The 57671-nt window shown below is 67.7% G+C and carries 56 protein-coding genes (1 of these 56 running past the window's edge); 29 read left to right on the forward strand and 27 right to left on the reverse strand.

Going from position 1 to position 57671, the window contains the following annotated elements:
- Nucleotides 1-218: 218 nt before the first annotated feature.
- Together SK803_RS41740 and SK803_RS41745 are read right to left on the reverse strand one after the other, a co-directional pair.
- The gene (locus tag SK803_RS41740) at nt 219-2543 is read right to left on the reverse strand and encodes a helix-turn-helix transcriptional regulator (protein WP_319971755.1); all 2325 of its coding nucleotides are present in this window, start codon (nt 2541-2543) and stop codon (nt 219-221) included.
- Between the two features lie 2 nt (nt 2544-2545).
- Entirely contained in the window at nt 2546-3757 is a 1212-nt protein-coding gene (locus SK803_RS41745) for an Hsp70 family protein (RefSeq protein ID WP_319971756.1), read from the reverse strand.
- 220 nt (nt 3758-3977) lie between these two features.
- Here SK803_RS41745 and SK803_RS41750 point away from each other — a divergent pair, with 220 nt between their 5' ends.
- The 5 genes from SK803_RS41750 to SK803_RS41770 all read left to right on the forward strand — a co-directional run bounded on the left by SK803_RS41750 (nt 3978) and on the right by SK803_RS41770 (nt 10697).
- On the forward strand, nt 3978-4883 hold the full coding sequence (locus tag SK803_RS41750) for an IniB N-terminal domain-containing protein (protein ID WP_319971757.1): 906 nt from the start codon (nt 3978-3980) through the stop codon (nt 4881-4883).
- A gap of 184 nt (nt 4884-5067) precedes the next feature.
- Nucleotides 5068-6867 (forward strand): dynamin family protein, encoded by a 1800-nt coding sequence (locus SK803_RS41755; protein WP_319971816.1) that lies wholly within the window; start codon nt 5068-5070, stop codon nt 6865-6867.
- Nucleotides 6864-8258: a hypothetical protein gene (locus tag SK803_RS41760; RefSeq protein WP_319971758.1), complete on the forward strand. Its 1395-nt coding sequence runs from the start codon at nt 6864-6866 to the stop codon at nt 8256-8258. Before SK803_RS41755 ends, SK803_RS41760 begins: the two co-directional genes overlap by 4 nt.
- A gap of 15 nt (nt 8259-8273) precedes the next feature.
- A complete protein-coding gene (locus SK803_RS41765) occupies nt 8274-9551 on the forward strand; it encodes a PhzF family phenazine biosynthesis isomerase (protein WP_319971759.1) in 1278 nt (425 codons plus the stop codon).
- A gap of 195 nt (nt 9552-9746) precedes the next feature.
- A complete protein-coding gene (locus tag SK803_RS41770; RefSeq protein WP_319971760.1) occupies nt 9747-10697 on the forward strand; it encodes a LysR family transcriptional regulator in 951 nt (316 codons plus the stop codon).
- Here SK803_RS41770 and SK803_RS41775 read toward each other — a convergent pair.
- Nucleotides 10690-11451 carry an SDR family oxidoreductase gene (locus SK803_RS41775; protein WP_319971761.1) on the reverse strand — a complete coding sequence of 254 codons (762 nt, stop codon included), beginning with the start codon at nt 11449-11451 and terminating at the stop codon, nt 10690-10692. The genes SK803_RS41770 and SK803_RS41775 overlap by 8 nt on opposite strands.
- 75 nt (nt 11452-11526) lie before the next feature.
- On the opposite strand from SK803_RS41775, the gene SK803_RS41780 reads away from it, so the two are divergent.
- The 11 genes from SK803_RS41780 (at nt 11527) to SK803_RS41830 (ending at nt 20485) form a co-directional block, all read left to right on the forward strand.
- Nucleotides 11527-11871, forward strand: coding sequence for a winged helix-turn-helix transcriptional regulator (locus SK803_RS41780; protein WP_319971762.1), 345 nt, complete (start codon nt 11527-11529; stop codon nt 11869-11871).
- A 268-nt stretch (nt 11872-12139) separates the two neighbouring features.
- Nucleotides 12140-13084, forward strand: coding sequence for a gamma-glutamylcyclotransferase family protein (locus SK803_RS41785; protein WP_319971763.1), 945 nt, complete (start codon nt 12140-12142; stop codon nt 13082-13084).
- Nucleotides 13085-13149: 65 nt separating this feature from the next.
- Nucleotides 13150-13734 (forward strand): DUF4232 domain-containing protein, encoded by a 585-nt coding sequence (locus SK803_RS41790; RefSeq protein WP_319971764.1) that lies wholly within the window; start codon nt 13150-13152, stop codon nt 13732-13734.
- On the forward strand, nt 13735-14211 hold the full coding sequence (locus SK803_RS41795; RefSeq protein ID WP_319971765.1) for an alpha/beta hydrolase: 477 nt from the start codon (nt 13735-13737) through the stop codon (nt 14209-14211).
- A 13-nt stretch (nt 14212-14224) separates the two neighbouring features.
- A complete protein-coding gene (locus SK803_RS41800) occupies nt 14225-14650 on the forward strand; it encodes a hypothetical protein (protein WP_319971766.1) in 426 nt (141 codons plus the stop codon).
- Between the two features lie 240 nt (nt 14651-14890).
- The gene (locus SK803_RS41805; RefSeq protein ID WP_030467713.1) at nt 14891-15151 is read left to right on the forward strand and encodes a hypothetical protein; all 261 of its coding nucleotides are present in this window, start codon (nt 14891-14893) and stop codon (nt 15149-15151) included.
- Nucleotides 15151-15402 carry a hypothetical protein gene (locus SK803_RS41810; protein WP_319971767.1) on the forward strand — a complete coding sequence of 84 codons (252 nt, stop codon included), beginning with the start codon at nt 15151-15153 and terminating at the stop codon, nt 15400-15402. Before SK803_RS41805 ends, SK803_RS41810 begins: the two co-directional genes overlap by 1 nt.
- Entirely contained in the window at nt 15402-18221 is a 2820-nt protein-coding gene (locus tag SK803_RS41815) for an FtsK/SpoIIIE domain-containing protein (protein ID WP_319971768.1), read from the forward strand. Before SK803_RS41810 ends, SK803_RS41815 begins: the two co-directional genes overlap by 1 nt.
- The gene (locus tag SK803_RS41820; RefSeq protein WP_319971769.1) at nt 18218-18673 is read left to right on the forward strand and encodes a hypothetical protein; all 456 of its coding nucleotides are present in this window, start codon (nt 18218-18220) and stop codon (nt 18671-18673) included. The genes SK803_RS41815 and SK803_RS41820 overlap by 4 nt, the downstream gene beginning before the upstream one ends.
- Complete coding sequence (locus SK803_RS41825) at nt 18674-19387, forward strand: GNAT family N-acetyltransferase (RefSeq protein ID WP_319971770.1); 714 nt, start codon at nt 18674-18676, stop codon at nt 19385-19387.
- 84 nt (nt 19388-19471) lie between these two features.
- Nucleotides 19472-20485, forward strand: coding sequence for an NADP-dependent oxidoreductase (locus SK803_RS41830; protein WP_319971771.1), 1014 nt, complete (start codon nt 19472-19474; stop codon nt 20483-20485).
- A gap of 385 nt (nt 20486-20870) precedes the next feature.
- Here the strand turns inward: SK803_RS41830 and SK803_RS41835 are convergent, their stop codons facing one another.
- Nucleotides 20871-22157, reverse strand: a complete 1287-nt coding sequence (locus SK803_RS41835; RefSeq protein WP_406601662.1) for an FAD-binding oxidoreductase — start codon at nt 22155-22157, stop codon at nt 20871-20873.
- Nucleotides 22158-22431: 274 nt separating this feature from the next.
- Between SK803_RS41835 and SK803_RS41840 the strand changes: the two genes are divergently transcribed.
- Both SK803_RS41840 and SK803_RS41845 read left to right on the forward strand, forming a co-directional pair.
- Complete coding sequence (locus tag SK803_RS41840; RefSeq protein WP_319971773.1) at nt 22432-23007, forward strand: TetR/AcrR family transcriptional regulator; 576 nt, start codon at nt 22432-22434, stop codon at nt 23005-23007.
- On the forward strand, nt 23004-24389 hold the full coding sequence (locus tag SK803_RS41845) for a glycerol-3-phosphate dehydrogenase/oxidase (RefSeq protein WP_319971774.1): 1386 nt from the start codon (nt 23004-23006) through the stop codon (nt 24387-24389). The genes SK803_RS41840 and SK803_RS41845 overlap by 4 nt, the downstream gene beginning before the upstream one ends.
- Nucleotides 24390-24472: 83 nt before the next feature.
- On the opposite strand, the gene SK803_RS41850 is transcribed toward SK803_RS41845, so the two are convergent.
- From SK803_RS41850 to SK803_RS41860, 3 genes are read right to left on the reverse strand one after another with little or no spacing between them, the layout of a single operon-like run.
- Nucleotides 24473-26191 (reverse strand): WXG100 family type VII secretion target, encoded by a 1719-nt coding sequence (locus SK803_RS41850; RefSeq protein ID WP_319971775.1) that lies wholly within the window; start codon nt 26189-26191, stop codon nt 24473-24475.
- A complete protein-coding gene (locus SK803_RS41855; RefSeq protein ID WP_319971776.1) occupies nt 26188-26502 on the reverse strand; it encodes a hypothetical protein in 315 nt (104 codons plus the stop codon). Before SK803_RS41855 ends, SK803_RS41850 begins: the two co-directional genes overlap by 4 nt.
- 19 nt (nt 26503-26521) lie before the next feature.
- Nucleotides 26522-26974, reverse strand: coding sequence for a YbaB/EbfC family nucleoid-associated protein (locus SK803_RS41860; protein ID WP_319971777.1), 453 nt, complete (start codon nt 26972-26974; stop codon nt 26522-26524).
- 129 nt (nt 26975-27103) lie between these two features.
- Between SK803_RS41860 and SK803_RS41865 the strand changes: the two genes are divergently transcribed.
- Entirely contained in the window at nt 27104-28012 is a 909-nt protein-coding gene (locus tag SK803_RS41865) for an ABC transporter ATP-binding protein (protein WP_319971778.1), read from the forward strand.
- Complete coding sequence (locus SK803_RS41870; protein ID WP_319971779.1) at nt 28009-29190, forward strand: ABC transporter permease; 1182 nt, start codon at nt 28009-28011, stop codon at nt 29188-29190. The genes SK803_RS41865 and SK803_RS41870 overlap by 4 nt, the downstream gene beginning before the upstream one ends.
- Here the strand turns inward: SK803_RS41870 and SK803_RS41875 are convergent.
- From SK803_RS41875 to SK803_RS41895, 5 genes are all read right to left on the reverse strand, one after another.
- The gene (locus tag SK803_RS41875; RefSeq protein ID WP_319971780.1) at nt 29180-30427 is read right to left on the reverse strand and encodes a cryptochrome/photolyase family protein; all 1248 of its coding nucleotides are present in this window, start codon (nt 30425-30427) and stop codon (nt 29180-29182) included. The two genes, SK803_RS41870 and SK803_RS41875, sit on opposite strands and share 11 nt — an antisense overlap.
- A 41-nt stretch (nt 30428-30468) precedes the next feature.
- The gene (locus SK803_RS41880) at nt 30469-30807 is read right to left on the reverse strand and encodes a hypothetical protein (protein ID WP_319971781.1); all 339 of its coding nucleotides are present in this window, start codon (nt 30805-30807) and stop codon (nt 30469-30471) included.
- 78 nt (nt 30808-30885) lie between these two features.
- Nucleotides 30886-32199, reverse strand: coding sequence for a citrate synthase (locus SK803_RS41885; protein WP_319971782.1), 1314 nt, complete (start codon nt 32197-32199; stop codon nt 30886-30888).
- A 225-nt stretch (nt 32200-32424) separates the two neighbouring features.
- A complete protein-coding gene (locus tag SK803_RS41890; protein ID WP_319971783.1) occupies nt 32425-33372 on the reverse strand; it encodes a carbohydrate kinase family protein in 948 nt (315 codons plus the stop codon).
- A gap of 5 nt (nt 33373-33377) precedes the next feature.
- A complete protein-coding gene (locus tag SK803_RS41895) occupies nt 33378-33968 on the reverse strand; it encodes a TetR/AcrR family transcriptional regulator (RefSeq protein ID WP_319971784.1) in 591 nt (196 codons plus the stop codon).
- Between the two features lie 83 nt (nt 33969-34051).
- On the opposite strand from SK803_RS41895, the gene SK803_RS41900 reads away from it, so the two are divergent.
- Nucleotides 34052-35191, forward strand: coding sequence for an acyl-CoA dehydrogenase family protein (locus SK803_RS41900; RefSeq protein WP_319971785.1), 1140 nt, complete (start codon nt 34052-34054; stop codon nt 35189-35191).
- A 3-nt stretch (nt 35192-35194) separates the two neighbouring features.
- On the opposite strand, the gene SK803_RS41905 is transcribed toward SK803_RS41900, so the two are convergent.
- Both SK803_RS41905 and SK803_RS41910 read right to left on the reverse strand, forming a co-directional pair.
- Complete coding sequence (locus SK803_RS41905; protein WP_319971786.1) at nt 35195-36406, reverse strand: amidohydrolase; 1212 nt, start codon at nt 36404-36406, stop codon at nt 35195-35197.
- Nucleotides 36407-36679: 273 nt separating this feature from the next.
- Nucleotides 36680-37579: an aldose 1-epimerase family protein gene (locus tag SK803_RS41910; protein WP_319971787.1), complete on the reverse strand. Its 900-nt coding sequence runs from the start codon at nt 37577-37579 to the stop codon at nt 36680-36682.
- 38 nt (nt 37580-37617) lie between these two features.
- Between SK803_RS41910 and SK803_RS41915 the strand changes: the two genes are divergently transcribed.
- Both SK803_RS41915 and SK803_RS41920 read left to right on the forward strand, forming a co-directional pair.
- Nucleotides 37618-38394 (forward strand): MBL fold metallo-hydrolase, encoded by a 777-nt coding sequence (locus tag SK803_RS41915; protein ID WP_319971788.1) that lies wholly within the window; start codon nt 37618-37620, stop codon nt 38392-38394.
- Nucleotides 38391-39110 (forward strand): AAA family ATPase, encoded by a 720-nt coding sequence (locus tag SK803_RS41920; protein ID WP_319971789.1) that lies wholly within the window; start codon nt 38391-38393, stop codon nt 39108-39110. Before SK803_RS41915 ends, SK803_RS41920 begins: the two co-directional genes overlap by 4 nt.
- A 2-nt stretch (nt 39111-39112) precedes the next feature.
- On the opposite strand, the gene SK803_RS41925 is transcribed toward SK803_RS41920, so the two are convergent.
- Nucleotides 39113-40507, reverse strand: a complete 1395-nt coding sequence (locus SK803_RS41925; protein ID WP_319971790.1) for an APC family permease — start codon at nt 40505-40507, stop codon at nt 39113-39115.
- Nucleotides 40508-40579: 72 nt separating this feature from the next.
- On the opposite strand from SK803_RS41925, the gene SK803_RS41930 reads away from it, so the two are divergent.
- Entirely contained in the window at nt 40580-41371 is a 792-nt protein-coding gene (locus SK803_RS41930; protein WP_319971791.1) for a hypothetical protein, read from the forward strand.
- Here the strand turns inward: SK803_RS41930 and SK803_RS41935 are convergent.
- The 8 genes from SK803_RS41935 to SK803_RS41970 all read right to left on the reverse strand — a co-directional run bounded on the left by SK803_RS41935 (nt 41355) and on the right by SK803_RS41970 (nt 50049).
- Nucleotides 41355-42587: an MFS transporter gene (locus SK803_RS41935; RefSeq protein WP_319971817.1), complete on the reverse strand. Its 1233-nt coding sequence runs from the start codon at nt 42585-42587 to the stop codon at nt 41355-41357. The two genes, SK803_RS41930 and SK803_RS41935, sit on opposite strands and share 17 nt — an antisense overlap.
- Before the next feature lie 106 nt (nt 42588-42693).
- Nucleotides 42694-44628 carry an asparagine synthase (glutamine-hydrolyzing) gene (gene asnB / locus SK803_RS41940; protein WP_319971792.1) on the reverse strand — a complete coding sequence of 645 codons (1935 nt, stop codon included), beginning with the start codon at nt 44626-44628 and terminating at the stop codon, nt 42694-42696.
- A gap of 385 nt (nt 44629-45013) precedes the next feature.
- Entirely contained in the window at nt 45014-45670 is a 657-nt protein-coding gene (pdxH, locus tag SK803_RS41945) for a pyridoxamine 5'-phosphate oxidase (protein WP_319971793.1), read from the reverse strand.
- A 155-nt stretch (nt 45671-45825) separates the two neighbouring features.
- Nucleotides 45826-46527, reverse strand: a complete 702-nt coding sequence (locus SK803_RS41950; protein ID WP_319971794.1) for an urease accessory protein UreD — start codon at nt 46525-46527, stop codon at nt 45826-45828.
- Between the two features lie 10 nt (nt 46528-46537).
- Nucleotides 46538-47173, reverse strand: coding sequence for an urease accessory protein UreG (gene ureG / locus SK803_RS41955; protein WP_319971795.1), 636 nt, complete (start codon nt 47171-47173; stop codon nt 46538-46540).
- Nucleotides 47163-47774, reverse strand: a complete 612-nt coding sequence (locus SK803_RS41960) for an urease accessory protein UreF (protein ID WP_319971818.1) — start codon at nt 47772-47774, stop codon at nt 47163-47165. Before SK803_RS41960 ends, ureG begins: the two co-directional genes overlap by 11 nt.
- Nucleotides 47771-49453 carry an urease subunit alpha gene (locus tag SK803_RS41965; RefSeq protein ID WP_319971796.1) on the reverse strand — a complete coding sequence of 561 codons (1683 nt, stop codon included), beginning with the start codon at nt 49451-49453 and terminating at the stop codon, nt 47771-47773. The genes SK803_RS41960 and SK803_RS41965 overlap by 4 nt, the downstream gene beginning before the upstream one ends.
- On the reverse strand, nt 49450-50049 hold the full coding sequence (locus SK803_RS41970; protein WP_319971797.1) for an urease subunit gamma: 600 nt from the start codon (nt 50047-50049) through the stop codon (nt 49450-49452). Before SK803_RS41970 ends, SK803_RS41965 begins: the two co-directional genes overlap by 4 nt.
- Nucleotides 50050-50193: 144 nt before the next feature.
- Here SK803_RS41970 and SK803_RS41975 point away from each other — a divergent pair, with 144 nt between their 5' ends.
- From SK803_RS41975 to serC, 5 genes are all read left to right on the forward strand, one after another.
- Nucleotides 50194-51018 (forward strand): ABC transporter ATP-binding protein, encoded by an 825-nt coding sequence (locus tag SK803_RS41975; RefSeq protein ID WP_319971798.1) that lies wholly within the window; start codon nt 50194-50196, stop codon nt 51016-51018.
- The gene (locus SK803_RS41980) at nt 51015-51815 is read left to right on the forward strand and encodes an ABC transporter permease (protein WP_319971799.1); all 801 of its coding nucleotides are present in this window, start codon (nt 51015-51017) and stop codon (nt 51813-51815) included. The genes SK803_RS41975 and SK803_RS41980 overlap by 4 nt, the downstream gene beginning before the upstream one ends.
- Nucleotides 51752-52864, forward strand: coding sequence for a sensor histidine kinase (locus SK803_RS41985; RefSeq protein ID WP_319971800.1), 1113 nt, complete (start codon nt 51752-51754; stop codon nt 52862-52864). Before SK803_RS41980 ends, SK803_RS41985 begins: the two co-directional genes overlap by 64 nt.
- On the forward strand, nt 52861-53463 hold the full coding sequence (locus tag SK803_RS41990) for a response regulator transcription factor (RefSeq protein WP_319971801.1): 603 nt from the start codon (nt 52861-52863) through the stop codon (nt 53461-53463). Before SK803_RS41985 ends, SK803_RS41990 begins: the two co-directional genes overlap by 4 nt.
- 136 nt (nt 53464-53599) lie before the next feature.
- Complete coding sequence (gene serC, locus SK803_RS41995; protein ID WP_319971802.1) at nt 53600-54727, forward strand: phosphoserine transaminase; 1128 nt, start codon at nt 53600-53602, stop codon at nt 54725-54727.
- A 62-nt stretch (nt 54728-54789) separates the two neighbouring features.
- Here serC and SK803_RS42000 read toward each other — a convergent pair whose 3' ends face one another.
- The 4 genes in view from SK803_RS42000 to SK803_RS42015 are tightly spaced (at most 29 nt apart) and all read right to left on the reverse strand, a layout consistent with a single transcriptional unit that may run on beyond the window.
- A complete protein-coding gene (locus SK803_RS42000) occupies nt 54790-55902 on the reverse strand; it encodes an ABC transporter permease (RefSeq protein WP_319971819.1) in 1113 nt (370 codons plus the stop codon).
- A gap of 29 nt (nt 55903-55931) precedes the next feature.
- A complete protein-coding gene (locus SK803_RS42005) occupies nt 55932-56582 on the reverse strand; it encodes an ABC transporter ATP-binding protein (RefSeq protein WP_319971803.1) in 651 nt (216 codons plus the stop codon).
- Nucleotides 56579-57619 carry a peptidoglycan-binding domain-containing protein gene (locus SK803_RS42010; protein ID WP_319971804.1) on the reverse strand — a complete coding sequence of 347 codons (1041 nt, stop codon included), beginning with the start codon at nt 57617-57619 and terminating at the stop codon, nt 56579-56581. The genes SK803_RS42005 and SK803_RS42010 overlap by 4 nt, the downstream gene beginning before the upstream one ends.
- Nucleotides 57620-57627: 8 nt before the next feature.
- Nucleotides 57628-57671, reverse strand: the 3' end of a protein-coding gene (locus SK803_RS42015) for a hypothetical protein (protein ID WP_319971805.1). Its footprint extends 448 nt past the window's final position; only the last 44 of its 492 coding nucleotides appear in the window; the start codon falls outside the window, past its right edge; the stop codon is at nt 57628-57630.

Genomic DNA, 57671 nt, shown 5'->3' on the forward strand with positions numbered 1-57671 from the left:
CCGTGGGTGGCTCGCTCTGGTACGGCTCGTGACGGGGCCCGCACGGACCGCACCACCCACGCAACGCAACTCCGCCCAACGCACCAGGCGTGCCATCAACCCACGCACGGCGGAGGACTCCCCAGATCAGATTGGCGGGGGTCTGGGGGCCGAGCCCCAGAGGGAAGCACTCAACAGGAACTCGCCGCCCGCAACCCAACCACCGGCAAAGCCCGCGCTCAAGCCCCCAAAATGTGCCGCAACTGCCCCAACAAATCCGACCGAGAAGTCGACCCCAACCTCTGCCGCATCCGAGCCATGTGGTGCTCAACCGTCTTGGCCGAGATGAACAACCGATCCCCGACCTGCTTGTAAGTCATCCCCTCCACCACCAGCTGAGCAACCTCCCTCTCCCGATCACTCAACTTCCCGGCATCCTCAACCACCGCAGGAACATCCCCGTCCCCACCCACGCCCCCACGCCGAGCAGAAACCGGCCTCCCCTGCAACAACCGAGCACAATCCAGCAGCCGAACCATCGCCTGCCGATCCGAAGTCCGAATGGCCGCCTGCCCAGCCAACCGCGACGCATCCCACCAAAGCCCCACCGCGTGCAAACTCCGGGCAGCCACCTCAACCCGATCCGCATCCACCTTGCCGGCGACCACATCCAGCCAGCACTCAGCAGCAGCAGAAACAATCGCGCAGTACCGAGACCGCTCCCGATTCACCGCCAACGCGGCCGCATGCTCCTCCGCACCAGCGGTGTTCTCATCAATGATCGCAGCGTGCAACAAACTCCACCGCAACTGCGTGGTCCACAACGGCGGATTCCCCAGCCCTCGCAACAAAGCAGCCGCCTGCGCCAGATGCGGAGCCAACCGCTCCTGATCCCTCAACCGAGCCGCCGCCGCAGCGAACTCCCCCAACGGCAACAAGCTGAACAGATCCACCGGGTGCCGCAGAACAGCCTCACAAGCCTGCTCCCACGTCCTCCGCAACGTGGCCAGGTCGGAGTTGCGCCGAGCAACCCCGACCTCCAGCGCCACCGCGAAGATCCAGTCCCGAGGCTCGAACGCCCCACGAACCGACATCAACGTCTCACGCGCGACAGCCAGATTCCCGCGCAACATCTGCAACCAGGCCTGCAACAACCGATGCCGCACCGACATCAGCACGCCGCCGGTCCCGGTCTCCACCGCCCGATCCAGCACCGACTCCGCCACGTTCGGCTCGCCGCAATGCACAGCCACCAAGGCGGCCAACGCAGCCGGACTGTCCGGCAACAGCACGGCCCCACCAGCAGGTTCCAGCATCGACGAAGCCCGGACCAAAGTGGACAGTGCGGCGGTCTCCGCCCCGACGACAGACTGCCGAACTCCCTGCAGCATCAACGACGCCGCTCCACCGAGCATCGTCGGCGGCTGCGGAGGCGTCTCCTCAAAGAGATGCCCAGTACCGATCAACCCCACCCCGGCGAACGCAGCCGCATAAGGCGTCGCAGCCCACCGGAACAGCTCAGTACTTCGAGCCAACTGCCCGCGGTGAGCCAACGCCACCGCCGCAACCTCGGCAGCCGTACGCCGATGCGGCGTGTCCGACGCCGAAATCACCTGGTCGGCGAGCCGCAGCGCACCATCCAGATCGCCGGCCATCGCCGAGGCGGTAGCCCACTGCGCGGCAATTTCAGGAGATGGCGAACCACCACCGGCAGAAGCCTTGAACAGCCGAGCGGCCAACCCAGGATCAGAAGACAGCGCCTCCCGAGCAGCGGCAGCGAACACCGCACCACCGATCCCGGTGTCCAGCAACGGCCGCACCAACTCGAGAACCGGACCCCCGCGGTCGAGCTGGAGCTGCGCCAACTTCTGCCGCACCGCGATCCGCCGCTCAGCACGGGTCAGCGCCCCCACCGCGCGATGCGCCAGCGGGAACAAGGTGCCGTCCTCGGCCAGCAACCCGGTGGCGCGAGCGGCCTCGATGATGTCGCTGACCTCGTCGAAGTCCTTGTCCAGCAACGCCGACAACAGATCCAGACGCTGAGCGGCGCCGGCCTCGGCAGCCAGCAGGAACTTCTGCAGATCCGGGTCCAACCAGTCGAGCTCGGCACGAAACGCACTCAGGGCATCAGCGGAAACCTCGGACGCAGCACCAAGACGCTCCACGAGACCAGGAACACCACCGGTCTGAGCGAAGACGAAATCCACAACAGGCTTGGACGCGTGCAGAAAGTCGCGAACCTGCTCACGCGAGAACGGCTCCAACGGCACAACCACCGCGCTACGAGCCACCTCGGCCAGCACCGCACGACGCGGCCACGGCCGGTAAGCCAGAACGAGCAGAGGCTCAGAAGCGAGCGCACGCAGGGAGGCGTCGTCCAGCAGGTGCGCGTCGTCGACCACGCGCACGGCGGAGTTGGTCACCTCCGATAGCAACGCTGTCTTGCCGTAACCACCAGGCGCCGCAACGACAACGCGCAGGCGGTCGCCCGGCGCGGCGTCGTTGATCCGGTCGAGGACATCTCGCACGGAGGAGTCCAGCACCAACCTGGCTCGCGTGGTCACGCTCAACGGCCGTCCTCATCGTCGAATCGGGAGTCTGATCGGGAACCGCGGCGTCCGGCCGGCTTCAGCGCGCTCGTCACGCGCTTCACCCGCCGCGGCGGGAGTTCCAGGGGCGAGACGTCCACCGGCGGGCGGGGCGGGGGCGCGGTGAACTCGTCGTCGTCGGGGCGGGCGATCTCGCCGACCGGGAACCGCAACGACGCTTCGCGGGTGTGCACCAGTACCGAGGTGTCGAACGGTTCCGGCTCGATCTCGGGTCCCAGCAGGACGAGCCGGGCGGCGACCGCCAGGCCCTTCGCGACCGAGTGCTCGGGGGCGGCCTCGGCCAGCACGCGGCAGTCGACGGAGGCCGACAGCGCGTCGCCGATCACGGACATCCGGCAGCCGCCACCGACGAGCAGCACCGCGTCGGGCTGCACGGTGCCCAGCGCACGAACAAAAGTGCTGACCAGGTGGTCCACGGACGGGCGGATCTCCTCGATGAACTCGTCGCGGCCGATCTCGACCCCGCTGATCACGACACCCGGACCGAACGACCGCTTCGCCACCTCGCACTCGGCGACCGACACGAACCCGTCCTTGCCGAGCCGGCCGCGGACCAGGCCCGCCAGCAGGTCGTCGAAGTCGGCGCCGGCGTGGTGGTCGATGCCCTCGACGTGGTTGACCAGGTCGAACGTCCGCGACTGTGATCGCCGCACGACCGATGCCGAAAACGCGTGACTGCCCAGCGAGAACACCGCCAGCGACGCGTCCGGCACGACACGGGAGCGCACGGCGTGGTTCTCTGCGGCCGCGAACGGCTCTGGGGCGAGCGTCACCTCGTGCACGCCGACCGCCCGCAACGCAGCGTGAAGCTGTCCCCGTCGATAGGGGCCCCACCCGGCTGGGTGGCTCACGGCCACGTGGCGGGGCTGTTCACCCTCTCGGGTGACCACCTCGTTGATCACCCACATGATCAGCAACGCGGTCAGTTCCTCGGCCGGGCACGTCTCCGGGCCCAGCGAGAACGGCACCACGTCACCGACCCTGCGGGCGAAACCGGAGGCCGACCAACCTTCGGTGTCGATCTCGCCGACCGAGAACGTTCCAGCCCCTGTGAGCTGCAACGATGACGGCACGACCAGGGCGATCTCCGCGTCCCTGGCACCGTCGAGACGGCACACCGCAGCAGTCGTCCGGGTGGTCCCGACATCGACTCCGAGTACGTACGCCAAGTCTCTTCCTCACCTGTTCGCAGCAGCGACCAGTACCTACACGGGTGAACAAGAGACGCTCAAGCGGTGCCCCTAATCCCCTAGGGGGTCAACGAGCGTCACCCCATTGGGGAACGGGGATTGACTGGGAGTGATCCCCGATGCTGGGGGTGGGCCCGCTCTCATAACTTTTGGCCACACCCCAATTGATACGTGGTTCAACCAGGAGAAGAGCTTTCAGATGATGCAGTCGCCCAGCACGCTCCACGACTTCGTGCTCAACCTGCTCAGCGACCCGTCCCTCAAGGCCGCGTTCGCCACCGATGCTCAGGGCACCCTGGAGCAGGCCGGGCTGGCCGACATCACCGCCGTTGACGTGCAGGAAGTCATTCCGCTGGTCATCGACCTCCTCCCGGAGACCCCCGCAGGCGTGCCGAGCCTCGAGGGCGTCTACCTGGACGGTGTCGCGGAGGACGTCCTCGCGGAGGGACCGCTCGGCGCCATCAGCCAGCTGCAGGCCGTCGCGTCTCAGCTGACCTCGTCGGGTCTGTCCCTCGACAACCTCACCACCTCGTCCGCCGGCCTGCTCGCCGTCGACGAGGACGGCCTGACCGTGTGGGCTGGCACGAACACCGCCGACACCTACGGCGCCGGCGCGGTCAAGCTCGACGGTGACTTCTCCGCCGTCAACGACGTGACCTCGGTCCTCGACCAGACCGCGTCCCCGGTCACCGGCTCCGTCCTCGACGTGACCGACACCGCGACCGCGACCGTCGACTCCTCGCTGGGCGGCGTCACCTCGGCCGTTCCCGGTGCCGACGGCATCCTCGGCCACCTGGGCGGCGTGACCGGCCTGACCCACGACGCGCTGGGCGTGCTCGGCGGCGGCGACGCCAGCCTGAACGTGCTCAACGTGACCGGCCTGGACAGCATCTCCGACGGCAACATCGGCGTGAAGACCGACGACACCCTCGGCCAGGTCCAGCACACCGCGTCCGGCGTGGTCGACACCGCCACCGGCCTCACGGGCTCCGTCACCGGCGTGGCCGGCGACACCGCCGGTGTCGGCAACGTGCTCGGCGGCGTCACCGGCGTCACCCACGACCTGCCGGTCGTCGGCGACCTCGACCTGGGCCTGCTCGGCTGACCATTTTCGAAATCGGACCGGCCCTGTCCCCCGGACAGGGCCGGTTCGGTGTCTCAGCAGGAAGAACCCGGCGCGGTGAGAAACGTCACCGCCTCCCCGAACAGCCCGGTCTCGTCCGAATGGAACCGGTCTTGCGTTCCAGGCTTTCACCCAAGGGGGTGAACACGGCACTATGAGTCAGGTGATGGCACCGCCCTGGCTCGACGTGCTCGACGAGACGATCGGGGCCTGCGTCACGCACCGGCGGCCTGATCTGGAGGCCCGGCTGCGCGAAAAGCGGGCTCAGCAACTGGACCCCAAGTTGCGCGTTCTCGTCGTCGGCGAGTCCAAACAAGGCAAGAGCCAGCTCGTCAACGCGTTGCTCAACGCCCCCGTATGTGCGGTGGGCGACGACATCACGACGACTGTGCCGACTTTCGTCCAGCACGCCGACACGCCGTCGGCCGCGCTGGTCCGCAACGCGTCCGCCCGCGGGTCGATCTTCCACACGCCGACCGAGCGCATCGCGGTCCCGATCGAGCAGGTGACGAAACAGGCCACCGCGCAGCACGTGGTGCGAGCCGAGATCGGCATCCCGCGGGCGTTGCTCGACAGCGGCCTGGTCCTGATCGACACCCCCGGCGTCGGCGACACCCGGTCCGCGCACACCGCCAGCACGTTCGCGACGCTGATGCAGGCCGACGCCGTGCTGCTGGTCTCCGACGCCACCGGCGAGCTGACCTCGGCCGAGATGACACTGCTCAAGAAGGTCATGGAGGCCTGCCCGAACGTCACCGTCGTCGTGACGAAGATCGACCTGGTGCCCGCCTGGCGCACCGTCGTGGAACGCAACCGGGCCCTGCTCGCCCGCGCCGGCGTGCGGGCCAAGCTCATCCCCGTTTCGTCAGCGCTGAGGCTGCGCGCCGCGAAGACCGGCGACCAGCGCCTCAACACCGAATCCGGCTTCCCCGAACTCCTGGCCTGCGTGCAACGCGACATCGTGGCGAGTGCCGATCTGCTGGCCCGCCGCGCCGTCGCCGTCGTCGCGTCGAGCGCGCTCACCCAGCTCGTCACGCCGTTGCGCGAAGAACTGACGGCCCACGACTCGTCCCGCACGGTCGCCACGATCTCGACGTTGCAAGAAGCCCAACGGCGCGTCGACGAGCTACGACGACGGTCCGCGCGCTGGCAGAACGTGCTCAACGACGAGATGGCCGACCTGATCTCCGACGTCGAGTACGACCTGCGTGACCGGACCCGCAAGATCCTGCGCGAGGTCGACAAGACCTACGACGAGGCCGACCCCGCGATCGGCTGGGACAAGTTCGAGCAGTGGCTGGAGGACAACCTCAACGAGGCCGCCACCACGAACTTCGCCTGGCTGATGGAACGCGCGGAGTGGGTGGCCGCGAAGGTCGCGAAGAACTTCCCGGTCTACCGCGAGGACCTGATCCCGGGCTCGGTGCTGCCGGACGACCTGCTGGAGCCGGCGAGCAAGCTGGAGAAGCCGAAGATCGAGCCGTTCTCGGTCCCGCAGAAGCTCTTCACCGGTCTGCGCGGCTCCTACGGCGGCGTGCTGATGTTCGGTCTGGTCACCTCGCTGGCCGGCATGCCGCTGATCAACGTGATCTCGCTCGGCGCCGGTGCGTTGTTCGGTGGCAAGTCGATCCTGGACGAGAGCGACCAACGGTTGAAGCGCCGCCAGGCCGCCGCGAAAGCCGCCGCGCAACGGCACGTGGACGACTTCTTCATGAAGTTCTCCAAGGACGTCCGCGACTCCGGCCGCCACATCCAGCGCTCGCTGCGCAACCACTTCAGCACGCTCGCGGAAGAGCTGCAGGAGACGTTGCTGGAGTCGGCCCGCAGCGCCAAGCGCGCGGTGCAGGACGACCAGACCGAACGCGAGCGTCGGATGCGCGAAGGCCGCAAGGAGCTGGACAAGCTCGTGACGCTGTACAAGCGGGTTCAGGCACTCGGGGGTCCCACGATGGAGCTCTCCGCGTGACTTTGGACCGCGTCGTCTGGTCGATGCTGCAGGAAGCACTGGCTGTCTACCGCGACAGCCCCCGTGCCACGGCCTGGCTGCGCACGCACGTCGAGCGCTACACAGAACCCGTCCGGATCGCGGTGGCGGGCCGGTCGCGCATCGGCAAGTCCACGCTGGTCAGCGCCCTGATCGGGGACGAGTTCGCACCGTTGAGCTCGTTCGTCTGGTACCGCGGCGGGACCGAACCGCGAGCGCACGTCTTCTCCGGACCCGGCCGCCCGCACGAGGTCACCATCGGCAGGCGCGGCAGCAGGCACCACGTCGAGATCGGCCAGTTCGACCGTGCCGACCGGGTCGTCGTCGAGTGGCCCGCACGGACGTTGCGGGACATCGTGCTGATCGACACACCGGCCGACGCCACGCCAGAACAGGTCCTGGGTGACGCGGACGCGTTGCTGTACCTGATGCGACACGTGCAGGACGACGACCTGAAGTTCTTGCAGGCGGCCAACGACCACCCGATCGCCCGGACCGCCGCGGTGCACACCGTCGCGGTGCTCGCCCGCGCCGACGAGATCGGGGCCGGGCGGATCGACGCGCTGTCGTCCGCCAAGCAGATCGCCCGCCGCTACCGCCGCGATGTGGCCGTACAACCGTTGTGCCAGAACGTGGTCTCGGTCGCCGGGCTGCTGGCCGTGGCCGCGAGGACGTTGCGGGAGGACGAGTTCGCGGCGCTGCGAGTGCTCTCGTCGCTGGGCCGCGAGGAGCTGGAGGACCACCTGCTGTCGGCGGACCGGTTCGTCGGCGAGCAGTTCCCGCTGGCGATGGAACCCGCTGTGCGGCAGGCGTTGCTGGAGCGGTTCGGGATCTTCGGCGTCCGGCTGATCACCGCGCTGATCCGGCAGGGCTTCGACTCCCAGGTGAAGCTGACCGGCCAGCTCGTGCAGCGCAGCGGGCTCGGCGAGCTGCGCGACTCGATCGCGATCCACTTCACCGAGCGGCGCGAGATCCTCAAGGCGCGCTCGGCGTTGCTGGCGCTGGACGTGCTGTTCCGGATGGAGCCGCGGCAGAACGCCCGCAAGCTGATGGCCGACCTCGAACGGGTCGTCGCCTCCGCGCACGACTTCCGCGAGCTGCGGCTCGTGGCCGCACTGCAGTCCGGACGCACGAAACTGCCGGCCGAACTGCAGGCCGAGGCGCTGCGGCTGGTCGGCGCCGAGGGCACAGCTCCGTTGGCGCGCCTGGGTTTCGACTACGAGGCCGACCCGCGCGACCAGCGGGAGGCGTTGCTCGACGCGCTGGTGCGCTGGCAGGCGCAGGCAGCTGACGTGCACGCGCCGAACGAGCATCGCAAGGCCGCGCAGATCGTCGTCCGCACCTGCGAAGGGCTTCTCCCGCAGTTCTCCTGAGGCACGATGAGTGCCATGGAACTCGTGCGTTGGAGCGACGAGCACTTCGAGCACATGCTGCGCTGGGCCACCGACCCGAGGATGACCACGTACGTCGGCGACGGGCAGCCCTGGACGCCGGAGTACGCGGAAGAACGGCACGAGCAGGCACTGCGGCACTGGGACGAGCACGGCTTCGGGCTGCACGCCGTCGTCGAGGACGGCACGGTCGTCGGCATCGCGCAGCTGGTCACCCGCGGTCCCGGCGAGATCGAGATCGGCTACTGGGTCGACCCCGCCCACTGGGGCCGCGGCGTGGCCACCCGGATCGCCCGGCGGCTCAAGGAGCGGGCACTGGCGATCGAGGACCGGATGATCGCCGGTCACGACGCGGCGAACATCGCGTCCGGACGGGTGCTCCAGAAGATCGGGATGATCCGCTACCGCAGCGTCCGGTGGTCCGAAAGACTTCAGCACGGCTACGTGTTGCACCGGGGTATGAGCGACACGGGGCTACTGCGCTACAGCGCGTTCACGAACGACCCGGCCGGCGGCAACCCGGCGGGGGTCGTGCTCGACGCGACGGGTCTGTCGGACGACGAGATGCTCGGCATCGCCGCCGAGGTGGGCTACTCCGAGACCGCGTTCGTGCTGCCGCGCCCCGGCACGCGCGAGTTCGACGTCCGGTACTTCAGCCCCAAGGCCGAGGTGCCGTTCTGCGGCCACGCCACCATCGCCACGTCGGTCGCGCTGGCCGAACGGATCGGCGACGGGCCGCTGACGTTCCACACGCCGGCCGGTGAGATCACCATCGAGACCGCCGACGGCACCGCGTCGTTGACGAGCGTGCCGACCAGCACGTCGCCGGCGGATCCCGAGCTGGTCCGACAGGCCATGAAAGCGCTGGGGTACGAGGAGATCGGCGACGGGCCCGTGCACGTCGGCTTCGGTGGAGCGCGCCACCTGCTGATCCCGCTGAAGGACCGCGAGCAGCTCGCGAACCTCGACTACGACTTCGACGCGTTGCGCGACCTGATGCTCGCGCACGACCTCACGACCGTGCACCTGTTCTGGCGCGAATCCGCGGACCTCGTGCACGCCCGCGACCCGTTCCCGGTCGGTGGCGTGGTCGAGGACGCGGCGACGGGCGCTGCCGCGGCTGCGTTCGGTGGCTACCTGCGTGACCTCGAAGGGCCACAACGGTTCGTCATCAGTCAGGGTGAGGACATGGGCAGACCGTCCCGGCTCGAAGTCGACGCCACGCGCGAGGACCGGCGAGTCACCGTGACCGGAGCCGCGGTCATCATCCCCTGATCGGGGCCGCCATGGGTTCGACGCCGCTGCCGCGGTGCGCAGGGTGCGCGACAGCAGCGTCGAACCGAGGGGTGCGCACCCTCCCGCGCCGGACCCGTGAGCGCTGCCGCAAGCGCCGGGCCGGATGATCGATCGAAGTCACTATGCCCCGATCGAAGGGTGGCGGCGCATTCAGAAGGGGGATACAAGGTCTTTATGCCCGAGCTGGAGCTCCGTCACCTTCGCGCGGTTCGCACCATCGCCGAAGAAGGCAGCGTCACCAGGGCCGCGACGCGGCTCGGACTCACCCAACCCGCTTTGTCCGCGCAGCTGCGCACGGTCGAGAGACTCGTCGGCGGCCAGCTGTTCGACCGAACGCGCAACGGTTGCGTCCCAACGGACCTGGGCCGTCGAGTGCTGGGCACGGCGAGACTCGTGCTCGACGAGATGGCTCAGCTGATGAGCACCACGAAGGAGACGGACCGGCGTGGTCCGCTGTTCTTCGGCTGCATCCCGATCCTGTACTTCGCCAACCTCGTGGACGGCCTGAAGTCGCTCAACGACGACGTGCGCGCCGAAGTGCGGCCGTCGTCGGCGGAGATCGTGGACATGCTGGAGGCCGGCCAGGTCCACGTGGCCCTGTTCGAGTTCTTCGACGGCATGCACGCGCGTGACCTGGCGGGCATCGAGCTGCGCAAGCTGGTGACCGAACCGGCGTTCGTCGCGCTGCCGGAGACGGACCCGCTGGCCGAGCAGGACGAGATCGACCTCGCCCAGCTCTCCGACCGCGACTGGGTGACACCGCCCAAGCAGCACATCGGCAGCCGCACGCAGATGTTCCAGGCCTGCGCGGACGCCGGGTTCGTACCCCGGCTGACGCACCACACGGGCGAGGCGAGCATGGCCCGCGGCCTGGTGGCGGGCGGCTGCGTGTCGTTCGCCGCGGCACCCTCCCGCACCGGCGAGGGCATCGTGATCAGGCGCTTGCGCGGGATGCCGCTGATGACCGACATCTTCGTGGCCACCCGGCGTGACTCACCGGTGGCGGGGCGGGCGCACGAGGTGTTCGCGTGCGCCGCCGACGCCTACCGGTCGGTGCTGGACCGCAACCCGGAGTACCGCAGGTGGTGGGACGCGCACCCGGAGGCGCATCCCGAGTTCACCTAGAGGTGATGGGGCGGGTGGGCCGGCCGATCAGCTTTTCCAGGTCCGGGCGGACCTCGGCGAGCACGCCGTCGCGGATGGCCACGAAGAAGTCGACCACGAACGGAGGCAGGCCCGCCGCGATCAGGTCGTCGTCGCTGACGTCGCGGAACCTGTCACCCGCGACCTCGGGGAACGACCAGCTGGTCGAGCCGGTCAGCTCGTAGACGGCGTTCTCGTGGCCGTCCGTGGTGAGCGTGACGGCGGCGGCCAGCGCGTAGTCGTCCCGCGGGGCGCTCGCGACGCGGCCGTCCTTGGTGGACGTGGCGACCACGTCCTGGGCCAGCGAGTCCAGGTAGTTCTCGTGGTACATGCCGTTGCGCAGGAACGTGAACGTGAGGCCGGTGGCGCGGATGGCGTCCTCGGCGGCCTTGTGCACCTCCGCGACGCTCAACGTGGACGTGTCGGCGTCGGTGACGCTGGTGTAGAAGACGTGGCCGACGCCGTGCTCCTTCGCCTTGGCGATGGCGTTGGCGTGCTGCTGGATGCGGACGGCCGAGTCGTGCGCGCCCGAGGACACGATGAGCAGCTTGTCGACGCCGCGGAAGTCGAGGGTCTCGGGCTGGTCGAAGTCGCCCTGCCGGACCTCGACGCCTTCGAGCGTGACCTTCTTCGGGTCCCGCACGGACACGATGACCTGCTCGTCCGTGCGGTCGAGGACGTAGCGGGCGACGGCGTTGCCGAGCTGGCCGGTTGCTCCGGTGATGAGGATCGTCATAGCCACGAAGCTACGGTTAGCGCTAACCTGTGGAAAGTACCCACTTTGAGGTGGGGTACTTACGTGGAGGTGAGCATGCAGGTCACGACATGTCCGGAGCGGGCGATCATGGAGCACGTCACAAGCCGGTGGGGCGTGCTGGTGCTGCAGGCCCTGTCCGACGGCAGCACGCGGCGGTTCAGCGACCTGCGCCGCGAGCTGGAGATCGTCAGCGAGAAGATGCTCACCCAGACGCTGCGCACGCTGGAGCGCGACGGGTTCGTGCACCGCGAGGTGAAGCCGGTCATCCCGCCGCACGTCGAGTACACGCTGACGCCGCTCGGCAAGGGCGCGGCGAACCACCTCGTGGCGCTCGCGCACTGGATCGAAGCGAACCAGCCGGAGGTCTCCCAGGCGCAGCAACGCTATGACGCCTCCTGAGCGCCGCCGGAGTGTCGACAGATAGACATCGGGTCAGTCACTCGAATGCTCAGTGAAAGATCTCACCCATACCCTAGAAACCCGAGACATACATCGGATGGGTCACGATCAGGGGGCGCGATCTGGCCCCTGGAACTGGCACAATGGACCAATGGCCCAACCGTTCACCGACGAAAGCCATCCGGCGGAGCCCTATCCGGGCACTCGTCCAGACCACTGTTTCGTCCACGTGGACGAAACAGGCTGGCCAGTGCGACCGGACCTCAGCATGGAGTCGGGATGGCGAGTTGAGCCCGAGAACATCGATCTAGACCAATGGCTCGCGAACCACGGCGAACCCCCGTTGGCCGCTCGAATGCCGGTGCTCGGCTACGGCTCGAACGCCAATCCCAGCAAGGTCACCTGGCTCCGCGAAGAGCTCGGACTCGAAGGCCCCGCCGTCGTGCTGCGCGCACGCTGTGAGGGCTTTTCTGCTGTCTGGGCCGCGGGCATGCGCGCCCGTGACGGCCAGCGTCCCGCGACCCTGGCCGCCGAACCCGGCCACGTCGAGGAGCACTCCGTCTGGTTCGCCACGCCCGAACAGCTGCGCGTGCTGGACCGCTGCGAGGGCCGCGGACTGCGCTACCGCCTCGTACGCCTGCACACGGGCCGTGTGGTGCTCTACAACGGCGGCGTCATCGACAGCGTGCTGGCCTACACCGCAGGCTCCAAGAAGCGGATGCCCGTGCTCTTCAACGGCCGTATGGTCCGTTGCGAGGACGTCTCGCAGCGACGCGCCCTCACGCTCGGCGAGAGGGCCGCCATGACGGACGGACTGGACGTGACCGAGGTGCTCGGCGAACCGTCCGCGGACGACTGGCCAGAGCTGCTGTTCGTCTACGGCACGCTCCAGCCGGGCGCAAGCGCTTGGCAGCTGATGGAACCGCACGTCGTGGAGTCGGAGGAGACCCACCTGCCCGGCACGTTGTTCGACACGGGCCAGGGCTACCCCGCACTGCGCCCCGGCGCCGGACTCGGCGTGCCCGGCTTCGTGCTGCGGCTGAAGTCGCCGGAGCAGGCGCTGCCGCTGCTCGACGAGTACGAGGGCGAGGACTACCGCCGCGTGCGCGTAGTGCTGCCGGACGGCCGGATCGCCTGGACCTACATCTGGACCGCGGCCGTGAAGGGCATGTCCGAGCTGCCCGACGGATGGGACGTCCACCAGATACGGTGAATTTCCGGCACGTTGTGTGGGCGAGTTGGTATTTGGGCACATCCTCACTGGTAGGAGGTGCACCCATGACTCGACGGTTGATCGCTTGCGGACTGCTGGTGCTTGCTGGCGTGGCGGCCTGCGGCGACAGAACCTCGGACAGCGGCGGTCAGACGCTGCCGACCGCTCCGTCCACCCCGTCGTCGACGCCCACTTCCGCGCCCGCCGGCAACTCGGGGGCGGCCGTTCCTGCCGTGAAGCGCTGCGACTCGTCCGTGTTGAAGGGACAGGTCGACCCGACCGACGCCGGCGCGGGCAACCGGTACGGCAAGTTCGTCGTGACGAACTCCGGCACCATGCCGTGCACGTTGAACGGCTACAGCGGTTTCCAGCTGGAGAACGCTTCCGGTGCGGTGCCGACGAAGTTGGAGCGCAAGGCCGATCCCGCGCCTGCGGCCATGACGCTCGCACCGGGTGGCAAGGCGTCGGCGAACCTGCACTGGGGCGTCGTGCCGGCGGGCAGTGAACCCGTCGAGGGGCCGTGTCAGCCCGAACCGTCGAAGGCCGCGGCCATCCCGCCGGACGAGACGGTGCCGCTGACCGTGCCGTGGACGCTCGGACCTGTGTGTTCCGGTGGCCGGATCGAGATCAGCGCCTTCTACGCTTCGTAGATGCACGCACCTGGATGGCTCGCCGTGCTGCCGCACGGCGAGCGCATCGCCGTCTCGCTGCGCACCGCCGGCGTTCCGGTCGTGGTGACCGAGGACATCGAATCTGCGGTGAAGGACGCCGAGCTGCCGGTCGTCCTGATTGGACACTTCACCGGTGCGCCCGCCGCGGTTCGTCATGCCCAAACGCATTCCGGGCTCGCCGCGCTGGTTCTGGTGTCGCCGGTGCTCGGCATCTGGGACGGCGCGTCCAACGAGCTGGCCGACCTCATGGACGAGGTCAACTTCGGACCGGAGCTCGGTGTGTTGCCGACGTTGTGGCTGCACGGGTCGGACGACGAGATCGTGCCGATCTCGGACACGCGGGCGGGGACCGACCGGATTCGCGGGTCCGCGTTCGAGGAGTACATCGCGGACGGGTTGCTGACCGACGCGGAGGCCGTCACTCGGGTGCTGGAGTTCGTTCGCCGGGTCGTCTGACACCATTTCGGACGTGGATGACCTCGTGCTGCTCATCACCGTCGTGGTCGAGGCGGCGGACGAGCAACAGGCGCGTGCCGCGTGCGGCACGCTCACCAGCGGCCCCGGTGCGCAGGTCCTGGACGCCCGTGACTGCTCCGACGAGGAGCCCGGCTGCTGGGCCGTCGTCATCACGCTCCCGAGCCCGGAGAAGGCCACTCACAACGTCGCGGCGGCCCTCGCACGAGCGGTGCGCACGTTCGTCCGCGGACTGGGCGACGGGATCCTGGTGCCGCGAGTGGCGTGCGAGCCCCCTACCGCGTGGACCGTGCTCGACGAGCCCGACGTCATCTGCGCACTGGTTCCGGGCGCCGAGCGAGTTCTGGTGGAGGCGTGGGCTGGAGATGACCCGTTCGGTGCAGGCACTTTGCGTGACAACTCACCCGTGAGGCCGTCTTGATTCACCCGGCCGGTCGGTAGGTCTGCACAACAGGCTGTAGGGGACTTTGTGAGTGTCACTACACGCTGAGTCAAGGGGCCAGCGCCGCGCCTAACTGATCATTAAAGCAAGGCCCGTTCGAGTGGATTCAGGCATCCACCCGGTTAGCCGATCTTCGCTCTCAACTGTGAAAATCACGCCACAATCTCTACTGAGGGTGGTTGTACGACCACTCTGTTCCGGGAGGGTTCGGGAGCCGACATGGCCAGCATCGAAGAGGTCCGTGCCGCAATTGCCCAGGCGATCGACAAGGCGAGCCAAAGCCAGTCGGCCCTCCAACAGGCGGCTGAGCTCGCCGAGGACGCGCAGCAACTGCTGACATCGGTCACGCAGGGCTCTGTGCAGGCGGACGTCGAGACGACGAACGCCCAGTTCGCCCAGGTCGTGTCCGGCGTGAGCGAACTGCAGAACTACCTCGGGGCGGGCATTTCCGGCGCCGAGGGCATCAACAGCAGGCTTTGATGGCATCCATCGCCGAGGTTCGTGCCGCGCTCGAGCAGGCGAGCGAGATCCTGCGCGAGTCGTACCGCAGTGTGCGATCCGCGCAGGACGGCCTCGACGAGGCCGTGGCGATCCTCGCCGAGTCGAGTGAGAACCACCACGAGTCGCTGCTTCCACCGGAGTTCGTGCGCGCGAAGGAAAGATTTCCTGATCAGCTTGAGCTGATGGCGGGAACCCTGGAGCGCATCCAACGACTCACCGTGGAGATGTGATGAGCAGGCGGGACGACCGGCGGCGAAGGGTCGAGGACGCCTTCGCGGACTTCCAGCGCGCCGTCTCGGCCGCGCTGGGAGCCGTGGCGCGCGAACACCGGGCGCTCGCCATCGAGCACGCCAAGGACATGTTCGAGTTCACCGTGCGCGGCATGGGCGTCGACAAGGCGCTCCAGGACGTGGCACTGAAGAACGCGACGCCGTTCCTGACAGTCGACGAGAAGCGCCTGCGGAATCCCCGTCAGGCGCCGCTCTCGATGGCCGAGTTCACCGAGCGGCTCGCCCAGATCAAGCACGACTGGCAGCAGTCGTACCACGAGTGGACGACCTCGGGCCCCGACCAGCTGACCGCGTTGGTGAACACGGTCGCCGCGGGCCCGGCTTCGTGGCCGCACGAGTCGTGGCTCGGCACGCCGGGCACGCACGACGGCAGCGAGGGTGTGCCGGAGCTGTGGCGGATCGGCACCGGCGTGGTGACGTCCGCGCCGGAGGCCGCGCCGTTCCCCGTCGCGGTCCCGCTGCTGGACCAGGCACACCTGCACATCTCGTCCACTCCGGACGGTCGCCAGCACGCGGACACGCTGGTGGAGAACCTGTTGCTGCGGGTGCTCTCGCACTTCCAGCCGGGCCTCGTGCACGTGCACGTGTGGGACGTCGGCCAGCTGACCGGGTCGTTGCCGGGGCTCTACCCGTTGACGCGCGCCGGTTTGCTGACCGTGCACGATCCCGCGCGGTTGCACGAACTGCTCGACGAGCTGTCCGAGCACATCCGCCAGGTGCACACCAAGGTGCTGGTCGACGGGCACCTGACCGTGCGTGCGGTCAGCGGTGAGGGCCGGCGCACCGAGCCGTGGCGGATCGCCGTGCTGTTCGGCAACCGCAAGGCGTTGAAGGAAGAACACCAGCAGCAGCTGCAACGGGTGGCGCGCAACGGTTTGGCGTGCGGTGTGCAGCTGTTCATCGTGGACATCCCGATCACGATCAACTCGCCGGTGGAGACGGTCTCGTCGCGCGGCGACGGCACCGCGTCGTGCACGATGACCGGCAAGCACGTGACGGTGACGCTGGATCCCGCTCTGCCGCGCACTCTCGTGCCGCGCGCCTGTGCCGCCATCGCGGACAAGCGCGAGGAGCGGCGTTCACGCATGAGCAAGTTCGGGGATCTGCTGCCCGAACACATGTGGACGGAGACGTCGGCGGCCGGAGTCGTCGCGCCCGTGGGGTTCGACGACGGTGAGCCGGTCTGCGTGCAGCTCGGCGACACCTCGCCGCACGCGTTGATCGGCGGGCCTTCCGGTTCCGGCAAGACGAACTTCCTGTACGCGATGCTCGGTTCGTTGTGCGCGCGGTACTCGCCGTCCGAGCTGGAGCTGTACCTGCTGGACTTCAAGGAAGGCGTGTCGTTCGCGCAGTTCGCGCCCGGCCGCAAGGACCCGTCGTGGCTGCCGCACGCGCGCCTGGTCGGCGTGAACGTCAACACCGACCGCGAGTTCGGCGTGGCACTGCTGCGGTTCCTGGCCGACGAGATGCGCCGGCGGGCGGACGCGGCCAAGCAGCACGAGGTCACCAAGCTGGAGCACCTGCGCGCCGAGGACCCCTCCGGGCGGTGGCCGCGGATCGTCGCGGTGATCGACGAGTTCCAGTACCTGTTCGGCGAACGCGACCAGGTCACGGCCGCCGCCACGCAGCTGCTGGAGGACGTCGCCCGGCGCGGTCGCTCGCAGGGCATCCACCTCGTGCTGTCCTCGCAGGACGTCTCGGGCATCGAGGGCTTCTGGGGCAAGTCGGCGATCTTCGAGCAGTTCACCGTCCGGATCGCGCTGCCCAAGGCGCGCCGGGTGCTGGCAGAGCCCGCGAACGACGCCGCGGTCGAACTGCCGCGCTGGCACGCGGTGATCAACCACGAGTCGGGTGTGAAGCCGGGCAACGAGATCTGCCGCATCCCGGACTCGACGTCCAAGGACACCATGGACTTCCTGCAGCGCACGCTGTGGAAGCGCGACCCCGGCCGGGCACCCGGCCTGTTCGACGGCAGCAAGGTCCCGTTCCTGGACGCCCTGCCGGACTTCCTCGACCTGCGGCCCGGCGACGCATCGCCTACCGTGCTTCTTGGACAGGTCATCGACGTCGCGGGCAGCGCGGCGCGTGTGCGTTTCGCCCGGACCCCGGGCCGCAACATCGCGGTGATCGGCTCCGTGGTCCAGGACGCGGCCGCGGTGCTCGGCGGAGCGGCCGCGTCGCTGGGCAGGCAGCACGAGCCGCACGAAGCGGCGTTCACGCTGGCCTGCCTGGTCGACGAGGCGATGCCCGCGGCGTTGCATCTGGCAAAACGCCTGAGCGCCGACGGTCATGATGCTTCGGTGATCGGCATCGACGGCATCCGCGAACTGCTGGACCGCACCGCGGCCCGCCTGCAGTCGCTGAACACGGGCACGGCCGACACCCCGCCGTCACCGCACTACCTGGTCCTGTACGGCGTGGACGCCGCACAGACGTTGCTGGAGCAGAAGGATCCGACAACGCGGACGTCCGGTGTGGACAGTCTGCGGACGGTCCTGAAGCACGGCCCGGAGAACCGCACGCACGTACTGGGCTGGTGGCGCGGTGTGCAGAGGCTGAAGGCATGCCTCCCACCAGGCGTCTACGACGACATCGGCGCCTGGGTGGCGTTCGACGTCCAGGGCAAGGAACTGCTCTCGCTCGGACCCGAGCAGGTGATGGCGTGGTCACCAAGGCCCCGCCGCGGCCTGTTCTTCGACAGGTTCGAGCACTCGCGACCGCAAGTGATCATCCCGTTCGACACTGGAGAAGCGTCATGAACCCGATGATGACGACGATGTTCGAGCCGGTGCCCGCGCAGCGCCAGAGCGAGGAGGTGATCGAGGTGCCCGCCCCGACTGAGAACCTTTCAGCGGTCGAGCGCTACAAGGAGATCATCGCCATCGCCACGGACGCCGCGGCCCGCCAGCGCAAGCTGGACGAGGTGCGGTGCGCCGAACTCGCCGAGCGGATCGCGTCGACCCAGCAGCGGATCGCCGAAGTGCGAGACCGCGAACGGGTCGTGCGGATGGGCGCCGCGCTGCACTGGGAACAGGCCGTCGAGCAGCTGTGGAACGAGCGCTGGCTGCAGATGGTCACCTTCCCCGCCCCGGACGAGTCCGTCCCGCCCCGCCCCCAGGGCGAGTACAACCACGCGATGGACCTGGCGTACCAGGCGCTGGAGGACTCGCTGGCCAAGCGAACCCTGTTGCGCCGCAAGCAGAAGGACTAAGTGCGCCGGTTACGCACCACGGCCGACGTGCTGGACGCCTGCTCCGACCCCTTGGTCAGGTGGGCGTCCCAGGCGTTGTCAGCCGACGGTGCAGCCTGGGAGCACCGCGGCGCCGTAGCCGTCTACGCCCCGGAGCTGACCCGCCGTCGACGGCTGGTGCTGTCGGGCCCGGCAGAAGGTGTGGCTTCGCTGTTGGCAGCACACGGCCGTGGCGTCTCCTTACGCCCGTTGATGGAACGGCCACTAGCCGCCGACGTCTCCTCCCTGATGCCCACGCCGTGGGTGGAAGACAAGCCGTTCGGGTGGATGGACAGATCAGGCTCGTTAGACCTGCCTGACGACGTGTCGTGGCTGTCCTGCCTGGACGACGTACCGCCGTTGCTGCGTACGGCCAACCCCGATTCGTGGGCATGGCCAGGCGAAACAGGCGTGCGCCGCTGGGCAGGCGTCCGCATGAACAACGAGCTGGTGGCAACGGCAGCCGAGGCGTGGTCGTCCGTCGACGTAGGTTTCATGATGGGCGTGGCAGTACACCCCTCACACACAGGACAAGGCCTAGGCCAGCGCGTGTGCCAGTTCGTAACGTCATCCCTGTTATCCCTCTACGGCACATGCGCCCTCTTCGTGGAGAACCACAAGGCGCCGGCGATCGCCCTGTACCGCAAGCTCGGCTTCGCCTACCGAGACGTCGTCACCCTTCTCCCTGCGGTCTAGCTCACATTCCGGAACAGTCTCCCCGTACAGCCTGTTGAACCGGATAACTGATCCGCAATTACTTTGGATGGAGATGGTTCGACCATGACCAGCACCGCCCTCGAGGTCCGGCTCGCGTCCCGCCCCACCGGCTGGCCGACCGAGGACAACTTCGAGATCGCCGAGGTCGAGGTCCCCACGCCAGGCGAAGGCCAGATCCTCGTGCGCAACGTGGTCATGAGCGTCGACCCGTACATGCGCGGCCGCATGAACGACGTCAAGTCCTACGTCCCGCCGTTCCAGGTAGGCGCCCCTCTCGACGGCGGCGCAGTGGGCGAAATCGTCGCCGTCGGCCCGAACGTCACCGACCTCGCCGTAGGCGACAACGTCCTCCACGGCCTGGGCTGGCGCGAATACGCCGTAGTCCCCGCCGCCCACTCGGTGAAGGTCGACCCAACGGTCGCCCCGCTCTCCGCCTACCTGGGCGTCCTCGGCATGCCCGGCCTGACCGCCTACGCAGGCCTCCTGGCCACCGCGGAGTTCAAGCCAGGCGACGCCGTCTTCGTCTCCGGCGCAGCAGGCGCCGTAGGCCAACTGGTAGGCCAGATCGCCCGCCTGAAGGGCGCCTCCCGAGTCATCGGCTCCGCAGGCTCCGCCGACAAGGTCAAGTACCTCACCGAAGAACTCGGCTTCGACGCCGCCTTCAACTACAAGGAGGGCCCCGTCGCCGAACAACTCGCCGCAGCGGCCCCCAACGGCATCGACGTCTACTTCGACAACGTGGGCGGCGAGCACCTCGAGGCAGCCATCGACTCCCTGAACCTCAACGGCCGAATCACCATGTGCGGCGCAATCTCGCAGTACAACGCCGACAAGAAGCCCACCGGCCCCAGCAACATGATCCAGATCCTCGCCAAGCGCCTGACCCTGCGCGGCATGCTGGTAGGCGACCACAAGGCCCTGCAGCAGCAGTTCATCACCGAAGTGGCCGCCTGGATCGCCTCCGGCGACCTCAAGTACAGCGAAACCGTAATCGAAGGCGGCGCCCGCCAAGCCCCAGCAGCCTTCCTAGGCATGCTGCGCGGAGAGAACACCGGCAAGATGCTCGTGCAGTTCTGACGCGAAGCCGAAGGCGAGCCGCCCCGACGGCGAAGCCGAGGCGCTTTAACGCTTGAAACGGCGCTCCGGGCGGGTCCCCGTCACGAGTCGTGCCCAGCACATGCTGCAACCAGGCAGGGGTGTCAACTCGACACGCTTTTCGTCGAGTTGACACCCCTGCCTGGTTGTGGCCCGCTCTGGTACGGCTTGTGACGGGGACCCGCCCGGACCGCACCACCTACGCAACCGGCAGCCGCCCAACGCAACAGGCGTGCCATCAACCCGCGTACGGCGTGGTACCCCCTGATCAGATTGGCAGGGGGTCTGGGGGACGGAGTCCCCCAGGGGAAGCACTCAACCGCAAACTCGCCGCCCGCAACCCAACCACCCTCAAAGCCAGCGACCCCTAAATCAGCTTCCCAGGGTTGAGAATCCCAGTCGGATCCAGCCGATCCTTCACCGCCCGCAACACATCCACCCCGATAGCCCCGATCTCCCTCTCCACCCACGGCTGATGATCCCGCCCAACCGCGTGATGGTGCGTGATCGTCCCCAACCGCGAAATCACCTCAGAAGCAGCAACCTTGGCCCGCCCCCACTGCCCAACCGGATCCTCAAGATCCCGAGGCACCAACACCGTGAAATACAACGAAGCCCCAGTCTCATAAGCATGCGAGACATGGCACATCACCACAGGATTCCCAAGCTCAGCAACCAACGCAGCGCGCACGGCATCCCGCAACTCCGAAACCCGAGACCAGTGCGTGGCAGTCTCCAAGGTCTCAACACAAACCCCAGCATCCAGCAACGCATCCCGCTGCCGAGGCCCGTTGAACCGCCCATGCAGCCAGGAAGCCCCCATAGCCCGCCCCAACCGCACAACTTTCCTACCACTCAACGCACTCATAGTCGCCGACCGCGACCGACACTCCCACCCGAGAATCACCAGGCAGGGCCGCTCAACCCCCCGGAACCTCAGATACTTCTTCAACGCAGAAGCCTTGCCCCCAGCCAACTCCAACGCAACCTCAGTCTCGTCCTCATCGGACAACCGAGTGACATCAGCCAGCACGCCGTCCTGAGCCAGGGACCGCACCAACTCAGCCCCGGCCTCCCACCCATCAACCACAAACCCCTCATACCGAGCCCCATACGGCTTAGGCCGAACCCGCACGGAAACCTCGGTGATAACCCCGAAAAGCCCCTCACTACCCAACACCAACTGCTTCAAGTCAGGCCCAGCAGCAGAAGCAGGCGCCGAACCAACAACCCACTCCCCAACAGGCGTGGCAACCCGCACAGACTCGACCATGTCTTCGAAACGGCCGTAGCCCGAGGAAGCCTGCCCAGCCGACCGAGTGGCAGCGAACCCGCCGATCGTGGCCCGCTCAAACGACTGCGGCACATGACCGAGCGTGAACCCGTGCTCCCCCAACAACCTCTCCGCCTCAGGCCCGGTCAACCCAGCCTGCAACACAGCGACCCGAGACACGGGGTCCACCGAGACCAACGCCCCAAGCCCAGCCAGATCCAACGCCACCACAGCCGACTTGGCCCCACGCAGAGCCTCGACCCCACCGACAACAGAAGTGCCCCCACCAAACGGCACCACGGCAACGTCGTACTCGACGCAAACCGACAGCACCTCGGCAACCTCGTCAGGCGTCGCCGGCTGCACCACGGCGTCAGGCACGACAACATCCCCGTGCCCGCGATGCCGCAACAGATCCAGGTAGGACAACCCACCAGCACGGCCAAGCCGATCAGCAGCATCAAGACTGATGGTGCTGACAGCCTCCAACGCCGTGAAGGCGTCCTCGGACAAGGCCGACTCGGGCACCGACACCGGCGCCTCGACGAACGGCTCCCCCAACCCAACCCGCTGACTCAACCAAGCCAGCGCGTGCGGCGGCAAAGGCACGGTCTCAGTGGTCCATCTAGCCCTGGTCACTGCTACAGTGTGACACATGACGTCTCAACGTCACACCCACGACGCATTGCTCGACGCCACCCGTGAGTGTGTTCTGGAGGTCGGGGTACGCCGGACCACCCTCACCGACGTGGCAAAACGCGCCGGCGTGAGCCGCATGACGCTCTACCGGCGCTACCCCGACGTCGACCACCTGGTGCGCGCGCTGATGACCCGCGAGTTCGCCGCGCTGCTGGAAGAGGCCGACCAGTCCGGCGGCCGGGGCAACGCCCGCGAGCAGCTGGTCAGCAGGGCCAAGGACGCCATCCGGCTGCTGTCGGGCAATCCGATCATGCAGCGCGTCCTGCAGCTCGACGCGGACCTGATGCTGCCGTACCTCACCGACCGGCTCGGCAGCACGCAGCGGCTGGTCGAGCAGTTCCTCGTCGGGCAGATCGAGGCCGGGCACGTCGACGGGTCGATCCGGTTCGGGGACGCCAAGACCCAGGCGCGCGTGGTGTTGCTGACCACGCAGTCGATGGTGCTCTCCACCAGGCCCGCCACGTCCGGGCTCGACTTCACCTCACTGCTGGACGAGCTGGGCAAGCAACTGGACGGGGCGCTGAAGCCGTGAACACCTCCCTGAACGCCACCCGGCGCGCGCAGGACCTCGAAGCAGCACAACAGGAAGTCGCCGACGTGCTGGTCATCGGCGGCGGGGTCACCGGCACGGGCGTCGCGCTCGACGCGGCGTCGCGTGGCCTCAAGACGGTGCTGCTGGAGGCGCACGACCTGGCGTTCGGGACGTCGCGGTGGTCCAGCAAGCTCGTCCACGGCGGCCTGCGCTACCTGGCCAAAGGCGACGTGAAGCTCGCCCACGAGAGCGCGGTCGAGCGCGGCATCCTGATGACCAGGACCGCGCCGCACCTCACCCGCACGCTGCCGATGCTCTTCCCGTTGCACACCAACGCGAACCACTTCGTGATGGCCGGGCTCAAGGCGGGCAACGCCCTGCGCATCGCCGCCGGCACGCCCGCCAGCGTGCTGCCCAGGCCGCGGCGCGTGCCCAAACAGGAGGCGCTGGCGCTGGTTCCCGGACTGAGCCCCGAGAACCTCATCGGTGGACTGCTCAACTACGACGGCCAGCTCGTCGACGACGCCCGCCTGGTGGTCGCCCTCGCGCGCACAGCCGCCGGGTTCGGTGCCCGCATCATCACGCGGGCGAAAGTCGTGACGCTGCAAGGCGACGGCGCCGAGGTGCACGACGTCCTCACCGGCACCACGTTCGCCGTCAAGGCCAGAGCGGTGATCAACGCGACGGGTGTCTGGGCGGGCACGCTGGCACCGGTGCGGCTCAAGCCGTCCCGCGGCTCACACCTGGTCGTGGACGCGAAGTCCGTCGGCCTCAGCGAAACCGCGCTGACGATCCCGGTGCCCGGCGAACGCAACCGCTACGCACTCCTGCTGCCCCAGGCGAACGGCCGCGCGTACCTCGGTCTCACCGACGAGCCGGTCGACGAGATCCCGGACGTGCCGACGGTCCCCGAGTCCGATGTGGACTTCCTGCTCAAGACAGCTTCCGGTGTCCTGCAACGGGATCTGACCCGCGCGGACGTCATCGGCAGCTACGCCGGCCTGCGCCCACTGCTCGAAGCAGAAGGCCAGACAGCCGATCTCTCCCGCCACCACGCCGTGCTCACCGCCCCCAACGGCGTGATCACGGTCGTCGGCGGCAAGCTCACCACCTACCGCAAGATGGCGGCGGACGCGGTGAACGCGACGAACCTGACCCAACTCCCCTGCCGCACCAAGGACATCCGCCTGGTGGACGACAGGCCGCTGCCGACCACGCCGATCGCGCCGGGCGTCACCGAGGCCGACGTCGTCCACGCGATCAACCACGAGGGCGCGCTGGACGCCGACGACATCCTCGACCGGCGCACCCGCATCGGCCTGGTGCCTGCCGACCGGGAGAAGGCAGCGCCCGAGATCGCCAAGCTCCTGGCCGCGGTGTGAAAAAGGGGCGTCTGCAAGTACCCCCAACACGAAGTCGGTAGTACTTGCAGACGCCCCTGGCGCAAAGATCGTTCAGCGCGGGATCACTCGCCGATGACCGGCTTCGCGGCCTTGGGCGGGTCGACCAGCGCCTCGCCCTCGATCCGCACCTTCCGCTTGTGCTCGCCGTTGCCGCCGCCCTGCTGACCACCGGCACCGGCCATGGGAGCGCCGCCCATCATGCCGCCGCCGGCACCACCGGAACCGCCACCGCCAGGTCCGTGCGGAGCGCCACCGGCAGCCGCGGCGCCACCAGCGCCACCGGCCGCCATGACACCGGCCGCGCCACCGAACTGCGTGGCCGCGGTACCGCCGGCACCACCGCCACCGGCCGGGCCACCGCCCATGCCGGGGGGCATGCCGCCGCCACCGCCACCGCCGCCCTTCGGGATGCCGCCGCCACCGCCACCACCACCGCCACCACCGGCCGAAGCCGCGGTCGCGCTGTGGTCAGTGGTCGTCGGGCGGTACCAGTCGGAGTTCGCCGTCGACGGGGGCGTGCCGTGGAACGCCGGGGGCTTGGTCAAGCCGCCGCCGGCCTGCGTGGTCGTGTCCGGCTCCCAGTGGCCCGGCACCCAACGGCCCTGGCCAGAGCCTGCACCGGTGCCGGAGCCCGAACCAGAACCCGAGCCGGAGCCCAGGCCGGGCGGAGGGCTGACGTGGCCACCGGAACCGGAGCCGCCACCGGGCGGCCGCGTGCCGGGGTAGTTGCCCTGCTGGCCGGGGAGGGGCTGGAACGGCGTCACCTGGCCGCCGGCACCACCGCCGACGTTCCACCCGGCGGGAGCACCCACCGGGGAACCACCCGGCACCGGCGTGAAGGGCGTGACCTGGGGGCCCGCACCCGACTGGCCGAGGCCGCTGTTCCCGGCGCCGCCGTCGGCACCGCTCGTGTACGTGCCGTGCGCGCCTGAGGTCGCGCGGTCCTGCTGGTCGGACCGGATGCCGTCGAAGCCGCCCTGGGTCTGCCGGACGGAGCCGCCGGCACCGCCGCCGCCACCCTTCTGCGCCATCGAGGAGATCGCGTCGATGACCTGCTCGGCGACCTTGGCGATCTGCGAGACCTGCTTGATCAGGTTCATCAGCTTCTGCACGGAGCCGACGAGCTTCTGCAGGAAGTCGGCGAGCTTCTTCGCGTAGTTGACCGCGGTGGTCACGATGTCCGCGATCGCGCCCGCGATGGCCGCGCCGAAGGTGAGGAACGAGGCAGCCAGCCACTGGATGATCTTCATGACCATGTCCGAGACGGCCTGGCTGATCAGGTCCATGATCATCTTGCGGACCGTGCCGACGAGCTGGCCCGCGCCCTCGACCGCACCGGCGATGCCGTCGACCGACTTGGCGAGCGTCTCCATGCCACCGGCGTGCTTCTTGGCCGCGGCGCGGTAACCGTCCGCCGCCCTGCCCTGCCACTCGCGGGTCTGGGAGACGCAGATCTTCTCGTACTCGGTCGCGATGCCGTGCACCTGCTTGCCGGCGTTCCGGAAGGACTGCGCCATCTTGGCGATGGACTCAGGGCTGCCGAGCAGGACGTCGAACGGCTCGCGCAGGAAGTCGACGTGGTTGATGGCCCAGCTGAACCCGGCGGAGAGGAAACCGCTCAGCGGGTTGGAGGCCATGCCCACGATGCCCATCGCCGAGTTCGCGATGCCGAGGCCGCCCGCGACCCAGTCACCCCGCTCGATGGCGGAGTACGTGTTGGAGATGGTGCTGATCAGCTGCTGAGGGTCGGTGCCCTGGGTCTGCGACGCTGGGGCGTTCATCCCCGGCCTCCCTTGAAGCCGAACATGTTGTCGAGGTCGACCTGCTCGTACTGCTCGATGGTCTCCTTGAGACCGGTGCCCATGTCCATCAGCGAGTTCGCGGCCTTGCCGAGCATGTCCTGCGACAGGCCCGCCCGCTCGAGGACGTTCTGGGCCAGGAACCCGAGGAAGACGCCGAAGGCCTCGGTCGTGAGCGCGCCCGGATCGCACGTCTCGGTGGCCTTGCGCATCCGCTCCATGAGCTTGTCCACGTTCTTGGCGTGGGATCTCAGCTCATCGAGATCGATGTTGAAGTGCTGTGCTGACTGCATCGCCTACCCCCTCCTGCACTCAGGCCATGACGTCGGGCGGGTTGGTGAAGTACTCGTCGTCGGGCCGCACGTCCTTGCGCTCCAACTCCGACTTCGGTTCTTCCTCATCGGTTCCGTCGCCCGCGTATCCGTTCGGCATCTGTGCCTTCACGAACTCGAGGGCCGGGCTGTCGCCGACGAAGTCCGTCATGATCTGCACGACCCGGCCGGAGGCGTCCCGCTGGGCCTTCGACGAGGCTGTGAGCACAGCGGAGGCGATCTGACTGGGGTCCATGCCGCGGGCTTCCGGCTTGATCTGGAGATCGGTCAGCACGCCGGTAGCGTTAACTGTCACCGTGATCAGGCCGTCAGGAGAGCTCGCGCTCCCGCCCACACCACCGAGCTGGTCGCGGGCCTGTTCGGCGTTCTGCTTCGCCTGCTCGATCTTGGCCCCGTACTGCGCGAGCCACTGATCCGGGTCAATGGGCTGCATGGTCACCACCGTTGAGTGAATTGGTCGTTCGTTCGATTCGCCGTAGACGCCCGTATCGTTTCACTCGTTCCCTGCTCACCGATACTTTCAGTCCGATTACCGCCAGACGGGCTAACGAAGGGGTTCACCGTGCCTGAGGGAGTGCTGGAGATCGACGCGGTCTCCAAGCGCTACGGAGAGGTCGTCGCCCTGCGGAACATGTCTTTCGACGTGCGCGCGGGCGAGCTCTTCGGTTTCGTCGGCAGCAACGGCGCCGGGAAGACCACGACCATGCGGATCGCGCTGGGCGTGCTCGCGGCCGACTCCGGCGAGGTGCGGTGGAACGGAAGAGCCGTCGATCTCGACACTCGGCGCCGCATCGGTTACATGCCGGAGGAACGCGGCCTCTACCCGCGCATGAAGGTGCTCGACCAGCTCGTCTACCTGGCCGAGCTGCACGGCATGAGCACCAACGAGGCGCACACGAGCGCGGAGAACTGGATCGCGCGGCTCGGGTTGCGCGATCGCCGCACGGACGAGGTGCAGCGCCTGAGCCTCGGCAACCAGCAGCGCGTCCAGCTGGCCGCCGCGCTGGTGCACGAGCCGGACGTGCTGGTGCTCGACGAGCCGTTCTCCGGTCTCGACCCGGTCGCGGTGGACCTGATGAGCCAGGTGCTGCGGGAGAAGGCGTCCGCAGGGGTGCCCGTGGTGTTCTCCAGCCACCAGCTCGACCTGGTGGAACGGCTGTGCGACCGGGTCGGCATCGTCAGCGCGGGTTCGATGGTCGCCGTGGGAACGGTGGATGAACTTCGGTCCGGCGGGGTGTCGCGTCTGGTTGTTGAGTCGCCAACCACCGAGTGGGCTGCCACTCTGGGTGGCGTGCGGGTGATCGAGAAGAACGGGACGCGTTGCGTGCTCGAGCTCGCCGACGGCGTGGACGACCAGTCCGTGCTGCACGCCGCGCTCGCCGCAGGTCCCGTGCACGAGTTCTCCCGGCAGCGGCCCTCGCTGACCGAGCTGTTCCGCAACGTGGTGACCACCGAGGCGAGGAGCGCATGACAGCGGCTCGAGAGGTCTCGCTGGTGGCCAGGCGCGAGTTCGTCACGAAGGTGCGCACCAGGTCGTTCCTGATCGGCACGGCGGTGATCATCGCCGTGCTCGCCGGGTACGTGGTGCTCCAGTCGTTCCTGTTCGACGACCAGCAGCGCAGCGTCATCGGACTCTCCGGCCAGGCGACGCAGCTCGCGGATCCGTTGCGGGAAAAGGCGAAGGCGTTCGGCATCGACGTCGAGACGCGGGACGTCACGACCACGGGCGATGCCGAGAAGCAGGTCCGCGAGGGCTCGCTGGACGCCCTGGTCACCGGCGCGCCGCCGGAACTGAAGATGATCGTCAAGGGCTCCGGCGACGAGGTGCTGACGTCGGTCCTGAACGACGTGCTGCGCCAGCAGGTGCTGATCGCGCAACTGGCCGAGACGGGCACCACGCCACAGGACGTGGCGCAGAGCCTGGCGAACGTCAAGGTGGCCGTGACCGCACTGGAACCCGTTGACCCGCAACGAGGTCAGCGCCTCGCGATCGGGTTGATCGTGGCCGCGTTGCTGTACTACTCGTTGCTGGTCTACGGCACGATGGTCGCGCAGGGCGTGGTCGAGGAGAAGTCGAGCAGGGTCGTCGAGATCCTGCTCGCGACCGTCCGGCCGTGGCAGTTGTTGCTGGGCAAGGTGATCGGGCTCGGCGCGGTCGGCCTGCTGCAACTGCTGGTGATCTCCACGGTCGGCCTCGGGCTCTCGTCGGCGTTCGACGTGATCGACGTGAGTGCGCTGGGCGGCACCGCCCTGCTCATCGGCGTGCTCTGGTACCTGCTCGGATTCTTCTTGTACGCCACCGTTTTCGCGGCCGCCGCCTCCCTGGTGTCACGGCAGGAGGAACTGCAGTCGGTGCTGACGCCGATCAGCATGACGATCATCGTGGCGTTCGTCGCCGGCATCAACCTGATGATCGGCAGCCCCTCCGGCCCCACGGTCACCGTGCTGTCGCTGCTGCCGCCGTTCGCCCCGATCCTGATGCCGGGCCGGATGGCGCTGGGCGTCGCTCCGGCATGGCAGGTGCTGCTCTCGATCGTGTTCGCCCTGGCCGCCATCGCGGCGATCACCTGGCTGGGCGGCAAGGTCTACGCGAACGCCGTGCTGAGGACCGGCGCCCGCGTCAAGCTCCGCGAGGCGCTCAGGATTTGACGGCCTGGTAGCGGTCGAGCGCGACCTGGCGTTCGACCGCGTGATCCACGATCGGCGGGATGTCCGGGGAGTCCGGCGCGTACCTGCGCACGTACGCGCCGTCCGGGTCGAACTTCTTGGCCTGCGTGGTCGGGTTGAAGACGCGGAAGAACGGCGCGGCGTCCGTGCCGCAACCGGCGACCCACTGCCAGTTGTGCTGGTTCGAGGCGATGTCGCCGTCGATCAGGTGCTTCATGAAGTGCCGCGCGCCCCACCACCACGGCAGGTGCAGGTCCTTGACCAGGAAGCTCGCCACGATCATGCGCACCCGGTTGTGCATGAAGCCTTCCCGCAGCAGCTGCCGCATCCCGGCGTCGACGATCGGGTAGCCGGTCCGCCCCTGCGTCCAGGCCTCGAACAGCTCCTCGTCGTTGTCGTGCCGCATCCGGTCGAACTTGCGGTCGTAGTTCTCCCGCGCGGTCTCCGGCTTGTGCCACAACACATCGGCGTAGAACTCACGCCAGGCCAGCTCACTGCGGAACGTGCCGTCGCAGTCCTGCAGCAACGTCCTGGGGTGCAGCACTCCCCACCTCAGGAACGCCGACATCCTGCTGGTCGCGTCGAGGTCCGGCCGGTCGCGGGTGTTGTCGTAGTCCTCCAGCCGTTCGTCGCGGAACTCCTCCCACAGCTGCTGCGCATCGGGGAGTTCTTCTTCGATCGCTGGAAGTTTCGTGCTGTGCTCCGGCTTGACCCAGTCCAAAGTGGACGCGTCGGTGTCCGCGGGCTTGCGCCAGCCGTGGTCGAGCCAGGCGTTGCGGAACGGCGTGAAGACCTTGAACGGCGTGCCGTCCTGCTTGCGCACCCGTCCCGGCGTCACCGCATAGGGCGAGCCGGAGCGGACGAGTTCGATGTCCCCCAACGCTTCTTCGACGGCCTCGTCCCTGCGGCGCCCGTACGGCGCGCAGTCCGCGGTGATGTGGACGCTCTCCGCACCGATCTCCTTCGCGACGCGCGGGACCGCCTTCACCGGGTCGCCGTGCACGACCATCAACCGGCCGCCGAGCTGATCGTTCAACGCGTGCAAACACCGGTGCATGAAATCGATTCGCGGCTGTCCGGAAGGTTTCAGCAACCTGTCGTCGAGAACGAATAGCGCGAGCGCGCGAGGCGACCTTTCCGCGGCGGCAAGAATCGCGGGATGATCGGATGTCCGCAAATCGCGGCGGAACCAGACGAGCGACGGGGAAGAACTCACCACTCGACGCTAAAGCGGCCAGAGCAGGTCTGCACAACGAGCGCTCAGGCGACCTCGGCCACGAGCTCAAGAGTGATCAGCTGGACCATGCGCAGGAGCCGGCCGTAGTAATGGACAGCGTAGGGCCGGTAGTACTCCGACCGCGGATCAGCGAACACCGGCACCACTTTGCGCAGGTCGTCGAGGCAGCGCGGTGCCCACCAGAGGACGTGGTCATCGAGGTCGTCACGGCTCTTCAGCCAGCAGGAGACGCAGCCGGCGGCGTCCGCGTCGACCAGGATCAGTTCGACGCCCGCGACCTCCGTGCCGCGCTGGCCGTTCGGGTACCGCATCTTCCTGTGCTGTTCGTACAACCGGGCCACCTCGGCCCGCACGTCCGTCACGCCCCACCCCCAGGACAGCACGAAGGCGCGCCGCCCGTGGCGGCGCGCCTTCAGCCTACGAGAAGAACTAGCCCGTGATCAGCGGTTTTCCATCGCGATGAAGTCGCGCTCGGTCGGGCCGGTGTAGATCTGCCGCGGGCGGCCGATCTTGGTGGCCGGGTCGTTGATCATCTCGCGCCAGTGCGCGATCCAGCCGGGGAGCCGGCCGAGCGCGAACAGCACGGTGAAGAACTTGGTCGGGAAGCCCATCGCCCGGTAGATCAGACCCGTGTAGAAGTCCACGTTCGGGTAGAGCTTGCGGGAGATGAAGTACTCGTCGCTCAGAGCGGCCTCTTCCAGCTGCTTCGCGATGTCGAGCAGCTGGTCGTCGGCGCCGAGCTTGTTGAGGATCTCGTCGGCCGTCTTCTTGATGATCGCGGCACGCGGGTCGTAGTTCTTGTAGACCCGGTGGCCGAAGCCCATCAGGCGGACGCCGTCCTCCTTGTTCTTGACCTTGTTGACGAACGACTTCACGTCGCCGCCGTCGGCCTTGATCTTCTCGAGCATCTCCAGCACCGCGCTGTTCGCGCCGCCGTGCAGCGGGCCGAACAGGGCGTTGATGCCCGCGGAGATGGACGCGAAGAGGTTCGCCTCGGACGAGCCCACCAGGCGCACGGTCGACGTGGAGCAGTTCTGCTCGTGGTCGGCGTGCAGGACGAACAGCAGGTCGAGCGCGCGGACCAGGTCCGGGTCGAGGTCGTAGGCCTCGGCCGGGAAGCCGAAGGTCATCCGCAGGAAGTTCTCCACCAGGCCAAGCGAGTTGTCCGGGTAGAGGAACGGCTGACCGACCGACTTCTTGTACGCGTAGGCCGCGATGGTCGGGAGCTTCGCCAGCAGGCGGATCGTGGAGATCTCCACCTGGTTCGCGTCGAACGGCGAGAGCGAGTCCTGGTAGAAGGTCGACAGCGCGGACACCGCGGAGGACAGCACCGGCATCGGGTGCGCGTCACGCGGGAAGCCGTCGAAGAAGCGCTTGAGGTCCTCGTGCAGCAGCGTGTGCCTGCTGATCTTCTGCGAGAAGTCCTCGAGCTGGGCGGCGGTAGGAAGCTCGCCGTAGATCAGGAGGTAACTGACCTCCGCGAAGTTCGAACGCGCGGCCAACTGCTCGATCGGGTACCCGCGGTAACGCAGAATTCCAGCGTCACCGTCGATGTAGGTGATCTCGGAGGAGCAGGAGGCCGTGTTGACGAAACCGGTGTCCAGGGTTACCAGACCGGTGGTCGACAGCAGCTTGCCGAGATCGATGCCGGACGCGCCTTCGGACGCCCGCACCACCTTCATCTCGAGCTCTGCGTCCCCGTGGCGCAGCGCGACGGTCTGTGGGTCGGTCGGCGCAGTCGTCGCGTCGGGCATTCAAGTCCCTCTCAACGCTCGGACGGGGTGGCGGCAGTCCACGCTGGGCCTGCCGTCGTCTCGGACCACCCCGTTGGGATCTGAGTCTTCAAGTTCACTCACGCTAGTCGGCGGAAGGCCCGCCTCGCAGCAGCGGTGTGAACCGATTCTGAGAGATGGGACCGGCATCACATCCGTAATGCCAGTTTCTAGCGCGGCTCCCCCACGGTAGTCCGATCGCCGGTTTTATCCACCCAACGCGGCGGTGAGTTCGCTCGCAAAGGGCGGCTCGGCACCAGCGCGGGAACATGTGATCGCGGCGGCCGCACCGGCGTACGTCAATGCGTCGGTCCATTCATCGCTCGTAAGCGCACGAACCTTCTCGACGCTCAACGCGTCGTGGTCGTGCAACCACGCGAGCAGGGCACCTTGCACCGTGTCGCCCGCCCCGATCGTGTCGACCACGTCCACCTTCACGGGTGGCACGTCGACCTGTCCGGTGGCGGTGATCACGGACAGACCGTCGCCACCCTTCGTCAGCACGACAGCGGCCGGCCCCTGTGAAATCCACGTCCTTGCGATCTCGATCACGTCCCCGCCCTGGACGTCGCCGTCCTCGGCGAGCCACCGCGCGTCCTCGACGGACAGCTTCAGCAACCCGACGTCCGGCAGCCACGACCGGAACCGCTTGCGGTAGGCGCCCGGATCGTCGATCAGCCCCGCCCGGATGTTGGGGTCGAGCGCGACCAGCAAGCGCTTGCTCTCCCGCCGCAGCACCGTCTCGTAGACCGAGGCGCCGGGCTCCAGCACCAACGACAACGTGCCGAACGACACTGCCTTCGCCTCGGCGGGCAGCGGACCGGGGTCCTCGACGAGCCGGTCGGCGGTGCCGTCGACGTAGAACGAGTAGCGCGCGGACCCGTCGTCGGCCAGCCCGACGACGGCGAGCGTAGTGTTCTCCTGTCCACGTTGGACCAGAACCGTGGCGACCCGCGAAGCGTGCAGCCGCTTGATCAGCTGCTCGCCGAAGTGGTCGGTCGAGACGCGCGACAGGAAGGCCGTCGGCACGTCGAGCCGACCGAGCGCGACAGCCACGTTGTACGGCCCGCCACCGAGCTTCGGCGCGAGCGGCGTGAGCTCGTCGTCCCCCACCGGCACCATGTCGACCAGTGCCTCACCAGCAACCACGATCACTGCGCTTACTCCTTCTGGGAAGCCCCACTCCGCTGGAGCCCATCCAACAACAGTTCGCCCAGTGCGGTGAACGCCTCGGCGTCCGAAACGCCTGCCCGTTTCGTGAGGACACCCGTCTGGATGCTCTCGATGAGCAACCCGGCCATCTCGGCGAACAGCGTCGCGTGCACCTCGCGGAACACGTGCCGCTCGACCCCGTCCTGGATGAACGCCTTGATGCGCTCGGCCGCGGCCCGCGCGTTGCGCTCGTACGTCGCCCGCGTCGGAGGAAAGTCGGACACGTCCGCAATGAACGCCGCCGAGGCCTTGTTCAACTCCTCCGCAGCGCCCGCGAGGTAGCTGCCGATGCGTTTGCGCACGTCAACAAGGCCCGCGATGCGCTTCTCGATGCGCTCGGCAGCACCCTTGAAGTACCGCCCGACCACACGAACAGCCAACTGCTCCTTGCTGCCGGCGAGCGCGTACAGCGTCGATTTCGAGCAGTGCAACCGGCCCGCGATGTCATCCAGCGTGAGATGACCGAAGCCCTCCGTGAGAAAGAGAGCTTCCATCCGGGTGAGCAGCTCAGCCTGCCGCTGCGTGAGAGCCCGCGTCATGGTGACGACCCTGCCACACTCACTGGCGACTGTACTGGCGTACGTCCTACAGTACAGTTACCAGTACACACCGGAGGTCGACGATGCCCGCCGAGCGGCTGCTCCCCACGCAAGAGGCCGAGGACCTGATCGCGCTGGTCAAGGAGATCGCGCGGGACGAGCTGAAGCCACACGCCGCGGACGCCGAGGAGAACGAGAAGTTCCCCCGCGACGCGTTCCGCCTGCTGGGCAGGTCAGGCCTGCTGGGTCTGCCGTACCCGGAGGAGTTCGGCGGCGGCGAGCAGCCCTACGAGGTGTACCTGCAAGCCCTCGAAGAGGTCGCCTCAGCCTGGATGACCGTCGCCGTGGGCCTCTCCGTGCACGTCATGTCCTGCTACGGCCTGGCCACCTTCGGCACCCGCGAACAGCAGGACCGCTGGCTCCCCGAAATGCTCGAAGGCGAACTCCTGGGCGGCTACGCCCTCTCCGAGGTCCAGGCGGGCTCCGACCCGGCCGCCATGTCGACCCGAGCCGTCCGCAAGGGCTCCGAGTACGTCGTGAACGGCACCAAGGCGTGGATCACCCACGCCGGCGTCGCCGACTTCTACACCCTCATGGCCCGCACGTCCCCGGACGCGGGCCGAGGCATCTCCTGCTTCCTCGCCCCCGGCGAGGCCCAGGGCCTCACCGCGGCCACCCCGGAACGCAAGATGGGCCTGACCGGCTCCATCACCGCGCAACTCCAGTTCGACGACGTCCACTTCGGCACCGACCGCCTGATCGGCAACGAGGGCGACGGCCTCAAGATCGCACTGTCCGCTTTGGACTCGGGCCGCCTCGGCATCGCCGCCTGCGCAGTGGGCCTGGCCCAAGCCGCCCTGGACGAAGCCGTCAGCTACGCCAAGACCCGAACCCAGTTCGGCCGCCCGATCATCGAGTTCCAAGGCCTCGAATTCCTGCTGGCCGACATGGCGGCAGCAGTCGAATCCGCCAGGGCCACCTACCTCTCCGCAGCCCGCCGCCGCGACAAGGGCCTCCCCTTCCGCCAGCAGGCCTCCATCGCCAAACTCATCGCCACCGACGCGGCGATGAAGGTGACCACCGACGCCGTCCAAGTGCTGGGCGGCGCCGGCTACACCCGCGACTTCCCGGTGGAGCGCTACATGCGCGAGGCCAAGGTCCTGCAAATCTTCGAAGGCACCAACCAAATCCAGCGCCTGGTCATCGGCCGAGGCCTCCGCTAGCCACTACACCCGCTCGCGGTAGAAGGGGTCGGCCACGACCCCTTCCCCCTTGCGCTCGTCGAACGTGTAGACCTCACGCCCCTGCACGTACACGTGCAGCGCCCGGCTCATCACGTCCAACGGATCCCCGGACCAGATCACCACATCCCCGTCCAGCCCGGGCTTCAAAGCACCAACCCGGTCGTCCAGCCCCATGATCCGCGCCGGGTTGACCGTCAACGACCGAATCGCGACCTCGGGATCCAATCCTTCCTTCACCGCCAACGTCGCCTGGTGCACCAAGAAGTGAATCGGCACAACGGGATGGTCGGTAGTGATCGCCAACTCCACCCCGGCCCGCGCCAGAATCCCGGGATTCCGCAGCCCCCGGTTCCGAACCTCCACTTTGGACCGCGACGTGAACAGCGGCCCGATGATCACCGGAATCTGCTTCTCCGCAATGAGATCCGCGATCAGGTGCCCCTCAGTACCGTGGTTGAGGATCAGCCTGTACCCGAACTCCTCGGACAACCGAATCGCCGTGGCGATGTCATCGGCCCGATGCGCGTGCTGACACCAAGGCAACTCCCCGGTAAGAACCTTCCCGAGGATCTCCAACGTGTTGTTGCGGTCAAAGGCCTTCCCGTCAGCCTCAGCCTCAGCCTTCTTGGCCAGGTAGTCCTGCGCCTTGGTCAACTCGTCCCGGATGACCGCCGCAACACCCTGCCGAGTGGACGGCAACTTCCCCTTGTCGCCATAAACCCGCTTCGGGTTCTCCCCAAGCGCACTCTTGACGCTGACCGGCTCCTTGACCAACATCTCGTCAACGGTCCGCCCCCAACACTTCACGGCAACCGTCTGCCCACCAATCGGGTTCCCAGACCCGGGCTTGATCACCGCAGTGGTCACCCCACCACTGAGCGCATCCCCAAAGCCCAAGTCAGCAGGGTTGATGGCATCAAGCGCCCGCATCCGAGCCCCAACGGGATCAGTCATCTCGTTGGTGTCCTGCCCAGCCCACCCCTCGGCCTCTTCATGGACACCGATGTGCCCGTGCGCCTCGACAAAGCCAGGCAGCACCCAAGCCCCGTCAGCGTCGACAACCTCAATCCCGTCCGGAATGTCGACGTCAGCACCAACCGCAACGATCTTCCCGTCCTGAATCAGGACAGTGCCACCCTCAACAGGCTCCCCGTCGACGGACACGACGTAGCCACCGGTGATCGCGATGTTCATGGTTAGCAACGCTAACGGTTACCCCGCTCGCAAGCCACCCCAAGCCGATGGCGCAGCCGAGGCGACCCGACGGCGAAGCCGAGGCTCTTAACGCTTGAAACAGCGCTCCGGGTGGGCCCCGTCACGAGTCGTGCCTCAGCCCTTGCTGCACCCGAAGGGCACCACCTACGCAACGCAACTCCGCCCAAAGCAACTGGCGTGCCATCAACCCGCGTGCGGCGTGGAACCGGTCCTTGATCAGATTGGCGGGGTCCGGGGCGGAGCCCCGAATCCCTAAACCGGCGCCTCAAACGGCCGGATCCCCCACCGAGCCCCCCAAGACTCCCCAGGCGCCACCCAAATCAAATCCACCCCGGAATTCAAAGCATCCGGCGGACAAGTCATGGGCTCGACAGCCACCGCCCGCCCCCGATCCGGATAAGAGTCCGGCGTGTAAACCTGCACCCACCGAAACTCCGGATCCGCCCAAACCTCAACCCCACCACCATCATCCGCAACCAGCGAGTGATGCACCAACCCGTCACCACCAGGCTCACACCCCCCGAACGGCGTGTCCAGCCGCACCCCGGCCAACGACCGCCCACCCCGAAAGTCGAACTCAGTCCCCTCAACCGACACGGCGTCCCCAGACGGCACCATCCGCTCGACATCCAACGGCAACACCGAAGTAGCAGCCAACGTCAACGTGCACGAATCGGTAGACGCCCGCCCAGCCCGCGGATAAGGATGAGTCCCAACACCGAACGGCGTAGCCAGCTTCCCGATGTTCGTAACCCCATGCGTAACCGTGAGCCCACGATCATCCAGCGCGTAAGAAACCGTGACGTCCAAAGCAGCAGGCCACCCAGCCTGAGGCTCGATCAACGTCCGCAACGAGACCAGCGACCCGGTGTGCTCCAGAACGGACCAGGGCCGCCGCCGGACCAGCCCGTGAATGGCATTCCCCCGGGCCGGCTCCGTCACCTCCAACTGCTGAACAACCCCGTCCAGCACCCAGGAAGCACCAGCAGTCCGGTTGGGCCACGGCACCAGCACCGCCCCAGCGCTCATCGGGGGCTTCTCGTCTTCCCCGAATGTCTCCACATACGGAACCCCGTCCACCTCGAAAGACCGCAGGCCCGCGCCTACAGTCGTGATCACGGCGGTGGCACCCTCGTACGAGATCCCCAACATGAGGCTGAAGCCTACGGGGCCAACGGAAGGATCTGCCCATGAAGGTTCATCACCTCAACTGCGCCACGATGCGTCCGCCCCTGGTCGCGGGCGGGATCGTCGCCCACTGCCTGCTGATCGAGACCGAGCAGGGTCTGGTCCTGGTCGACACGGGCTTCGGCACGAACGAGGTGACCAACCCGAAGGGCACCATCGACGGACTCAGCCGCACGTTGCTCAAGCCCATCCTCGACATCCACGAGACCGCGATCTACCAGGTCGAGAAGCGCGGCTACGGCGCAGAGGACGTGAAGCACATCCTGCTCACCCACCTCGACCTGGACCATGCCGGCGGGCTGCGGGACTTCCCGAACGCCACCGTGCACGTGCTGGACACCGAACTGGAGGCCGCGACCAACCCGAAGGGCCCCAAGGAGCGGGCGCGGTATCCGAAGGCCCAGCGCGAGGGCGTCACCTTCGAGACCCACAAGGCAGAGGGCGAGGACTGGTTCGGCTTCGAGGCCGTCCGCGGCATCCCCGGTCTGCCGGAGGACGTCCTGATGGTGCCGCTCATCGGCCACACCCGCGGCCACACGGGCATCGCCGTCAAGTCCGGCGACCGCTGGCTGCTGCACGCCGGCGACGCGTACTTCTACCGCGGCGAGATCGAGACGCCGCCGAGCAACATCTTCGCCCTCAAGCTCACCGCCAAGCAGACCGAGACGATCCGTGAGCAGCGTCTGTCCAATGTGGAACGCCTCAGGGAACTCAAGGCGAACGAAGAAGTCGACGTGTTCTGCGCCCACGACCCGGTAGAGCTGGCCCGGCTCGGATGACGTTCATCCGCCAGATCCGGCTCGACGAACAGCACGACACCCACCGCTACCCGTTCACGCTCCCGGTCGTCCAGCACCTGACCAGGAACCCGATCGACCTCACGAAACCCATCACGTTCCTGGTGGGCGACAACGGCGCGGGCAAATCCACGCTGGTCGAGGCGATCGCGGTGGCGGCCGGGTTCAACGCGGAGGGCGGCACGCAGTCGTTCCACTTCGCCACCAAGGCGACCGAGTCGTCACTCGGCGACCACCTCACCCTGAGCTGGGGCGTCAAGAAGCCCCGCACGGGGTTCTTCCTGCGTGCCGAGTCGTTCTACAACGTCGCGACGGAGATCGACCGGATCGGCGGCGGGATTCACGCGTCGTACGGCGGGAAGTCGTTGCACGAGCGGTCGCACGGCGAGAGCTTCATGAACCTGATGGCACACCGGTTCGGCAGCAAGGGCCTCTACGTCCTGGACGAGCCGGAAGCCGCACTCTCCGTCAAAGGCTGCCTCACCGTCCTGGGGCACATGCAGGAGCTCGTCAACGAGGGCTCGCAGTTCATCATCGCCACGCACTCACCGATCCTGCTCGCCGCACCCAACGCCGCGATCCTGGAGATCACCGACGGGGAGATCGACGAAGTCCCTTACGACGCGGCGGAACCGGTCGCGCTCACCCGGAACTTCCTGAGTGAGCCCGACCGGTTCCTGAGGCACCTGCTGGACTGAAACTACTTCGACAGGTTCTCCGGGTGGATCTCCTGCTTGCCGTGCGCGACGCGGTTGATCACCCAGAGCACGAGACCCGCCAGCAGCAGGTAGCCCGCGATCTTGTAGTCGTCGAACGGCCGGCCGGACGTCCACGGGATCGCGAGGTACGCGCAGGTGATCGCGCCGAGCACGGGCGCCCAGGTCGGCGCCCTGAAGTGCTTGTGCTCGGACTTCTCCCTGCGCAGCACCAGGCACGCCACGTTGACGATCGTGAAGACGATCAGCAACAGCAGCGACGTCGTGCCACCGAGCTTGCCGATGTCCGCGGTGGACACCAGGATCACCGCGACGCCGGTGGTGAAGACGATCGAGATCCACGGCGTGCGGCGGAACGGGTGCACCGTGCCGAAGAAGCTCGGGATGATCTTCTCGTTCGCCATGCCGTACAGCAGACGGGACGCCATCAGCATGTTGATCAGCGCCGAGTTGATGACGGCCAGCAGACCGATCAGCGCGAAGATCCACAGCGGGAAGCCCGGCGCGCCAACGGTGACGACCCTCAGCAACGCGCTGCTGCCCGCCTTGGCGAGCTCGTCGGACGGGATCAGCAACGACGACGTGATCGCGACCAGCACGTAGATCAGTGCCGCGATGCCCATGCCCCACAACATCGCGCGCGGGAAGATCTTGACCGGGTTGCGGCACTCCTCGGCCATGTTCACCGAGTCCTCGAAGCCGACCATCGCGAAGAACGCGAGCGCCGTCGCCGAGGTGACCGCGAGCAGCACGTTGCTGCCGGACGGGACGTGGATCTCGGTCAGCCGCGAGGGCTCACCGTCGCCGTTGATGACCGCCCAGGCACCGATCAGGATGATGATCACCAGACCGGACAGCTCGATGCAGGTCAGGATCACGTTGGCCTTGACCGACTCGGACACGCCGCGGAAGTTGATGATCGCCAGCGCCGCGATGAAGACGATCGCGATGCCGGTGATCGCGAGCGACTCCGGACTGAGCGCGACGTCGAAGAACTCGACCAGCAGCTGCCGCAGATAGGTGCGGCCGAACGCGAGTGCCGCCGACGACGCCGAGGTGATGCCGGAGCACATGACCGCGAACGCGACCATGAACGTCAGGAAGTGGATCTTGAATGCCTTGTTCGTGTACAACGCGGCACCGGCCGCTCTGGGATACTTCCCCACAAGCTCCAGGTAGCTGAACGCAGTCAGGAACGCGACCACGAACGCGAGCAGGAAGGGCAGCCAGAGAGCGCCGCCGATCTTGCCGGCGACGTTGCCGGTGAGCGCGTAGATACCAGTGCCGAGGATGTCGCCGACGACGAAGAACAGCAGCAGCTTCGGGCCGATTGCCCTGTGTAGCTCTGGTTGCTCCGTTTGCGGAGTCGCTTCAGCCATGCCCGAAGATTCTGCCCGTTTTGCCTGGGTACCAGCGTGAACGGGCCCGTACCTCACCCATATGGTGTAACCATGAAACGCACGGCAACCCTGCTCGTCGCGGCCATCGCGCTGTCCGCCTGCACGTCGTCACCGCCGGCGGCCCAGCCGACCCAGCACCCCGACGTCAAGAGCCTCGTGGCCGCGGTGTCCAAGGCGGTCGGCGAGAAGCAGACCTACCGCTTCACCATCGTGGCACCGACCTCCGGCGACTCGGGCGGCGTCACGGCCCCCGCGAACGGCTCGGTGAGGCTGGGCGACGTCCCGAGCATCGACGCGACCACGAGCCGTCCCGTGCAGACCGGCGGCAAGGACGAGCAGCTGCGGTTCGTCTCGACCACAAAGGACACCGCGTTCGTCCTGCTGCCGCCCGTTTTCGGCCTGCCGCAGAACAAGTCGTGGGTGAAGCTGGAGCGCAAGAACACCGACGACTTCACCAACAGCCTGCTCGGCTTCTACGACGTGATCTACCAGCAGGCCGTCTTCACGACGTACCACCTGCCGGTGATCCAGGCGGGCGGCGAGCTCAAGCTGACCGCGCAGACCGGTGACCGCGTCCGCTACTCGATCGCCGTCAACTACCAGAAGGCCTACGACAACCTCACCGACGAGTACCTGCGCAACGAGGTCAAACTCGCGCTCGACCAGGGCGTCACGAGTTCGGCGGGCGAGATCGAACTGGACGGCAGCGGGCTGCCCGTCCGGATCAAGTTCTCCACCCAGTTCCAGAACGACCTGATCGTCGACGAGGCGCGCTTCTCCGACTGGGGCACCGACGTGAAGATCGCAGAGCCCTCGGCGAACGAGATCAGTCAGCGGAACTGACGGGACTCACGCGGTAGCGCCAGATCGCCGGCAGCAGCACGACCATCGCCACGGCCGCGACGACCACCAGCACACCACCCGCGGTCACCGCCGCGGCAGTGCCGAACGCCGCACCACCCGTGCCGTGCAGCAGGTCCGCGATCCGCGGCCCACCCGCGACAACGACGATGAACACGCCCTGCATCCGCCCGCGCATCTCGTCCGTGGCGGCCGACTGCAGAATCGCGCCCCTGAACGCCATGGACACCATGTCCGCGGCCCCAGCGAGCGCCAGGAAGGCCGCCGCGACCCACAACGACCCGGCCAGGCCGAACCCCATGATCGCGAGGCCCCAGCCCACCACGGCCAGCGTCAGCGCGACCCCGTGCCTGCTGATGTTCGAGATCCACCCGGACGTGAGCCCGCACAGCACCGCACCGACAGGAATCGCCGCGAACAACACACCCAGCGCGAACCCACCACCGGCGGGGTCGCCGAACGTGTGCTGGGACATCTCCGGGAACAGCGCCCGCGGCATGCCGAACACCATCGCGATGATGTCCAGCAACATGCTCGCCATCAGCACCTTCTGCGCCCACAGGTACACGAACCCGTCGAGCACGTCCCGCAGCCCCGCCCGCCGCACCACCCCGTCCAGCGGCGGCATCGACGGCAGCTTCCACACCGCGTAGACCGTGACGACCAGCGCGATGGCGTCCACCAGGTACAACGTCGACAACCCGACAATCGGCATGAACGCACCCGCGAGCAACGGCCCGAGCACGGCACCGAACTGCATGACCGTCGAGCCCAGCGCACCAGCCGACGGCAACAACTCGGCAGGCACCAGCCGCGCGATCGACGCCGACCGCGCCGGAGCGTTCGCCGCGAAGAAGATCTGCTGCAACCCGAGCAGCGCGATCACCAGCCACACCGAACCGACGTTCATCGCCGCCTGCACCCACAGCAGCACCGACGACACCGCGATGCCGATGTTGGTGAGAAGCAGCAGCTTGCGCCGGTCAACGGTGTCCGCGATCGCGCCGCCCCACAGCCCGAACACCAGCAACGGCACCAACGCGACACCTGCGGCAATGCCGACCCACGCCGACGAACCGGTGAGGTCGTAAACCTGTTTGGGCACAGCAACGGCGGTGAGCTGAGAGCCCACCGCCGTCACGATCGTGGACAGCCACAACCGGCGATAAGCGACGATCTTCAACGGTCGAGTGTCGATCACGAACGTCGAGCGCGCGCTTCTCCCCACAGTGGCCACATGGTTAGCCTATGACAACTAACAAGCCCTTTATGTGAAGGTGTCGCCAAAACCACTCAGGAGAGGGTCAGAGGCGAACCGGGTAGACCGGCTCCGGCACCTTCGGGCTGATCCGGCCCTCGACGAAGATCCCGTGCCAGATCATGAAGCACAGCACCGACCACAGCTGCCGCGACCGGTCGAACTGCTCCGACTTGTGCTCGGCCAGCAACTCCAGCACCGCGTTCTTGTCCAGCAGATGCCCGGTCTGCGAGTCCGCGATGATCCCGCGCGCCCAGTCGTACATCTCAGCCCGCAACCAGTGCCGAATGGGCACCGGGAACCCGAGCTTGGGCCGGTTCAACACGTGCGCCGGAATGATCTTCGCCAACGCCCTGCGCAACGCGTACTTGGTCGTACCCTCAGTCAGCTTCTGGTCCAACGGCACCTCGGCCGCAACCCGGAAGACCTCAGGATCCAGGAACGGCACCCGCAGCTCGATCGAGTTCGCCATGGTCACCTTGTCGGCCTTGACCAGGATGTCCCCGCGCAACCACGTGTACAGATCGATGTGCTGCATCCGCGCCACCGGATCCCAGCCCTCGGACTCCCGGTACCAGGGCGCCGTCACATCCTTGAACCCGATGCCTTCCTGGTAACCGGGGAACACGGCCCGCACCTGCGCATCGGTGAAGTTCCGCGCGTTGCCGTAGTAGCGCTCTTCGAGCCTGAGCGAGCCCCGCCGAAGCAGGTCCTTGCCCCGCACACCCTCCGGAATGGACTTGGACACCGCGCCCATCAGCTTGCGCACGCCGCCCGGCACCTTCTCGAACGGCGACAACGACAACGGCTCGTGATAAATCACGTACCCGCCGAACAGCTCGTCCGCACCCTCACCGGACAACACAGCCTTGACGTACTTACGAGCCTCACGAGCAATGAACCACAACGGCACCAACGCCGGGTCAGCCACCGGGTCATCCAGGTACCAGATGATCAGTGGCAGCTCTTCCATCATCTCGTCCGGCGACACCGTCCTCACGACATGCCGCACCCCGATGGCCGCCGCCGTCTCAGCGGCAACATCGACCTCCGAGTACCCCTGCCGATCGAACCCGCTGGTGAACGCGATCAAATTCGGGTTGTGCTGCTTCGCCAACGTGGCCGTGGCCGTCGAGTCGATCCCCCCGGACAGGAACGCCCCCACCGTGACGTCCGGGTCAGAAATCATGTGCTTGGCCACCGAGTCACGCATGACATCGGCAATGCGCTCGTACAGCGCCTCCGCCTCGTGCTCCCCGTTCACCGGCCGAGGCGAGAACACCGGCTTGAAGTACCGGTTGAACAACACCTGCCCACCAGGCGAGACCTTGAACGACGTCCCGGACTCGACCCGCCGAATCGCCTTGTGCAACGACTCAGGCTCCGGCACGTACTGCAACACCAAATAATGCTGCAACGCCGTCTGATCCAACTCCTGGCTGATCCCCAGCACGCCAGTCAATTGGAGGAGGCTCTTCTTCTCCGACGAGAACCCCACCCCACCAGGCCCAGCAGCCCAGTACAACGGCTTGATCCCAAACGGATCCCGCGCGCCGAAAACCACCCGCTCCTGCGCGTCCCAGATCATGAACGCGAACATGCCGCGCAACATCTTGACCCAGTCCGCCCCGAGGTAGTGATACCCGGCAACGATGGCCTCGCCATCCCCCTGCGTCTTGAACTGGGCCCCGAACTTCCGCATGAGCTCAGCCCGGAGCTCCTTGTAGTTGTAGATCTCGCCGTTGAAGTTCAACGTGTACCGCGTCGGGTTCTCCGGCGGCCCCCACACCAACGGCTGGTGGGAGTGGTCCAAGTCGATGAAGCCCAGCCGGTTGAACCCGTACACAACCTCAGCATCAGCCCAGGTGTCCTGCTCGTCGGGCCCACGGTGCCGCTGGCAGCGCAGCGCTGCGGCCACTGAGCCACGCGCGGAGGCCGCAGCGGCTTCGGTGGAACAGATGAGTCCGAGCACTCCGCACACGTGAAATCGCACCTCGTAGCTAGCTGTGGCCTGAAAACCCAGTATGCCCGTGCCCGAATCGAGCACTTTCCGCAGCCTGAGGACGCGCCACCCCCAGGCAAGGTTCCACGCCGAGGCCGCAGGCGAGGCGACCCAAAGGCGAAGCCGAGGCGTCCTTACGCTTGAAACAGCGCTCCGGGTGGGGTCCCGCCCGGACCGCACCACCTACGCAACGTGCCGCCGCCCAAAGCAACTGGCGTGCCATCAACCCGCGTGCGGCGTGGGACAGGTCTTTGATCAGATTGGCGGGGTCCGGGGCGGAGCCCCGAAATCCCTAAAACGGGACCACACGCAAAAGGGGCGCCTCCCGCCCACAGGAGACACCCCATCCGCAAAAGCCTGAAACCTACGGAGCGACGCGCTCCAAGTTCCACCCATCCCGCCCCAGCCGGAACCGCAACCGGTCATGCATCCGATCCCGCCGTCCCTGCCAGAACTCAACCTCTTCAGGCCGAATCCGCCACCCACCCCAATGCGGCGGCACCGGAATCTTCTCGGTGTCCGCGAACTGCCGCTCGATCTTGTGCAGCGCCGAATCCAATGTGGACCGCCCAGTCACCACCCGCGACTGCGGCGAAGCCCAGGCCCCGATCTGCGAGCCCCGAGGCCGCGAGTTCCAGTACTCAGCGGTCTCAACCGGCCCGACCTTCTCCACCACCCCGCGCACATGCGCCTGACGCTGCATCGCGAACCACGGGAACGTCGAAGACGCGAACCGAGTAGCCATCAGATCGTGCGACTTGTTGGACGTGTAGTTGGTGAAGAACACCACTCCACGCGAGTCGAGCCCCTTGAGCAGCACCGTCCGCGACGACGGCCGGCCCTTCGTGTCAGTCGTGGCGAGCACCATCGCGTTGGGCTCGGGCAACCCCGCATTGGTCGCCTCGTCCAGCCACAACTGGAGCTGTTCGTGCCAGGTGGCGGCAAGCTCCGACTCGCTGAGCGAGCCCTGCTCGTACGACACGCGCATCGCCGGTAGTGCGATGTTCGTGGTCTCCGTCATCGGCGAACCTCCAAGCGGCGGCAGAACTCGTGGTCCCTGGACCCGCGACCATACGCACGGCGAACGGATCCCGAAACCGCCTGCGTGGTGATGGCCACCACCTGAACGGTGACTGTCCGTGCAAAGAACAGTTCTGGATCGAGTCCGTGATCGAATCAGATGGCATCGAGGACACGTGTGACGGTGACCACGTCATCACCCAGTGCGGTTACAACACTTCCGCCCGCTGCCAACGGAACGACGCTCCACCACTCACCGCCACCCGACTCCCGCGCGACCGCGTCCAGCATCAGCGACGTCCCGACAACCCGCTTGCCCGCGAGCCCCGCCGAAGACGAGTCGACCGACGGGTCTCCCACCGCCAGCTGTTGATGCAACAACGGCCTGCCGCAACGAGTTGCCCGCACCGACGACGACAGCGCGCCGGCCTTCTCACCCACGCGGCCGAGCACCAGAACCTCACGAAGGTGCAACTCTGCGTGACCGTCCAATTCGGCCTCCACCACCGCGGTGTGGCGAGCCCGGCCAGTCACCACGGTCGGCTCTGGCAGGTACCGAACAGAGCCCTCCACCGAGAACCGCACCAGCGACGAGGAGGACAAACCGGTCGGCCCTGGCAACATCAACGTCGCCGCCACGCCACGCAGATCAAGTGACGCCCCAGGCCCGACTTCGACCGTCAGCTCGAGCGAGTCCCCACCGAGCGGGGACGTCACCGAACTGACCAGGTGCACCAGCGCGACCGGCCCCACCCGCCGGGCCGGCACGAGCGTCAGCGGTGCCTGAGACCGCAGGACCCGCACGACGCTGTTGCCGTACGAGTCCAGCTCCACCACCAACCGCGCCACGGCCTTCATCGAGGAGCCCTCACAGCTGGGCCAGCACCCACTTCGCGACCTCGGGCGCGTCCGGCGTCTCCACCAGGGACTGGGCGATGACGGGCAACTCGCCGCGCATCCGGTGCGCGTCCGAGATCATCACGTCCATGTCCGCGCCGACGTACGGCGCCAGGTCGATCTTGTTGATCACCAGCAGGTCCGCCGTCGTGACGCCGGGGCCGCCCTTGCGCGGCACCTTGTCGCCGCCTGCCACGTCGACGACGAAGATCTGCCGGTCCACGAGCCCGCGCGAGAACACCGCGGTCAGGTTGTCGCCGCCGCTCTCGATGATCACCAGGTCCAACCCGGAGAACCGGTGCTCCAACCTCTCCACCGCGTCCAGGTTCGCGGTGATGTCGTCGCGGATCGCGGTGTGCGGGCAACACCCCGTCTGCACCGCTTCGATCCGCGACGGGTCCAGCACACCCGCGCGACGCAGGAAGTCCGCGTCCTCGGTCGTGTAGATGTCGTTGGTGACGACCGCCAGCTCCAACTGCGAGCCCAAAGCGCGGCACAACGCGGCCGTCAGCGCCGTCTTGCCGCTGCCGACCGGGCCGCCGATGCCGATCCGCGGTGCGACACCGTGGTGGTGATCATGCGGGTCGGGCCCGTGGTTAGCTCCCAAAGAGACGCACCCCTTCACGTCGAACGTGTGCCTCGGCCAGAAGATCCAAGGCAGGTGAACCGAGCGCGGGCAGCTCCTTGCACGCCCGCGCGGCGACGTCCTCCACCGGAAGCGCCGCCACGATCGCATTGACCCCGAACGGGTCGAGTCCCAGCAACCTGACCGCCGCCGACGCCGGACCGCTCACGGCCAGGTAAGCACAGGTCAGCGCGGCCTCGAAGGGCTCGCCGACCAGCACCCCGATCACCAGCGGCTGGTGCGGAACAGCAGGCAACGCGGCCAGCCGCGCAGACGGCCAGGCCCGCCGAGCCGCCCGCAACATCCCCCGCCCCTGCGCCCGTGAAGCCTCGCGCTGAGCCGGCGACGGCGTCCGCGCGTCCAGCTCCGCGTCCAGCACGTCCAGGTCCTCACCACGAGCCGCCGCGGCCGCGAAGCCGGCCGCCAGCAGTCCCGCCGTGAGCAAACGCCCGTGCAGGAACGACTCCAGCGACGGCTCGTCTACGACCAACCCGCGCGCGGCAGCCTCTTCCAGGCCGCCGGAGTGCACGTGTCCGCCACCGGGGAACCGGGAGTCGGCGAGGATCAGCGCGGTCAGCATCAGAACAGGAAGTACCGCTGGGCCATCGGCAACTCGGCCACCGGCGAAGGCTCCACCAGCGCACCGTCCACGTGCACGGCGAAGCTGTCCGGATCGACCCGCACGTCCGGCATCGCGTCGTTCAGCACCATGTCCGCCTTGGTGACCGAACGCGTCGACGACACCGGCAGCACCCGTCGCGCGTACCGATCCCCGATCCCGGCCTCGATCGCCTCGGGCGCAACGAAGAACACCGAAGAGGCGGCCCCGGCCGTGGCGCCGAACATCGGCCGCGCCCACACCGGCTGCGGCGTCGGGATCGAGGCGTTGGCGTCACCCATGGCGCCCCACGCGATGAACCCGCCCTTCAACACCACCGAAGGCCGGACGCCGAAGAACTTGGGCTCCCACAACACCAGATCGGCGAGCTTGCCGACCTCGACCGACCCGACCTCGGACGCGATCCCGTGCGCCACCGCGGGGTTGATCGTGTACTTCGCGACGTACCGCTGAGCCCGCAGGTTCGAGTCCATCGACCGGCGGGAGGACATCACGTGCGCGGTCTGCCACGTCCGGATGATCACCTCACCGACGCGTCCCATCGCCTGCGAGTCGGACGAGATCATCGAGATCGCGCCCAGGTCGTGCAGCAGGTCCTCGGCCGCGATCGTGGTCGGCCGGATGCGCGACTCGGCGAACGCCAGGTCCTCCGGCACCGACGGGTTGAGGTGGTGGCACACCATCAGCATGTCGAGGTGTTCTTCGAGGGTGTTGACGGTGTGCGGGCGCGTCGGGTTCGTCGACGACGGCAGCACGTTCGGCAGTGAGACGACCCGGATGATGTCCGGCGCGTGCCCGCCGCCGGCTCCCTCGGAGTGGTAGGCGTTGATCGACCGGCCGGCGATGGCGTCCACAGTGGACTCCAGGAACCCGGCCTCGTTCAACGTGTCCGTGTGGATCGCTACCTGCACGCCGGACTCGTCGGCCACCCGCAGGCACGCGTCGATCGCGGCGGGCGTGGTGCCCCAGTCCTCGTGCAGCTTGAACCCACCGGCGCCACCGGCGAGCTGCTCGCGCAGTCCTTCGACGGAGACCGTGTTCCCCTTGCCCAGCAACAGAACGTTGACCGGCATGTGGTCCATCGACGTCAGCATCCGGTCGAGGTACCAGGCGCCGGGCGTGACCGTGGTGGCCTTCGTGCCCTCCGCGGGGCCGGTGCCGCCACCGATCAACGTCGTCAGCCCGGACGCCAGCGCCTCGTCCACGATCTGCGGGCAGATGAAGTGCACGTGGCAGTCGATGCCGCCCGCGGTCAGGATCTTGCCGTTGCCGGACAGGATCTCCGTCGACGGGCCGATCACCAGCGAGGGGTGGACGCCGTCCATCGTGTCCGGGTTGCCCGCCTTGCCGATCGCGACGATCCGGCCGTCCCGCACACCGACGTCGGCCTTGACCACACCCCAGTGGTCGAGGATCACCGCACCGGTGATGACCAGGTCGGGAGCGCCCTCCGCACGGGTCGCGACACCCTGTCCCATCGACTCGCGGATCACCTTGCCGCCGCCGAAGATCACCTCGTCGCCCGAACCGGCACCGCGCGAACGGTCCTCGGTGACCTCGATGAACAGGTCGGTGTCGGCGAGCCGGATCCGGTCGCCGGCGGTCGGCCCGAGCAGTTCGGCATAACGCTCGCGGTCGATCATCGCTGCAACCCCCGGACGATCCTCAAGCCTGCCAACGGAACCAGCGTGACCTCTCGCTCGACGCCCGGCTCGAACCGCGTCGCGGTGCCCGCCGGGATGTCCAGGCGGTACCCGAAGGCCGCCTCCCGGTCGAACTCCAGGCCCGTGTTGACCGACGCGAAGTGGAAGTGCGACCCGACCTGAACAGGCCGGTCAGCGGCGTTGACCACGGTCATCGTCACGCGCGGCCGGCCGGGATTGAGCTCGACCGGTTCCGAACCGACGATCACCTCACCCGGCGCCGGACCCGCGGAAGGCGCGATCGGGTGGTGCACCGTGACGAGCTTGGTGCCGTCCGGGAACGTCGCCTCCGCCTGCACCGAGTCGATCATCTCCGGCACCCCGCGCATGACCTGCTCCGGCGCGAGCACCGTGCGGCCGCTCTCCATCAACTCGCTGACCGTGCGGCCGTCCCGCGCGCCCTCCAGCACGTGGTCGGTGATCAACGCGACGGCCTCCGGGTAGTTGAGGAGCACCCCGCGTTCCAACCGGCGGCGGGCAACGTCGGCGGCGACGTGCACGAGGAGCTTGTCGCGTTCATGCGGCGTCAGATGCACACAGCCGTTCTAACACGTGAAACCGCCATATCGAGCAGTGGAAACACGGCTGAAACACGGTCGCGTGTCCACCGAGCGGTTGACAACCGGGGTCAGCGGTGCGGTCGTCCCGCCGGACCGCCTCGAAAACGCACGATTCACCCCATGAACGCGATCCGAGTGAGGGGCCTCAGGAAGGCCTACAAGGGCCACCAGGCGGTGGCAGGGGTGGACCTCGACGTCGCACGAGGCGAGGTGTTCGCGGTCCTCGGCCCGAACGGCGCCGGCAAGACCACGAGCGTCGAGATCCTGGAGGGGCACCGCGACCGCGACGCGGGCGAGGTCAGCGTGCTGGGCGTCGACCCGGCCAAGGGCAGCAGGGAGTGGCGCTCGAAGCTCGGCATCGTGCTGCAGAGCGCGACCGACGCCGCCACGCTCACGGTCCGCGAGGCCGTCCAGCACTACGCCAGGTACTACGCCGACCCGCGTGACCCGGACGAGGTCATCGAGCTCGTCGGGCTCACCGAGAAGGCCAAGTCCCGCGGCGGCAAGTTGTCCGGTGGTCAGCGGCGCCGGCTCGACGTGGCGCTCGGCATCATCGGCCGCCCCGAGCTGATGTTCCTGGACGAGCCGACCACCGGCTTCGACCCCGAGGCGCGCCGCCAGTTCTGGAGCCTGATCAAGCTGCTGGCCGCTGAGGGCACCACGATCCTGCTGACCACGCACTACCTGGACGAGGCGGAGGCGCTCGCCGACCGCGTCGCCGTGCTCGCGGGCGGCCGGATCGTCGCCGAGGGCACGCCGCAGACGCTCGGTGGCCGTGCGCACGCCGACGCGACCGTGCGCTGGATGTCCGGCCGCGGCTACACGGAGATCAAGACCTCCGAGCCCACCAAGGCGATCGCCGAGCTGTCCCGCGACGGCGAGCTCGCCGAACTCACCGTCACCCGCCCGTCGCTGGAAGACGTCTACCTGGAGCTGATCAAATGACCACCGCGGTGGCTCTGCCCGGAACCCTGTCGCTCGGTCTCTCGAGGGGTGCGACCGAGCTGCGGGAGTTCTTCCGGCAGAAGGAAAACCTCATCTTCACGGTGTCGCTGCCCGCGATCCTGATGCTGCTGCTCGGCACCGTCTACGTGCACGAGGCCGCGCACGGCCAGATGTTCGCGGCCAGCATGATCGGTGCCGGCATCATCTCGACGTCGTTCGTCGGACTCGGCATGAGCGTGGTGGCCGACCGCGAGGACGGCACGCTCAAACGCCTGCGCGGCACACCGATGCCGTTCACGTCCTACTTCATCGGCAAGATCATCCTGGTCTTCGTGTCGAGCCTGTTCGAGGCCGTGTTGCTGATGATCGTCGCGATGCTGCGGTTCGACGTCGCACTGCCGTCGACCGCGGAGAAGTGGTTCACGTTCGGCTGGGTGTTCGTGCTCGGCGTCATCTCGTGCTCGCTGATCGGCGTCGCGCTCAGCTCGATCGCGAAGTCCACCAGGAACGCGGCGGGCGTGCTCAACCTGCCCTACATCGTGTTGCAGTTCCTCTCCGGGGTTTTCATCAGCCAGGCGGTGCTGCCGGAGTCCCTGCGCGTGACGGGTTCGCTCTTCCCGCTCAAGTGGGTGTGTCAGGGTTTCCGCTCGGTGTTCGCACTGAACGACGGCTACGCGGTCATGGAGGCGGCGGGATCATGGGAGCTCGGCAAGATCGCGCTGGTGCTGGGAGCGTGGACGATCGGCGGCCTGGTGCTGGTGGCGCGGACGTTCCGCTGGAGCAACACCGCCAGCTGATCACCTGGTACGTGCTCTTCGCGCTCACCCAGGTCACCGCGCTCGCGCTCATCCTGATCGACAACAACAGCCTCGCCGACCGCCTGACGGCGGCGGGGTTGTTGTGCCTGAACGGTCTGTGGTTCGTGCTCTACGGCAGGCGCCTCGTCGTCCGCGGCGACGACGACTGGCACGGGTTCGTCTACGTGGCAGGCTCGCTCGCCACCTTCGCCCCGGCGGTCTGGTTCAGCGGCAGCGCGACCTTCGCCCTGTTCGGCCTGGTCCCGCAGATCTACATGGTCCTGCCGATCGCGTGGGCGTTCTTCCCGATGGTGTTGTTCGTGTTCACCCCGCAGATCCTGACCTGGGTCGCGGGCGCGGTGCCGGCACTGCCGTGGCCGGCCGCGCTGCTGATCATCGGCTTCTCCCATGCGTTCGGGTGGGCCGTGAGCCGGATCGCGCAGCAGAACCAGCAGCGCGGTGAGCTGCTGCAACGCGTCGAGGCGCTGACCATCGAGGCCGAGCGGGCGCGGTGGTCGGCGGACATCCACGACACGCTGGCGCAGGGCTTCACGTCGATCATCACGCTGCTGCAGGGCGCGCAGCCGAACGTCGAGCTGGCGCTGCAGACCGCACGGGAGAACCTCCGCGAGGCGCGGGCCCTGGTGGCTTCCAACGCACCGTCGCCTTTGGACGGTTCGACGCTGGAGGACGCGTTGCGGCGGTTGGTGTCCGGCGCTGCGCTGCCGTCGACGTTCCGGGTGATCGGTGACCCGGTCGGACTCCAGACCTCGGCCGAGGTGGTGTTGCTGCGGACCGTTCAGGAGGCGTTGCACAACGTGGCACGGCACTCCGGGGCGTCGCGGGTCGACGTGGTGATGAGATTCGACGAGGACAGCGTGTCGCTGGAGGTGCGCGACGACGGGCGCGGGTTCGGGGAGGCGCCGGAGGGATTCGGCCTGCGGGGCATGCGCGCGAGGCTGGAACAGGTGGGTGGCACGCTCTCGCTGTCGAGCGATGGCCAAAATGATCAAACCGGGGCGTCCGTGCTGGTGGAGGTACCGCTGTGATCAGGATTCTGCTGGTGGACGACCACCCCGTCGTGCGTCAGGGGTTGAAGGGCATGCTCGTCGCGGACGACCTGGAGGTCGTCGGCGACGCCGGGTCGGGCCAGGAGGCCATCGAGAAAGCCGCCGCCTTGCAGCCGGACGTCGTGCTGATGGACCTGCGGATGCCCGAAATGGACGGTGTCGCGGCGACCGCGAAGATCGTCGGAACCGGGCCGCGCGTGCTGGTGCTCACGACGTACGAGACCGATTCGGACATTCTTCGCGCGGTCGAGGCCGGCGCGTCCGGCTATCTGCTCAAGGACTCGACCACCGAGGACCTCATCGCGGCGATCCGGGCGGCGGCGCGGGGCGAGACCGTGCTGGCGCCGTCGATGGTCGCGAAGGTCGTCGGGCAGGTGCGCACGCCGCCGCTGTCCGCCCGCGAGGCCGAGGTGTTGCGGCTGGTCGCGAAGGGTATGTCGAACGTCGAGATCGGACGGACGCTGTTCATCTCGGAGGCGACCGTCAAGACTCACCTGCTGAGGGTGTTCAACAAGCTGGGCGTGTCGGACCGCACCGCGGCGGTCACGACGGCAATGGATCGCGGCATGCTGCGGTGACGTTCCCGGGACCTGTTCTCCGTGACCCAGGACACCCGGCTGACATCTCCCGGCCACCCTCCTGCAACACTGTGAACTCCGGCAACGGCGCCGGTCAGGTCCCTGAAGCTCGTCAATCGCCCCGGAGGCGTGACCCATGACCCAGACCGCCGATCCGACCTCGTTGGTGCTTCCCGCCGAGCTCAAGCCGTCCGACGGCCGCTTCGGCTGTGGACCGTCCAAGGTGCGTCCCGAGGCCGTGCAGGCCCTCGCGTCCGAGGGTGCCGCGCTGCTCGGCACGTCGCACCGGCAGAAGCCCGTCAAGAACCTCGTCGGCCGCGTCCGCTCCGGACTGCGCGAGCTGTTCCAGCTCCCCGACGGCTACGAGGTCGTGCTCGGCAACGGCGGCACCACGGCGTTCTGGGACGCGGCGTCGTTCGGGCTGGTCCGCGAGACCGCGCAGCACTTCACCAACGGTGAGTTCTCCTCCAAGTTCGCGAAGGTCACCCAAACCGCGCCGTTCCTGAAGGACTCGCTGGTCACCAAGGCCGAGCCGGGCACCGCGCCCGAGCTCTTCCACGCCGAGGGCGCCGACCTGGTCGGCTGGGCGCAGAACGAGACCTCGACCGGTGTGGCGATGCCGGTGACTCGCATCGAGGGTTCCGGGGACGCGCTCATCGCGATCGACGCGACGTCCGGTGCCGGTGGCCTGCCGGTCAAGGCCGAAGACTTCGACGTCTACTACTTCGCGCCGCAGAAGTCGTTCGCCTCGGACGGCGGCCTGTGGCTCGCGCTCATGTCGCCGGCCGCGCTCGCCCGCGTCGAGGAGCTCAAGGACCGCTGGGTGCCGGAGTTCCTGTCGCTGCCGACCGCGCTCGACAACTCCACCAAGGACCAGACGTACAACACGCCGTCGGTCGCCACGCTCTTCCTGCTGGCGCACCAGATCGACTGGATCAACGGCAACGGCGGCCTCGACTGGTCCGTCGCACGCACCAAGGACTCCTCGGACCGCCTGTACGGCTGGGCCGAGAAGACCGCCTACACCACGCCGTACGTCGAGAAGGCCGCTGACCGCTCGCAGGTCGTCGGCACGATCAACTTCTCCGACGAGGTGGACGCGGCCGTCGTGGCGAAGGTGCTGCGCGCCAACGGGATCGTGGACGTCGAGCCGTACCGCAAGCTCGGCAAGAACCAGCTGCGGGTCGCGATGTTCCCGGCCATCGAGCCGAACGACATCACGATCCTCACGCAGGCCATCGACTGGGTCGTCGGCCAGCTCTGAGTTCTGGGCAAGGCAGCAACCTGGGGTGCACCGACTCGATTGTCGGTGCACCCCAAGGCTTTTCAGGCAAGTGCTTCCGTGGGCGACTGACGTGCCGCCCGCACCGCGGGATAGACGCCGGCGACGGCGCCGATGAGGATCGCCGAGCCCACTCCCCCGAGCAGGGCCGGCCACGGCAGTGCCGCCGGCCATTGCTGACTGATCGAATATCCGGCCGTGACCGCGATTCCCACGATCACGCCGACCAGTCCGCCAAGGCCGGACAACAGCACCGACTCGGTCAGGAACTGCCATCTGATCTGCCGCCGGGTCGCCCCGAGCGCCCGCCGCAGACCGATCTCCCTCCGGCGTTCCAGGACCGAGATCACCATCGTGTTCGCCACGCCGACGCCACCCACCAACAACGCGACCCCGCCCAATCCCAGGAACAACGCGTTGTAGGAACTTTCCGCCAGCTGCTGTGCCTCCAGCGCCTCGGACGGCCGGGACACCTTGACCTCGTTGGACTTCTGCGGGTTCAGCGTCGGCCCGAGCAGGTTGCGGACGTTCTCGACCTCGGACTCGGACGTGCGCACGTAGACCGTGTTGGCGTTGCCCTCGAACCCGAACGCCTCCTTCGCCGCCTCCCAGCCGACCAGCGCGGACCTGTCGATCTCCGGCGAGAGCGGCAACGGACCGAGGATGCCGACCACGGTGAACCACTGACCGTCGATCCACAGCTGCACGCCGGGCTTGTCGATGCCCAGGCGCGAGGCCGCGGTGCCCCCGAGCACCACCGACTTCTCGCCGGGCGACAGCCACCTGCCCTCGCGGACCTCGGCGTTGAGCACCTTCAGCAGGTCCTTCTCCGCCGCCTGCACCTGCAACCCGAGCGTGTCGCTCGTCGGCACGAGGTCGTTCTTGCGAACGCTCGCGGAGATCTTGCCCGTCGCGCTGGCCGACGACACCGCACCGATCCGCTTGGCCATCGGCACCGCGGTCTCCGGCAGCTTCGCGTCCTGGCCGAAGAAGTCCTGGCCGGGCGCGGCGGTCAGGAGGTTGGTGCCCAGCTTGGACATCTTGTCCTTGAGAGCCGCCGCGCTGGAGGCCGGGATGCCGACGACCGCGACCACCGCGGCGATGCCGATCGCGATGCCCAGTGCGGAGAGGACGGCGCGGATCGGGCGGGTCCGCATGCCGAAGAAGCCAAGGCGCAGCAGGTCGATCACACGATCACCCCGTCCCGCACCTCGACGCGGCGCGGCGCCCACGCCGCGATGTCCCGGTCGTGCGTGATCAGCACGATCGTCGTGCCGTCGGAGTTGAGGCTCTCCAACAACTCCAGCACGCCCGCGCCGTTCTGCGTGTCGAGATTTCCGGTCGGCTCGTCGGCGAGCAGGATCCCCGGCGTGTTCACCACGGCTCGGGCGATCGCGACCCGCTGACGTTCACCACCGGACAGCTCGTGCGGCTTGTGCAGCGCGCGGTTGATCAGACCGACTCTGTCCAAAGCGGACATCGCCATGGAGCGTCTCTTCGAGCGCGGCACGCCGGCGTAGACGAGTCCGGAGGCCACGTTCTCGATCGCGGACAGCCCGTCGGTGAGGAAGAACTGCTGGAACACGAACCCGATCGTGCGTGCCCGCAAAGCCGACAAAGCGTTGTCCGACAAGGTGGAGATGTCGTTGCCGTCGATCTCGACCGTCCCTGTCGTGGGCTTGTCGAGCGTGCCCATCAGGTGCAGCAGCGTCGACTTCCCCGAGCCCGACGGTCCCACGATCGCGAGCATCTCCCCGCCCCCGACGGTCAGGGAGACGTCGCGCAACGCCTGCACACCACCGGGATACGTCCGGCTCGCGTGGTCGACGGTGATCACTCGGTGGTCACCACCTTCATGCCTTCGCGCAGGCCCTCGCCCTGCACCTCGACCTGGCCCTTGGCGAAGATCCCGACGGTGACCGGGATGGTCTTGCCGTCGTCGGTCACCAGGCCGTAGCCGCCCTCGTTCAACGCGAGCAGCGCGCCGATCGGGACCGCGAGCACGTTCTGCTTCTTCGCCACCGTGAACAGCGCCGTGACGTTGGCGGTGTCGAGTCCTTCCGCGGCCTTGGGATCGTCGACGGCGATCGTCAGCACGATCTTCGGCTTCTGCCCCTGGTTCTGGTCGCCGGGGGTGCGGGTGATGCCGGTGATGGTGCCGGTGGTGGGCTTGCCGCCGGTGATCGACAGCTCGACCTTCTCGCCCTGCTTGGCGAGGCGCTGCTTGGTCTGCTCCAGTTCGACGGTCACCGCGCGTTCAGTGCCGGTGACCTTCATCAGGTCACCGCCGGCGGGTGCGCCGAGCTGCCCGGTCAGTGAGGCCACCCGGATCGCTCCCGGCTGGACGATCACATCACCGGAGCCGAGCTTTCCGGTCTGCTCCAGGCCGTTGGCCTTCTGCCACTTCTTCAGCGCGGAGGCCGTGTAGGAGGTGAACTTCTCGTCGGGGGCGCCGAAGTCCTTGAACCCCAGTGCGGCGAGGTTCTCCTCCACCACCTTGACGTCGGGTCCGTTCGACATGCCCGCTTCGAGATCGCGGTAGAGCGGCATCGCGCTGTAGAACAGCGGCACCGGCTTGGCGTCCGACCAGAACACCGGTTTGCCCTGGTCGATGACAGCGCCCTGGTTCGGCAGCCCGGTGATGGTGCCACTTTTCCGGCTGGCCAGAGCTCGTTCCGCGCCGAAGCCGAGCTGGCCGCTCGCCGACTGCTGGTCCGCGAGGTTCGTCTTCTTGACCGGTGTGGTCTTGGCCGGGTCGTTCTGCAACGGTGCGGCGTTGGCCTGGTTGGACGCGATTCTCGTGAGCACCACGACCCCGCCGGTGCCGAGCACCACCGCGGCGACGAGCGCGGCGATGAGGATCTTCCTGTTCACCTGGCGCTTCATCCGACGGGCCTCGCCGCGATCATGCCTTCACCGAGGCCGC

This window comes from Lentzea miocenica (assembly GCF_033949945.1).
GTDB lineage: Bacteria > Actinomycetota > Actinomycetes > Mycobacteriales > Pseudonocardiaceae > Lentzea > Lentzea miocenica.

Bases quoted from the DNA above. Each gene is read 5' to 3' on its own strand.
- SK803_RS41750 (WP_319971757.1), top strand. From the start codon at position 3,978: ATGATGCAGTCGCCCAGCACGCTCCACGACTTCGTGCTCAACCTGCTC.
- SK803_RS41755 (WP_319971816.1), top strand. From the start codon at position 5,068: ATGGCACCGCCCTGGCTCGACGTGCTCGACGAGACGATCGGGGCCTGC.
- SK803_RS41765 (WP_319971759.1), top strand. From the start codon at position 8,274: ATGGAACTCGTGCGTTGGAGCGACGAGCACTTCGAGCACATGCTGCGC.
- SK803_RS41770 (WP_319971760.1), top strand. From the start codon at position 9,747: ATGCCCGAGCTGGAGCTCCGTCACCTTCGCGCGGTTCGCACCATCGCC.
- SK803_RS41775 (WP_319971761.1), bottom strand. From the start codon at position 11,451: ATGACGATCCTCATCACCGGAGCAACCGGCCAGCTCGGCAACGCCGTC.
- SK803_RS41780 (WP_319971762.1), top strand. From the start codon at position 11,527: ATGCAGGTCACGACATGTCCGGAGCGGGCGATCATGGAGCACGTCACA.
- SK803_RS41785 (WP_319971763.1), top strand. From the start codon at position 12,140: ATGGAGTCGGGATGGCGAGTTGAGCCCGAGAACATCGATCTAGACCAA.
- SK803_RS41790 (WP_319971764.1), top strand. From the start codon at position 13,150: ATGACTCGACGGTTGATCGCTTGCGGACTGCTGGTGCTTGCTGGCGTG.
- SK803_RS41795 (WP_319971765.1), top strand. From the start codon at position 13,735: ATGCACGCACCTGGATGGCTCGCCGTGCTGCCGCACGGCGAGCGCATC.
- SK803_RS41805 (WP_030467713.1), top strand. From the start codon at position 14,891: ATGGCCAGCATCGAAGAGGTCCGTGCCGCAATTGCCCAGGCGATCGAC.
- SK803_RS41810 (WP_319971767.1), top strand. From the start codon at position 15,151: ATGGCATCCATCGCCGAGGTTCGTGCCGCGCTCGAGCAGGCGAGCGAG.
- SK803_RS41815 (WP_319971768.1), top strand. From the start codon at position 15,402: ATGAGCAGGCGGGACGACCGGCGGCGAAGGGTCGAGGACGCCTTCGCG.
- SK803_RS41820 (WP_319971769.1), top strand. From the start codon at position 18,218: ATGAACCCGATGATGACGACGATGTTCGAGCCGGTGCCCGCGCAGCGC.
- SK803_RS41830 (WP_319971771.1), top strand. From the start codon at position 19,472: ATGACCAGCACCGCCCTCGAGGTCCGGCTCGCGTCCCGCCCCACCGGC.
- SK803_RS41840 (WP_319971773.1), top strand. From the start codon at position 22,432: ATGACGTCTCAACGTCACACCCACGACGCATTGCTCGACGCCACCCGT.
- SK803_RS41850 (WP_319971775.1), bottom strand. From the start codon at position 26,191: ATGAACGCCCCAGCGTCGCAGACCCAGGGCACCGACCCTCAGCAGCTG.
- SK803_RS41855 (WP_319971776.1), bottom strand. From the start codon at position 26,502: ATGCAGTCAGCACAGCACTTCAACATCGATCTCGATGAGCTGAGATCC.
- SK803_RS41860 (WP_319971777.1), bottom strand. From the start codon at position 26,974: ATGCAGCCCATTGACCCGGATCAGTGGCTCGCGCAGTACGGGGCCAAG.
- SK803_RS41870 (WP_319971779.1), top strand. From the start codon at position 28,009: ATGACAGCGGCTCGAGAGGTCTCGCTGGTGGCCAGGCGCGAGTTCGTC.
- SK803_RS41885 (WP_319971782.1), bottom strand. From the start codon at position 32,199: ATGCCCGACGCGACGACTGCGCCGACCGACCCACAGACCGTCGCGCTG.
- SK803_RS41895 (WP_319971784.1), bottom strand. From the start codon at position 33,968: ATGACGCGGGCTCTCACGCAGCGGCAGGCTGAGCTGCTCACCCGGATG.
- SK803_RS41900 (WP_319971785.1), top strand. From the start codon at position 34,052: ATGCCCGCCGAGCGGCTGCTCCCCACGCAAGAGGCCGAGGACCTGATC.
- SK803_RS41905 (WP_319971786.1), bottom strand. From the start codon at position 36,406: ATGAACATCGCGATCACCGGTGGCTACGTCGTGTCCGTCGACGGGGAG.
- SK803_RS41910 (WP_319971787.1), bottom strand. From the start codon at position 37,579: ATGTTGGGGATCTCGTACGAGGGTGCCACCGCCGTGATCACGACTGTA.
- SK803_RS41915 (WP_319971788.1), top strand. From the start codon at position 37,618: ATGAAGGTTCATCACCTCAACTGCGCCACGATGCGTCCGCCCCTGGTC.
- SK803_RS41920 (WP_319971789.1), top strand. From the start codon at position 38,391: ATGACGTTCATCCGCCAGATCCGGCTCGACGAACAGCACGACACCCAC.
- SK803_RS41925 (WP_319971790.1), bottom strand. From the start codon at position 40,507: ATGGCTGAAGCGACTCCGCAAACGGAGCAACCAGAGCTACACAGGGCA.
- SK803_RS41930 (WP_319971791.1), top strand. From the start codon at position 40,580: ATGAAACGCACGGCAACCCTGCTCGTCGCGGCCATCGCGCTGTCCGCC.
- pdxH (WP_319971793.1), bottom strand. From the start codon at position 45,670: ATGACGGAGACCACGAACATCGCACTACCGGCGATGCGCGTGTCGTAC.
- SK803_RS41950 (WP_319971794.1), bottom strand. From the start codon at position 46,527: ATGAAGGCCGTGGCGCGGTTGGTGGTGGAGCTGGACTCGTACGGCAAC.
- SK803_RS41965 (WP_319971796.1), bottom strand. From the start codon at position 49,453: ATGATCGACCGCGAGCGTTATGCCGAACTGCTCGGGCCGACCGCCGGC.
- SK803_RS41975 (WP_319971798.1), top strand. From the start codon at position 50,194: ATGAACGCGATCCGAGTGAGGGGCCTCAGGAAGGCCTACAAGGGCCAC.
- SK803_RS41980 (WP_319971799.1), top strand. From the start codon at position 51,015: ATGACCACCGCGGTGGCTCTGCCCGGAACCCTGTCGCTCGGTCTCTCG.
- serC (WP_319971802.1), top strand. From the start codon at position 53,600: ATGACCCAGACCGCCGATCCGACCTCGTTGGTGCTTCCCGCCGAGCTC.
- SK803_RS42000 (WP_319971819.1), bottom strand. From the start codon at position 55,902: ATGCGGACCCGCCCGATCCGCGCCGTCCTCTCCGCACTGGGCATCGCG.